At 71.8% G+C, this 56,999-nt stretch carries 47 protein-coding genes and 2 riboswitches (1 of these 49 running past the window's edge); of the genes, 15 read left to right on the top strand and 32 right to left on the bottom strand.

Features of this window, described 5'->3' with window-relative positions:
* The 5 genes from ABTY56_RS10680 to ABTY56_RS10660 all read right to left on the bottom strand — a co-directional run.
* Positions 1 to 582: the 5' portion of a ribonucleotide-diphosphate reductase subunit beta gene (locus ABTY56_RS10680; RefSeq protein WP_350628275.1), read on the bottom strand. The gene continues 414 nt to the left of window position 1, outside the view; only the first 582 of its 996 coding nucleotides appear in the window; its start codon is at positions 580 to 582; its stop codon lies beyond the left edge, outside the window.
* A gap of 20 nt (positions 583 to 602) precedes the next feature.
* Positions 603 to 3,002 (bottom strand): ribonucleoside-diphosphate reductase subunit alpha, encoded by a 2,400-nt coding sequence (locus tag ABTY56_RS10675; protein WP_350628274.1) that lies wholly within the window; start codon positions 3,000 to 3,002, stop codon positions 603 to 605.
* A 190-nt stretch (positions 3,003 to 3,192) separates the two neighbouring features.
* A riboswitch (cobalamin riboswitch) is annotated at positions 3,193 to 3,324 on the bottom strand.
* A gap of 73 nt (positions 3,325 to 3,397) precedes the next feature.
* A complete protein-coding gene (locus ABTY56_RS10670) occupies positions 3,398 to 5,314 on the bottom strand; it encodes a glycosyltransferase family 39 protein (protein ID WP_350628171.1) in 1,917 nt (638 codons plus the stop codon).
* Complete coding sequence (locus ABTY56_RS10665) at positions 5,311 to 6,438, bottom strand: glycoside hydrolase family 26 protein (protein ID WP_350628169.1); 1,128 nt, start codon at positions 6,436 to 6,438, stop codon at positions 5,311 to 5,313. The genes ABTY56_RS10670 and ABTY56_RS10665 overlap by 4 nt, the downstream gene beginning before the upstream one ends.
* Before the next feature lie 5 nt (positions 6,439 to 6,443).
* On the bottom strand, positions 6,444 to 7,862 hold the full coding sequence (locus ABTY56_RS10660; protein ID WP_350628273.1) for a glycosyltransferase family 2 protein: 1,419 nt from the start codon (positions 7,860 to 7,862) through the stop codon (positions 6,444 to 6,446).
* Between the two features lie 435 nt (positions 7,863 to 8,297).
* Between ABTY56_RS10660 and ABTY56_RS10655 the strand changes: the two genes are divergently transcribed.
* The 3 genes from ABTY56_RS10655 (at position 8,298) to ABTY56_RS10645 (ending at position 12,859) form a co-directional block, all read left to right on the top strand.
* Positions 8,298 to 9,527, top strand: coding sequence for a GH12 family glycosyl hydrolase domain-containing protein (locus ABTY56_RS10655; protein ID WP_350628168.1), 1,230 nt, complete (start codon positions 8,298 to 8,300; stop codon positions 9,525 to 9,527).
* Positions 9,528 to 9,621: 94 nt separating this feature from the next.
* A complete protein-coding gene (locus tag ABTY56_RS10650) occupies positions 9,622 to 11,034 on the top strand; it encodes a LamG domain-containing protein (RefSeq protein ID WP_350628166.1) in 1,413 nt (470 codons plus the stop codon).
* Positions 11,035 to 11,167: 133 nt separating this feature from the next.
* Positions 11,168 to 12,859 (top strand): ArnT family glycosyltransferase, encoded by a 1,692-nt coding sequence (locus tag ABTY56_RS10645; protein ID WP_350628165.1) that lies wholly within the window; start codon positions 11,168 to 11,170, stop codon positions 12,857 to 12,859.
* Between the two features lie 60 nt (positions 12,860 to 12,919).
* Here the strand turns inward: ABTY56_RS10645 and ABTY56_RS10640 are convergent, their stop codons facing one another.
* Positions 12,920 to 13,414 carry a GNAT family N-acetyltransferase gene (locus ABTY56_RS10640; protein ID WP_350628164.1) on the bottom strand — a complete coding sequence of 165 codons (495 nt, stop codon included), beginning with the start codon at positions 13,412 to 13,414 and terminating at the stop codon, positions 12,920 to 12,922.
* A gap of 387 nt (positions 13,415 to 13,801) precedes the next feature.
* Between ABTY56_RS10640 and ABTY56_RS10635 the strand changes: the two genes are divergently transcribed.
* Complete coding sequence (locus tag ABTY56_RS10635; protein ID WP_350628163.1) at positions 13,802 to 14,758, top strand: helix-turn-helix domain-containing protein; 957 nt, start codon at positions 13,802 to 13,804, stop codon at positions 14,756 to 14,758.
* Between the two features lie 80 nt (positions 14,759 to 14,838).
* Here ABTY56_RS10635 and ABTY56_RS10630 read toward each other — a convergent pair whose 3' ends face one another.
* The 4 genes from ABTY56_RS10630 to ABTY56_RS10615 all read right to left on the bottom strand — a co-directional run bounded on the left by ABTY56_RS10630 (position 14,839) and on the right by ABTY56_RS10615 (position 18,902).
* Positions 14,839 to 15,633 (bottom strand): histidine phosphatase family protein, encoded by a 795-nt coding sequence (locus ABTY56_RS10630; RefSeq protein ID WP_350628162.1) that lies wholly within the window; start codon positions 15,631 to 15,633, stop codon positions 14,839 to 14,841.
* Positions 15,634 to 15,787: 154 nt separating this feature from the next.
* Positions 15,788 to 17,401, bottom strand: coding sequence for a monocarboxylate uptake permease MctP (gene mctP / locus ABTY56_RS10625; RefSeq protein WP_350628160.1), 1,614 nt, complete (start codon positions 17,399 to 17,401; stop codon positions 15,788 to 15,790).
* Positions 17,398 to 17,661, bottom strand: a complete 264-nt coding sequence (locus ABTY56_RS10620) for a DUF3311 domain-containing protein (RefSeq protein ID WP_350628158.1) — start codon at positions 17,659 to 17,661, stop codon at positions 17,398 to 17,400. The genes mctP and ABTY56_RS10620 overlap by 4 nt, the downstream gene beginning before the upstream one ends.
* A 449-nt stretch (positions 17,662 to 18,110) precedes the next feature.
* Positions 18,111 to 18,902, bottom strand: a complete 792-nt coding sequence (locus tag ABTY56_RS10615) for a GntR family transcriptional regulator (RefSeq protein WP_350628156.1) — start codon at positions 18,900 to 18,902, stop codon at positions 18,111 to 18,113.
* A gap of 336 nt (positions 18,903 to 19,238) precedes the next feature.
* Between ABTY56_RS10615 and ABTY56_RS10610 the strand changes: the two genes are divergently transcribed.
* From ABTY56_RS10610 to ABTY56_RS10580, 7 genes are all read left to right on the top strand, one after another.
* Complete coding sequence (locus tag ABTY56_RS10610; RefSeq protein ID WP_350628154.1) at positions 19,239 to 20,528, top strand: extracellular solute-binding protein; 1,290 nt, start codon at positions 19,239 to 19,241, stop codon at positions 20,526 to 20,528.
* Positions 20,529 to 20,617: 89 nt separating this feature from the next.
* Positions 20,618 to 21,646, top strand: coding sequence for a carbohydrate ABC transporter permease (locus tag ABTY56_RS10605; RefSeq protein WP_350628153.1), 1,029 nt, complete (start codon positions 20,618 to 20,620; stop codon positions 21,644 to 21,646).
* The gene (locus ABTY56_RS10600) at positions 21,643 to 22,470 is read left to right on the top strand and encodes a carbohydrate ABC transporter permease (protein ID WP_350628151.1); all 828 of its coding nucleotides are present in this window, start codon (positions 21,643 to 21,645) and stop codon (positions 22,468 to 22,470) included. Before ABTY56_RS10605 ends, ABTY56_RS10600 begins: the two co-directional genes overlap by 4 nt.
* Positions 22,471 to 22,476: 6 nt before the next feature.
* Positions 22,477 to 24,030, top strand: a complete 1,554-nt coding sequence (locus tag ABTY56_RS10595) for a glycoside hydrolase family 3 protein (protein ID WP_350628149.1) — start codon at positions 22,477 to 22,479, stop codon at positions 24,028 to 24,030.
* 456 nt (positions 24,031 to 24,486) lie between these two features.
* Positions 24,487 to 25,761, top strand: a complete 1,275-nt coding sequence (locus tag ABTY56_RS10590; protein WP_502893078.1) for an extracellular solute-binding protein — start codon at positions 24,487 to 24,489, stop codon at positions 25,759 to 25,761.
* 282 nt (positions 25,762 to 26,043) lie between these two features.
* Positions 26,044 to 27,129 (top strand): SIS domain-containing protein, encoded by a 1,086-nt coding sequence (locus ABTY56_RS10585; RefSeq protein WP_350628146.1) that lies wholly within the window; start codon positions 26,044 to 26,046, stop codon positions 27,127 to 27,129.
* A 458-nt stretch (positions 27,130 to 27,587) separates the two neighbouring features.
* Positions 27,588 to 29,108: a sensor histidine kinase gene (locus ABTY56_RS10580; RefSeq protein WP_350628145.1), complete on the top strand. Its 1,521-nt coding sequence runs from the start codon at positions 27,588 to 27,590 to the stop codon at positions 29,106 to 29,108.
* 575 nt (positions 29,109 to 29,683) lie between these two features.
* On the opposite strand, the gene ABTY56_RS10575 is transcribed toward ABTY56_RS10580, so the two are convergent.
* Entirely contained in the window at positions 29,684 to 29,935 is a 252-nt protein-coding gene (locus ABTY56_RS10575; RefSeq protein ID WP_014138019.1) for a WhiB family transcriptional regulator, read from the bottom strand.
* 366 nt (positions 29,936 to 30,301) lie between these two features.
* Positions 30,302 to 31,273, bottom strand: a complete 972-nt coding sequence (locus tag ABTY56_RS10570; protein ID WP_350628144.1) for a diacylglycerol/lipid kinase family protein — start codon at positions 31,271 to 31,273, stop codon at positions 30,302 to 30,304.
* Between the two features lie 50 nt (positions 31,274 to 31,323).
* On the opposite strand from ABTY56_RS10570, the gene ABTY56_RS10565 reads away from it, so the two are divergent.
* Positions 31,324 to 31,752 (top strand): hypothetical protein, encoded by a 429-nt coding sequence (locus tag ABTY56_RS10565; protein ID WP_350628143.1) that lies wholly within the window; start codon positions 31,324 to 31,326, stop codon positions 31,750 to 31,752.
* Between the two features lie 60 nt (positions 31,753 to 31,812).
* On the opposite strand, the gene ABTY56_RS10560 is transcribed toward ABTY56_RS10565, so the two are convergent.
* The 8 genes from ABTY56_RS10560 to sodN form a co-directional block, all read right to left on the bottom strand.
* The gene (locus ABTY56_RS10560; RefSeq protein ID WP_502893070.1) at positions 31,813 to 32,826 is read right to left on the bottom strand and encodes an RNA polymerase sigma factor SigF; all 1,014 of its coding nucleotides are present in this window, start codon (positions 32,824 to 32,826) and stop codon (positions 31,813 to 31,815) included.
* Between the two features lie 196 nt (positions 32,827 to 33,022).
* A complete protein-coding gene (locus ABTY56_RS10555) occupies positions 33,023 to 33,433 on the bottom strand; it encodes an ATP-binding protein (protein WP_030057977.1) in 411 nt (136 codons plus the stop codon).
* A gap of 194 nt (positions 33,434 to 33,627) precedes the next feature.
* Positions 33,628 to 34,104 (bottom strand): GNAT family N-acetyltransferase, encoded by a 477-nt coding sequence (locus tag ABTY56_RS10550; protein ID WP_350628141.1) that lies wholly within the window; start codon positions 34,102 to 34,104, stop codon positions 33,628 to 33,630.
* 10 nt (positions 34,105 to 34,114) lie between these two features.
* Entirely contained in the window at positions 34,115 to 34,498 is a 384-nt protein-coding gene (locus tag ABTY56_RS10545; protein ID WP_350628140.1) for a nuclear transport factor 2 family protein, read from the bottom strand.
* A 143-nt stretch (positions 34,499 to 34,641) separates the two neighbouring features.
* Positions 34,642 to 35,634 carry an ABC transporter substrate-binding protein gene (locus ABTY56_RS10540; RefSeq protein WP_350628139.1) on the bottom strand — a complete coding sequence of 331 codons (993 nt, stop codon included), beginning with the start codon at positions 35,632 to 35,634 and terminating at the stop codon, positions 34,642 to 34,644.
* A gap of 52 nt (positions 35,635 to 35,686) precedes the next feature.
* Positions 35,687 to 36,457, bottom strand: a complete 771-nt coding sequence (locus tag ABTY56_RS10535) for an ABC transporter ATP-binding protein (protein WP_502893077.1) — start codon at positions 36,455 to 36,457, stop codon at positions 35,687 to 35,689.
* An 89-nt stretch (positions 36,458 to 36,546) separates the two neighbouring features.
* Positions 36,547 to 37,629, bottom strand: a complete 1,083-nt coding sequence (locus tag ABTY56_RS10530; protein WP_350628138.1) for a FecCD family ABC transporter permease — start codon at positions 37,627 to 37,629, stop codon at positions 36,547 to 36,549.
* A 94-nt stretch (positions 37,630 to 37,723) separates the two neighbouring features.
* Positions 37,724 to 37,875, bottom strand: a riboswitch (cobalamin riboswitch).
* Positions 37,876 to 37,957: 82 nt separating this feature from the next.
* Complete coding sequence (sodN, locus tag ABTY56_RS10525; protein WP_350628137.1) at positions 37,958 to 38,353, bottom strand: superoxide dismutase, Ni; 396 nt, start codon at positions 38,351 to 38,353, stop codon at positions 37,958 to 37,960.
* Positions 38,354 to 38,610: 257 nt separating this feature from the next.
* Here sodN and sodX point away from each other — a divergent pair, with 257 nt between their 5' ends.
* Entirely contained in the window at positions 38,611 to 38,973 is a 363-nt protein-coding gene (sodX, locus tag ABTY56_RS10520; protein ID WP_350628270.1) for a nickel-type superoxide dismutase maturation protease, read from the top strand.
* 39 nt (positions 38,974 to 39,012) lie between these two features.
* On the opposite strand, the gene ABTY56_RS10515 is transcribed toward sodX, so the two are convergent.
* From ABTY56_RS10515 to ABTY56_RS10495, 5 genes are all read right to left on the bottom strand, one after another.
* The gene (locus tag ABTY56_RS10515) at positions 39,013 to 39,600 is read right to left on the bottom strand and encodes a CGNR zinc finger domain-containing protein (RefSeq protein WP_350628136.1); all 588 of its coding nucleotides are present in this window, start codon (positions 39,598 to 39,600) and stop codon (positions 39,013 to 39,015) included.
* Between the two features lie 127 nt (positions 39,601 to 39,727).
* Positions 39,728 to 40,528, bottom strand: a complete 801-nt coding sequence (locus ABTY56_RS10510; RefSeq protein WP_502893069.1) for an amino acid ABC transporter ATP-binding protein — start codon at positions 40,526 to 40,528, stop codon at positions 39,728 to 39,730.
* Entirely contained in the window at positions 40,525 to 41,499 is a 975-nt protein-coding gene (locus ABTY56_RS10505; protein WP_350628135.1) for an amino acid ABC transporter permease, read from the bottom strand. Before ABTY56_RS10505 ends, ABTY56_RS10510 begins: the two co-directional genes overlap by 4 nt.
* A gap of 36 nt (positions 41,500 to 41,535) precedes the next feature.
* Positions 41,536 to 42,468: an ABC transporter substrate-binding protein gene (locus ABTY56_RS10500; protein WP_350628134.1), complete on the bottom strand. Its 933-nt coding sequence runs from the start codon at positions 42,466 to 42,468 to the stop codon at positions 41,536 to 41,538.
* A 412-nt stretch (positions 42,469 to 42,880) separates the two neighbouring features.
* Positions 42,881 to 43,810: an ABC transporter substrate-binding protein gene (locus ABTY56_RS10495; protein WP_350628133.1), complete on the bottom strand. Its 930-nt coding sequence runs from the start codon at positions 43,808 to 43,810 to the stop codon at positions 42,881 to 42,883.
* Positions 43,811 to 44,398: 588 nt separating this feature from the next.
* Here ABTY56_RS10495 and ABTY56_RS10490 point away from each other — a divergent pair.
* Together ABTY56_RS10490 and ABTY56_RS10485 are read left to right on the top strand one after the other, a co-directional pair.
* Positions 44,399 to 45,592 carry an NAD(P)-dependent malic enzyme gene (locus ABTY56_RS10490; protein WP_350628132.1) on the top strand — a complete coding sequence of 398 codons (1,194 nt, stop codon included), beginning with the start codon at positions 44,399 to 44,401 and terminating at the stop codon, positions 45,590 to 45,592.
* 126 nt (positions 45,593 to 45,718) lie between these two features.
* Positions 45,719 to 46,681 (top strand): zinc-binding dehydrogenase, encoded by a 963-nt coding sequence (locus tag ABTY56_RS10485; RefSeq protein ID WP_350628131.1) that lies wholly within the window; start codon positions 45,719 to 45,721, stop codon positions 46,679 to 46,681.
* A gap of 99 nt (positions 46,682 to 46,780) precedes the next feature.
* On the opposite strand, the gene ABTY56_RS10480 is transcribed toward ABTY56_RS10485, so the two are convergent.
* From ABTY56_RS10480 to ABTY56_RS10450, 7 genes are all read right to left on the bottom strand, one after another.
* A complete protein-coding gene (locus tag ABTY56_RS10480; protein WP_350628130.1) occupies positions 46,781 to 47,815 on the bottom strand; it encodes a PadR family transcriptional regulator in 1,035 nt (344 codons plus the stop codon).
* 1 nt (position 47,816) lies between these two features.
* Positions 47,817 to 48,719, bottom strand: a complete 903-nt coding sequence (locus tag ABTY56_RS10475) for a DUF4097 family beta strand repeat-containing protein (protein ID WP_350628129.1) — start codon at positions 48,717 to 48,719, stop codon at positions 47,817 to 47,819.
* A gap of 214 nt (positions 48,720 to 48,933) precedes the next feature.
* A complete protein-coding gene (locus tag ABTY56_RS10470) occupies positions 48,934 to 49,119 on the bottom strand; it encodes a DUF6104 family protein (protein WP_350628128.1) in 186 nt (61 codons plus the stop codon).
* Positions 49,120 to 49,165: 46 nt separating this feature from the next.
* On the bottom strand, positions 49,166 to 51,169 hold the full coding sequence (locus ABTY56_RS10465; RefSeq protein WP_350628127.1) for a protein kinase domain-containing protein: 2,004 nt from the start codon (positions 51,167 to 51,169) through the stop codon (positions 49,166 to 49,168).
* Between the two features lie 342 nt (positions 51,170 to 51,511).
* A complete protein-coding gene (locus ABTY56_RS10460; protein WP_350628126.1) occupies positions 51,512 to 55,258 on the bottom strand; it encodes a multifunctional oxoglutarate decarboxylase/oxoglutarate dehydrogenase thiamine pyrophosphate-binding subunit/dihydrolipoyllysine-residue succinyltransferase subunit in 3,747 nt (1,248 codons plus the stop codon).
* 233 nt (positions 55,259 to 55,491) lie between these two features.
* Positions 55,492 to 56,679 (bottom strand): sensor histidine kinase, encoded by a 1,188-nt coding sequence (locus ABTY56_RS10455; RefSeq protein ID WP_350628125.1) that lies wholly within the window; start codon positions 56,677 to 56,679, stop codon positions 55,492 to 55,494.
* A gap of 91 nt (positions 56,680 to 56,770) precedes the next feature.
* Positions 56,771 to 56,999, bottom strand: a 229-nt coding sequence (locus ABTY56_RS10450) for a winged helix-turn-helix domain-containing protein (protein WP_350628124.1), incomplete at its 5' end; no start/stop codon positions are given.

Here is a 56,999-nt window from a genome sequence, read left to right as displayed (position 1 = left end):
GTGCAGCAGACCGCGCGACCGGAACCAGTACACGTACGCGAACGCGCCGTAGAAGAACAGGCCCTCCACGCACGCCGCGAAGCAGATCAGGTTGAGCAGGAACGCCCGCCTGTCCTCCTTCGTCTGCAGCGAGTCGATGTGGTCGACCGCGTTCATGTACTTGAAGCAGAACTTGGCCTTCTGCGCGATGGAGGGGATGTTCTCCACGGCGTCGAACGCGGCCGCGCGGTCCTCCGGGTCGGGCAGGTAGGTGTCGAGCAGCGTCAGGTAGAACTGGACGTGCACGGCCTCTTCGAACAGCTGCCGGGAGAGGTACAGCCGCGCCTCGGGCGAGTTGATGTGCTTGTAGAGGCTCAGCACCACGTTGTTCGCGACGATCGAGTCACCGGTCGCGAAGAAGGCGACCAGCCGGCCGATCATGTGCCGCTCGCCCTCGCTCAGCTTGGCGAGGTCGGCGACGTCGGAGTGCAGGTCCACCTCCTCCACGGTCCAGGTGTTCTTGATCGCGTCCCGGTACCGGTCGTAGAACGACGGGTAGCGCATCGGGCGCAGGGTCAGCTCGAAGCCGGCGTCGAGCAGCATCTTGCGGTCGTCGGGGGTGCTCACTGGCAGGCCTCGCAGGACTCGGGGTTCTCCAGGGAGCAGGCGATGGCGTCCTGTTCGGCCTGGGTCATGGTGGGGGCGGGAACCGGCACGGCGGTGCGGGCCGCGCCGGAGGCGGCCTGGGCGATGCGGGTCGCCGGGCGCGAGCGCAGGTAGTAGGTGGTCTTCAGACCGACCTTCCACGCGTAGGCGTACATCGAGCTGAGCTTGCCGATGGTCGGCGCCGCCATGAACAGGTTCAGCGACTGGCTCTGGTCCAGGTACGGCATGCGGGCCGCAGCCAGGTCGATCAGCGCGCGCTGCGGCAGCTCCCAGGCCGTCCGGTACAGCGAGCGGACCTCGGCCGGCAGCCAGTTCAGCTCCTGCACGGAGCCGTTGGCGTCGCGCAGCGAGTCGCGGGTCTGCTGGTCCCACACGCCGAGGTCCTTGAGCTCGCGCACCAGGTACGGGTTGACCTGCAGGAACTCACCGCTGAGCGTCTCGCGCTTGAACAGGTTGGACACCTGCGGCTCGATGCACTCGTACACGCCGGCGATGGACGCGATGGTCGCGGTCGGCGCGATGGCCAGCAGCAGCGAGTTGCGCAGGCCGGTCTCGGCGATCCGGGCGCGCAGCGCCGTCCAGCGGTCGGCCCACTGCGGGGCGGCCGTCGGGAAGTGGTCGATGTGCAGCTCGCCGCGCGCGGCGCGGGTCTCGCCGTACGCCTCGTGGCGGCCCAGCTGCTCGGCCAGGTCGGCGGAGCGCTCGTACGCGGTGAGCATGATGCGCTCGGCGATGAGCGTGGACAGCCGCGCGGCCTCGGCGGAGTCGAAGTCGAGCCGCAGCTTGAAGAAGACGTCCTGCAGGCCCATCACGCCGAGGCCGACCGGGCGCCAGCGGGAGTTGGACGTCCCGGCCTCGGTGGTCGGGTAGAAGTTGATGTCCACCACGCGGTCGAGGAAGGTGACGGCGGTGCGGACGGTGGCGTCGAGGCGCTCCCAGTCCATCGCACCCAGCAGGTCGTCGGCCGAGGCGCCCGCGGCCACGTGCGCACCGAGGTTGACCGACCCCAGGTTGCAGACGGCGGTCTCGGAGTCGTCCGTGACCTCCAGGATCTCGGTGCACAGGTTGGAGGAGTGCACCGTGCGGCCCGGCAGCGCGGTCTGGTTGGCGGCGCGGTTGGAGGCGTCCTTGAAGGTCATCCAGCCGTTGCCGGTCTGCGCCAGGGTGCGCATCATGCGGGCGTAGAGGGTCTGCGCGGGGATGGTGCGGACGGCCTTGCCGGCCTGCTCGGCCTTGCGGTAGGCCTCGTCGAACTCCTCGCCCCACAGGTCGACCAGCTCGGGCACGTCGGCCGGGGAGAACAGCGACCAGTCCTGGTTGGCGTTGACCCGGCGCATGAACTCGTCCGGGATCCAGTGCGCCAGGTTGAGGTTGTGGGTGCGGCGGGCTTCCTCGCCGGTGTTGTCGCGGAGCTCCAGGAACTCCTCGATGTCGGCGTGCCAGGTCTCCAGGTAGACGCACGCGGCGCCCTTGCGGCGGCCGCCCTGGTTGACGGCGGCGACCGAGGAGTCGAGGGTGCGCAGGAACGGCACGATGCCGTTGGACTTGCCGTTGGTGCCGCGGATCAGGCTGCCGCGCGAGCGGATGCGCGAGTAGGACAGGCCGATGCCGCCGGCGTGCTTGGACAGGCGGGCGATCTGCGCGTAGCGGTTGTAGATCGAGTCCAGGTTGTCCAGCGGGGAGTCGAGCAGGTAGCAGCTCGACATCTGCGGGTGGCGGGTGCCGGAGTTGAAGAGCGTCGGCGAGGAGGTGAGGTACTCCAGGCGGCTCATCAGGCCGTACAGCTCGGCCACCTCGCGCACCGACTGCTCGTTGTCGCCGACCGCCAGGCCACAGGCGACGCGGAGCAGGAAGTGCTGCGGGGTCTCGACCACCTTGCGGGTGATCGGGTGGCGCAGCAGGTAGCGGGACTGCACGGTGCGCAGGCCGAAGTACTCGAAGCGGTCGTCGCCCGCGGCGTCGATCAGGGCGTCCAGCGCGGCGGCGTGCTTGGCGACGAAGTCCGCGGTGGTGTCGCCGATCAGGCCCTCGGCGTGGCCGACGGCGATCGAGGCGGAGAAGGACGTGGCGCCCTGGCTGTTCGCCTCGTCGACGATCTCCAGCGCCAGCAGGCGGGCGGCGAGCTTCGAGTACTGGGGGTCCTCGGCGATCATCGACGCGGCGGCGTCCACGGCCAGCCCGCGCAGCTCGGCGAAGTCCGAGCCGGCGTGGCGGCCGCGCAGCGCGGCGGCGGCGACATGGCCGGGGTCGACCTCGGGGAGGTCGACACTGCGGTCGGTGAGCAGCCGCAGCAGGGCGCCGCCGGGATCGGAGACCGTCCGGTCGGTGAAGGCGGTACCGGAGCCCTGGGCGGGCAGGGTGGCTGAGGCAGCGGTGGTCAAGGCGCTCTCTCCTGGCGGCGATCGGCGGCGGTGATCGGGGCCTCGGGCCGGTCGGGGCAGGGGAGCACGGCACGAACGCAAACGGCGTCGCGCGACGGTGTCTCCCCGGCCCGCCCGCGAGGCCCGGAGGTGTGGTTCTGGTGCTGGCGCGGCCTCTGCGGGAGGGCCGTGGCGCACGCCGCCGGCAGGTACTCGGACTCGCGGGGACAGCTGCTCCAGCCGCCCGCACACCGCTGCGGGGCAGTCCCGGATTCGCACCGGGTTCCCCTGCATCGACAGCAGGAGTGAGCATACATGTAGTGCCGCCGCCCTGCGGCGGCACCATATGTTGTGGCTGTCGTGTCGCGGGTGTGGGCGGGCCCTCCGGCCCGTCAGTGCTTGAGATAGACCTTGTACGTGCTCGAATCGCCGGTCGGCGAGGTGAATTGCGCCACCAGTCGGTACTGCCCGCCGGCTGCCAGCGCGGCGCTCAGGGCCCGGTCGGTGGCCCGTGGCGCGGTGCTGTCGAGGACGACCATGGTGAACCAGCCGTCGCGGATCGCGGCGACGCTCCCGTCGTCCCCGTGGTGCTGCACCCCGGCCGCGTCGCGGTACTCCGTGCCGGTGCGCGCGGAGACCCACTGCTCGGGCTCGCTGACCGCGCCGAGGTAGTACTCGGCCAGTCCGTCGACCTCGGTCAGGTAGCGCCCCTGGGGCACCGTGTGGACCCGCAGGACGGCCAGCAGGCGGCCGGAGTCGGGCCCGTTCTGGTAGCGCAGGGCGGACTGCTCCAGGCCGAGGGCGAGCACCGCGACCCAGACCAGGATGCCGAGCTGGGGGTGGCGGAAGTGGGCGCCGACCAGCCGGGTCAGGCCGACCCCGGCGAGCGGGGCGGCCAGCAGCATGCCGTAGCCGAGGTGGCGGAACAGCGCGCCGGAGGTGCCGGTCCACAGGTGGGCGGCCGGGACGAGCAGGGCGGTGGCGGTCAGCACGGTGCCGAGCAGGGCGCGGTGGCCGCGCGTGGTGGGAACGGTGTTCCGCTCGGGCGCGTCGTGCTCGTTCATCTGCTCGCGGCGGGCGTAGGCGATCGTGCCGGCCACCGCGAGGACGGTGAACAGGCCGCTCCACTGGACGGTGGAGAGCAGGATGGCGCGGGCCGAGCCGGGGGCGTTGCCGTGCGAGGGCGACCACCCGGCGACCTTGCCCAGCGTGCCGTACGGGAGCAGCAGGACGACGGTGCCGACGGCCGACAGCAGCGCGCGCAGGGCGGCCGGGCCCCACCGGCGGTGCGGACGGGCGGTGGCCAGCGCGAGGCCGACCAGGGCGGGCACGGCGAAGGCCGCGGAGTACGCGACGGCGCAGGCGAGCGCGGCGGCCGGGGCGGCGGTCAGGACCAGTGCCGGATGTCGCCGGGCGGTGAACACCGTGGCCCAGGCCGCGAGGGCGACCAGCAGCACGGCGAGGGACTCGGGGGCGGCGTAGAAGCCGACCACGACGGTGGACTGCAGGACGGCGTAGACGGCTATCGCGCAGATCGCGACCCGCTCGTTGAACAGCCGCCGGGTCAGCGAGTACAGCAGCACGGTGGTGAGCAGCGCGAAGCCGAGGCTGAGCAGTCGGGTGCCCCAGATGCCGTTGGCGTTCGCGGCCGCACCCGCCAGCGGCGGGTAGAGCCAGGGCGAGCCGTTGATCCGGTCGACCAGGTCGGTGGTGACCGGGGTGCCGTGCATCAGGTGGGCGAGCTGCCGGCGGCCGGCGACCATGGCGGCGGCCTCGTCGGGGTGCGCGGCGGCGAGCAGGCGCAGCGAGAGTGCGGCCTGGACGGCCAGGACGGCGCCGAGCAGGGCGCGGGCGATCCAGCGGCGGCGCGGGCTGGTGCCCGGGTCCCAGCCGATCGCCGGGACCTGCGGGATGGTGTACGGGGCCAGCTCGATGCCGTCGGGGTTGTCCACGGCCGCGGCGGGCGCGGTGTTCGCGGTCTTCGTGGCGGTCTCGGCGGTCGCGGCCGGTGCGGCGGTGTCCGTGCGGGGCCCGGGGACGCTCGGGTGCGACTGCGCGGCCCGGCGGCGGGAGGCGCGGCCGGGCGTGGTGCCGCCGGGCTGGGCGTCGCCGGGCGCGGTCCCGCCGGACGCGGTACCGCCGGGCTGGGCGTCGCCGGGCGCGGTCCCGCCGGGCTCGGCGCCGTCGGGCGCAGTACCGCCGGGCGCGGTCCCTCCGGGCCCGGCGCCGTCGGGCGGGGTGTCGCCCTGCGGCGTGCGGCGGCGGCGCGGGATGGGGGCGAACGGGTTGAAGTCGGAGTCAGTGCTCATCGGGGGTTCCGGATGTCGAAGCCGTAGCGGGGGTCGGACACGCGCTGCTTGAAGGCGGCGAGGGTGTCCGGGACGGCCTCGACCCGCCAGTCCGCCCGCTTGACGATGTTGAACCAGACGAAGCCGACGAGGTCGTCGTGCGCCTCCAGCCCGGAGAACAGCTGGTCGATGTCGGCGCGTTGGCGCTTGCCCTGCTCGGAGGCGGTCTCGCTGATGAAGAAGGGCTTCGTGGAGAAGGTGCGGATCTCGGCCATGGTCGGCCCGTACAGGGTGTCGAAGGTCTTCGGCCCGGTCTTGGTGAAGTAGCCGGTCATGCCGGCCCAGTCGACGTAGGTGTCGCCGGGGTAGTACGGCGCCAGGCGGGTGTTGGGCGCGGGGTCGGTGATGTTGGGGCTCCAGACCCAGATCACGTTGGTGGCGCCGGCCTGGTCGAAGATGTCGTGGACGTGGCGCCAGGCGGCGACGAAGTCCGCCGGGCTGGAGGCCTGGCGGCCCCACGGGTACCAGTCGCCGTTCATCTCGTGGGCGATGCTGACGGCGATCGGCAGGTTGAGCTTGGCGACGGCCTTGGCGACGCCGCGCACGTAGTCGTCGGTGTCGCCGGCCGCGATCGAGGCGAGCGAGTGGTCGTACGGTTCCCAGGCCATGTAGGGCAGCGCCCCCGCCTCGTAGATCCGCCGCACGCCGGCGGTGTCGAAGCCGCCCTTCCAGTGGGCGTAGTACTCCAGGACGTTGGGCTGCTTGCCGATCGTGGCGCTGTAGGGGCCCAGCGCGTCCATCGAGGCGGGGACATCGGGCAGGGCGGCGCCGAGGTACTTGTGGGGGGGCTTGAGCAGCGGTGTGACGTCGTACGGGACGCCGGCCGGCAGGGCCTTGGGCTTGGCGGCCGCGGAGGCGGCGGCGGCCCCGGAGGCGGCCGCGGTGCCGCCGGTCGCCGGGCCCGGAGCGGCGCCGGTGGCGCCGGTGGTGCCCGTGGTGGCCGGGGCGGGCTGGGCGAGGCCCTCCTGCATCGCGAAGCCCGGGTCCTCGGGGCCGCAGGCGGTGACGAGCAGCAGGCCGGCCGTCAGCAGCGGGAGCGCCAGCCGGCGGCGGAGCCTCCCGGTCCGCCGGGGGTGGGCGGTCATGGCGATCACACTGCTTCCGTGGGGCGCGGCTGGACGAGGACCCGGCCCACGATGGTGGCGTAGAACAGGCCGGAGGCGAGGACGAGGGCGAAGTTCAGCGGGCCCATGGTGAGCATCCGCCAGATGCTCAGGAGCACCCAGAGCAGGGCCGTCCCACCGCCCCAGGCGATGACGGCGATCCAGAACCGGCGGGTCTTGTTCTTCTTGGCGCCGCTGGAGCCGGTCGGCTGCCAGGCCATCCGGTTGCGGCGCACGATGTCCCAGATGGCGAAGACGTGCGCCCAGCCGTACATCATGCGGGCGGCCCAGGCCTCCAGCCGGTAGGGGTTGCGGTGCCAGAGCGGGAAGACGACCGTGGCGTAGAGCAGCCCGGGCAGTACCAGCGCGGTGTTCTGCCAGCGGATCAGGTCGGGCCGGGCGAGCAGCAGGACGATCGGGACGAGCGGCGAGACGACGGTGAACAGTGCGGTGTGGATGTAGTAGAAGAACCCGGACAGGTAGCAGGCGCGGGTGACCGGCCGGAGCTTGGTCTGCCAGAACTTCTTGCTGCCGAGCAGGCTCATGGAGCCCGTGCACCAGCGGTACTGCTGGTTGAAGAAGCCGCCGACGTTGTCCGGGCAGACGCCGGTGGCCAGCGCGACGGGTATGTACTGCAGGTCCCAGCCGAGGCGGCGCAGGTCGAAGCCGGTGTGCACGTCCTCGGAGTGGCCGATCAGCGTGGTTCCGCCGTTCTCCTCCAGCGCGGCGCGCCGGTAGACCGCGCAGCTGCCGACGCAGATGGCGCCGTCGTTGCGCTGCCGGGAGACCTGCACCGTCCGGTAGAACAGCTCCTGGACGGCGCCGGCGCCGCGCTCGATCCAGTTCTGCGAGTCCAGGATGCGGAAGAACTGCGGGGACTGGACGATGCCGAGGCGGGGGTCGGCCTCCAGGTAGGGGAGCATCTCGTTCAGCAGGTCCGGCCGGGGCGCGAAGTCGGCGTCCAGGATGAGGATGTAGTCGCTGTCGGAGTTGCGGAAGCCGAACTGCAGGTTGCCGGCCTTCTTGAACCAGCCGAGCTTGTTCCGGGTGCCGTAGACGAACCCGAAGTCGACCGCCATCTGCGCGAGTTGCGGGCTGTTGCTGTCGTCGAGGACGTACGGGGTGACCTCGCCCGGGTAGTGGTCGCGCAGCCGGGCGACGTGCGTCCAGGTGTTGTGCAGCACCTCGATCGGCTCGCCGGCGACGGGCAGGAAGACGTCGACGGTCGGATGGCGTTCCGGCTGCCAGGACTTGACCAGGGCGCGGTGCGCGGAGATGTCGAAGGTCTGGTTGAAGCCGTGCACCCATCGGGAGATCAGGTAGTACGCGATGGTGAAGGCGAGCGGCGGGACGAACACGAAGAACCACGGCGTCGCACTGAGCAGGCCGATCTCGCTGGCCACCATGCAGCCGAAGCTGATGACGGAGAAGCAGGTCAGCACCCAGAGGTTGGTGCGCGCGTACAGGTACTTCTCGGTGTTGTCCGGGGGTTGGGGGAGCAGGCCCCACTGGTTGCGGGCGGCCGGGTCCCGTCGGCTCCGGCGTCGTGAGACGGGCGCTTGACCGCTGCCCGCGAGTCGCGTGCCCTCGGTGACAGTCACGTGCTCTACTCCCCCGAAGCCGTATTGAGTCTGAGCCGCCCCCGGGTGGCGGCCGTTGTCGGTCGGGTCGCGGGGGGACGCCAGGATCGTACGGGACCGGTTGCTGTGAGTTCTCTCCCCCCTCTGCGGTCGGCGACCCGGAACCGATATCGAGTTCCGATCGTGATGTGAACGGAAGTGCGGGTGGAGCGCTTGTGTACGGTGTCCGCCCAGCGGTTGAGGACGGTTCGGGGAAGAGTGATGATCATCGAGGACGGCTCGGCCGGGCGCACGGCGCGGGGTCTGCGGGCGGCGGCCGCGTTCGGCGCGGTCGCGGCGCTGCTGGCCGGGTGCAGCGGCGAGGTCGGGGCGGTGGAGCAGCCGCCGGCCGTCACCGCGACGACGGCGGCGGCGGCCGGGTCCGGCCTCTGCTCGACCGTGCAGGAGCCCTTCCCCAAGCTGGCGATGGACGGCGGGTCGAAGATCCTCGAACCGAACCCGTGGAACACCGCGGGCACGGTCTGCGTGGACCCGGTCGGGGACAGCGGGTTCACGGTGGGCCAGATCCGCGACTTCGTGCCGAAGAACCCGCTCGCCCCGGGCGCCTACCCCAACGTCTCCACCGCCCCGGGCGCGAGCGGACTGCCCGTACCGGTCAGCGCGTTGGGCGACGCGACCGCCGACTGGGACGCCAACGGCCGGGTCAGCGGCTCCTTCAACCTCTCCTTCGACCTCTGGTACGGCTCCACCCCGGACAACTGCCTGCCGGGGGAGAGCGCCGAACTGATGGTCTGGCTGGACGCCACCGACAGCGTGCGCCCGGCCGGGGACAAGGTCGCGGACTCCCAGCAGTTCGGGGACGCGAGCTACCACGTCTACGAGGCGCCGATCACCGGCCCGCACAGCGTCATCAGCTACGTGCGCACGGCGCCGACCCACACCACCCGCGGCCTCGACCTGCGGCTGTTCACCGCCGACGCGATGGCCCGCGGGTACGTCCCCAAGGGCTCCTACCTGTGCCGGGTGCAGGCGGGCTTCGAGGTGTGGAGCGGCGGCACCGGCCTGCGCAGCGAGTCCTTCGCCTTCCACAACCGGGTCGGCCTGCCCGCCGGGGAGGTCCCGGCGGGGGCGCCCGGGATCTGCCTGCGGCACGGCGGCGGCGGGCTCGCGGGCACCCCGGTGACCGTCGGGGCCTGCGGCGATCCGGCCGTCTCGACCGGCTGGACGGTGGGCAACGACGGCTCGTTGCGCGGCGGAGCGGCCTGCCTGGTGCCGACCGCGGACCGTTCCTCGGTGACGCTGGCCGAGTGCACCGGCGGCTCCGCGCAGCGCTGGGTGCCCGCCTCCGGGCAGCGACTGCGGCACCCGGACTCGGGGCTGTGCCTGGGCACCGCCGGCGGCGCGCTCGCGGACGGCACGCCGGTGCTGCTGCGCTCGTGCGCGGACACGGTCTCGCAGCGCTGGAAGCTGCCGTACAACGGGGTTGCGTGACGGGGCGCCGCACCGCCGGGCACGGAACGGCATTGACGTTTCGTCCGCGCACCCCCCATGGGCGTGTCGGGGCGGATGCCCTAGCATTCCGGCCATGAGCGATCGACCGGTACCGAGTGGCGAGCCGGGCCAGCCGCCCACGCCACCGCAGCAGGCACCGGCCGGGGGGGCCGCTCCGGCCACCGGTGTGCCACCGCAGTCTCCGAGCGGTGCCTTCGGCCCCGCGTCCGGCTACGGGCCGCCGCCCGGTGCGCCTGCGCAGCAGCCCCAGCAGATGACGCCGCATCCGTTCCCGCAGCCGGTGCCGCCGGTGCCGCAGCCGGGCGGCGGGACCGCCCCGCTGCAGCCCGGTCCGGTGCAGCCCGGTCCGGTGGCGCCGCTGCAGGCCCAGCCGCCCGTCCAGCCGCAGCCGCCCGTCCAGCCGCAGCCCCTGCCGCCGCAGCCCGGCCCGCAGCCGCCCGCGCCGCAGCCCGGCCCGCAGCCGCCCGCGCCGCAGCCCGGCCCGCAGGCGTTCCCGCCGGCCGCGCAGCCGACGCAGCCCGCGGGGCAGTGGCAGCAGCAGGGCGGCTTCCCGCCGCCGGCCGGCACCTCCGGCACGCCGGACTGGGAGGCGCTGGCCGAGCGGAACGAGCAGGCCGCCAAGCGCGGCCGCCGGCTCAAGCTGGTCGGCGTGCTGACGGCCGTGGTCGTGGTGGCGGCGGCCGGTGGCGGCGGGTTCTGGTACTACCAGCACTCCAAGGACACCAAGAAGACCGCGCAGAACACCACCTCGGCGAGCCCGACGGCCCCGTCCCCGACCGGCCCGTCGACCCCGGCGAGCGCCCCGCCGGTCAAGGGCATCGACAGCCCGCCGACCGTCGGCAGCCTGCCCGCCAAGACGGGCCCGGCGCCGCTGAACCTGGGCGCCGACGCCAAGCAGGGGACGATGGCCGGGTTCTCCGGACAGGTCCTCAGGCTGCCCAGCGGCCCGGACTCCTTCGCCTCGACCGCCACCTCGGTCGTCGACGTGAACAAGAGCTTCACGGTCTCCGCCCGGGTGCTGGTCGACCTGCCCAACGGCAACCGCAGCGCGGTCAGCCAGGGCGACGGCCAGTACTACTCGTACTCGCTGGGCCGGGCCAACAACAACGGGCACGACCAGTGGTACTTCAAGGTCCAGGTGCCGGGCGGCGGTTCGGCGATCGCCTGGTCCAAGGGCGACGCGACGGTCAACCAGTGGGTGCTGCTCACCGGGGTGTACGACGACCCGACGGGCCAGCTCACCCTGTACGTCAACGGCGCTCCGCAGTCCTCGGCGAAGTCGGCCGGGGTGCAGCCGAGCGGCACCAACTCCATGCAGGTGGGCCGGCTGAGCTCCAACTCGCAGTGGGCCGACCCCTGGCACGGCGCGGTCGCCGACATCCAGGTCTGGAGCCAGGTGCTGCCCGAGGCCGACATCGTCAAGATCGTCGCCGGCCCGAGCTCGCCGCCGTCCGTCCCGCCGGTGGCGGCCTGGCTCAGCGGCTGAGCCCGCCCGGGGCCGCCCGGCCCCCCGATCGTCCGGCCGCCGCCCCCGGCAGTGGGGGCGGCGGCCGCAGTGCGCCCCGGGGCGTGCGCCCACCGGCGCCCGGATGCGAAGTCCCAGATGAGGAGCAGTACTGATGAGCGCGGACGGCCGCTGGATCCGGCCCGAGTCCACCCGCAAGCCCGTCCTGGGCGGGGCCAGGCAGGGCGGGGTGGGCCTCGGCGAGCGTGACCGCGCGGGTGGGGCGGCCGACCGCGGGGCCGCGGTGCCGGCCGACCGGCGGCGCCGCAGGCCCGGGCCGCCCCGGGTGCCGCACCCGGCCCGGCCGGCACTGCGGGCCGACTGGCTGCCGCTGCTGGCCGTGCTGCTGGTCCAGGGCGCGCTCTCGTACCACCTGATCCTCAGCAACACCGCCTTCATCGACGAGGGCACCTACATCTACGCCGGCTACCAGGAGATCGCGCACCTGCGGCACGGCACCCCGGTGTCGACGTACGAGACCTTCTTCTCCGGCTCCCCGCTGATCTACCCGGTCGTGGTGGCCGCCGCGGACTTCGTCGGCGGGCTGAACGGCGCCCGGCTGCTGAGCCTGGTGTTCATGCTCTCCGCCACCGTGGCCGTCCACCTGGCGACCCGGCGGCTGCACGGCTCGCTCCCGGCCTTCTGCGCGGCGGCGGCGTTCGTCGCGCTCGGCCCCACCCAGTTCCTGGGCGGCCTGGCCACCTACGACGCGATGGCACTGGCGATCCTCGCCTGGGCCGGGTACTTCGCGGTACGGCTGACCACCGGCGGCGGGTACCCGAGCCTGGTCGCCGCCGGTCTGCTGCTGGCGCTGGCCGGTGCCACCAAGTACGCAGCGCTGCTGTGGGTGCCCGTGGTGGCGGGCATCGCGGTGCTGGCCGGGCCGCGCGGGTCGCTGCGCTCCCGGGAGGCCTGGCGGCGCGGGCTGCTGGTCCTGCTCACCTTCGTGGTGGCGGTCGGCGCGGCGGCAATGGCGGCCGGCGAGCGCTACGTCAACGGCTTCAACCACACCACGCTCAAGCGCGCCCCGGGCCACGACTCGTACTCCTACGTGGCCTCGGAGGCCGCCCGCTGGGTCGGCCCGCTGCTGGCGGTCGCGCTGATCGGCGTGGTGGCGCAGCTGGTGCGGGCGCGCCGGCGCGGCGGCGCGGCCTGGCCCGAGTTCTGGCTGGCCGTCCTGCTGCTGCTGGCCGGGCTGATGGCGCCGGTGAACCAGGTCCGCATCCACACCTGGCTGTCGCTGCAGAAGCACGTCGACTTCGGCGCCTGGTTCTCCTGCGTCGTGGTGGGCCTGGTGCTGGCCCGTGCCGTGCTGTGGCTGAAGGGCCGCCTGCACCTGGTGGCCGGGGTGGCGGCCGCCGTGCTGGTGGTCGGCCCGCTGGCCTGGGTGGGTGCCGCCCAGGGCCGGGAGATGTACGGCGAGTGGTCGAACTCGAAGGGGTTCGTCGCGGCGCTGGAGCCGTACGTCGTCAAGGGCGAGGACAAGTACCTGGTCGAGAACTACAACGTCCCCGCGTACTACCTGCGCAAGCAGAGCAACTGGCAGCAGTGGCACGACCTGGTGGCGGTCTTCCGCCGCGACCCGGCCACCGGTCAGATGCAGAACGGCGTGCCCGCGATCCAGGCCGGCATCCAGGCGCACGAGTGGAAGGTCGTGGTCCTGGACTTCACCCAGACCGGGGCCACCGACAAGGCGATCCAGCCGACGCTGAAGGCCGCCGGGTACCGGGTGGTCACCGTCGTGAAGAGCGGCGAGCACGGTCAGTACACCGTCTACGTGGCGCCCGGCTACGACAGGAAGCCGTGACCGGCGGGAAGCAGTGACCGGCGGCGGCCGCGCCGGGCGCCGCGCGGCGGTGCCGGGCGCTCAGAACGCCAGGGCGTAGACCATCAGGTCCATCCCCGGGTACGGCGCCCAGTCGCGCTCGGGGGTGCGCCGGAAGCCGACCCGCTCGTAGACGCGGTGGGCGGCGGTCATCTCCGGGCGGGTGGAGAACGCCATGCCGGCCAGGCCGAGTTCGCGGGTGCGGGCGAGGGAGGCGCGCACCAGCGCCTCGCCGACGCCCCGGCCGCGGGCGGCGGTGTCGGTGGCGAGCATCCGGATCTCGCCCTCGCGCTCGGTGGCGATGTCCGCCCACTCGGTGCCGCCGACCGCGAAGGTCACGCAGCCGAGGACCCGCCCCGCGGCCGGGTCGACCGCGACCAGGAGCTCGGCCTCCCGGGCCCGGCGCTCGGCGTCGCGCAGGAGCTCGACGTAGCTGCTCCCGGGCGAGGTGAAGCCGCCGCCGACGAAGGCCTCGACGGTGATGCGGCCGGCGTCTTCGAGGTCCTCCGGAAGGGCCGGGCGGATGAGGTAGTCCATGCGGCCAGTGTGCCGGAGCGGCCCGGGGCGGGACGCTCCGGGGTCGAACGGGCGGGGAGTGCGCAGGAGTGCGGCGGGGCGGCGGGCGGGGCGCCGTACAGCCGGTCGGGTCGGGCGGGGTCGGCCGGGTAGCCGCCCGCGCGGTGGTGGTTGTCGCGCCCGGCCGCAGCGCCGCGGGAGACCTCGCGGCCGATCAGCGTGCCGAGCAGGCCGAAGCCGCCGACGGCTCCGGCCAGGGCGAGTGCGCCGGCGATGGTGTCGCTGTCCATGCGCTCCACTCTGGCCGGGCGGGACGGCGCCCACGAGTGGCAGGAATGACCGATCTCCTCGAAATCCTGCCAGCCCGGGGCTTACGCCGACGCGGATCCGTGCCCCATCCTGAACGGCATGCTGAAGAACGTGGTCGCGGTGGTGCTGGAGGAGATCCACCCCTTCGAACTGGGCGTCGCCTGCGAGGTCTTCGGCCTCGACCGCACCGCCGACGGACTGCCCGGCTACGACTTCGCGATCGCCGGCGCCCGTCGGGGGCCGCACGCCACCCACTCCGGCTTCGCGGTGGACGTCCCGTACGGCCCCGAGCGGCTGGCCGGCGCCGACCTCGCGGTGGTCACCGCGTCGGGCGTCCGCCCGCAGTACCCCGAGCCGCTGCTGGCGGCGCTGCGCGGGGTGGTGGCGGACGGCGGCCGGGTGCTCTCCATCTGCAGCGGCGCCTTCGTCCTGGGCGCGGCCGGGCTGCTGGACGGCCGCCGCTCCGCGACGCACTGGCGGTACGGCGAGGAACTGGCCGCGCGCTTCCCGCTGACCACCGTCGAGCCGGACGTGCTGTACGTGGACGACGACCCGGTGATCACCTCCGCGGGGACGGCGGCCGGCATCGACGCCTGCCTGCACCTGGTGCGCAAGGTGCAGGGTGCCGAGGTGGCCCGGGAGATCGCCCGCCGGATGGTGGTGGCGCCGCACCGGGAGGGCGGGCAGGCCCAGTTCGTCAACCGCCCGCTGCCCGAGGGCGGCGGCGACTCGCTGGCCCCGTTGCTCGACTGGATGCGTCACCACCTCGACGAGGAGGCCACCGTCGAGCAGCTGGCCGCCCGGGCGCACATGTCGCCGCGCACCTTCGCCCGCCGCTTCCGGCAGGAGACCGGCACCACCCCGCACCGCTGGCTGGTCGGGCAGCGGGTGCTGCTCGCCCAGCGGCTGCTGGAGTCCACCGCCGAGTCGGTGGACGCGATCGCCGCCCGCTGCGGCTTCGGCAACGCGGCCGCCCTGCGGCACCACTTCGGCCGCCGGCTGGGCACCACGCCGCTGTCCTACCGGCGCGGCTTCGCCGATCCGTCGCTGACATGACATGACGTGACGGTGGCGTGATGTGACGTGACGGCGCCGCCTGGACCGCGTCGGCGCGACCGCGCCGACCTGGCGGTGCGTCAGTCCTCCGCGGCCGCCAGGTGGTCGACGACGTTCCAGCGGTCCGGCCGCAGCCGCCCCTCCTGGGCCCGCCACATGCTGGTGGAGCAGTTGTGCACCGGCCCGAGCGCGAGGAGCTGCTCCTCGGTGAGCCGGTCCAGCGCGTAGCGGAGCATCAGCACCGTGCAGTCGTGCGCGACCAGCAGGACGGGCCGGCCGGCCTCCTCCTCGCAGACGTCCCGCAGCAGGCTGCGCACCCGCAGCGCGACGTCGGCCCAGGACTCGCCGCCGGGCGGGCGGTAGTAGAGCTCGCCCATCTTGCGGCGCCGGGCCGCCTCCTCCGGGTGCTTGGCCTCGATGGCGGCCTTCGGCAGCATCTCCAGGACGCCGAGCTCGCGGTCGCGCAGCCGCTCGTCGTAGCGGACGGCCGGCGTGACCGGGACGGCGCCGAGCCCGGCGGCCTGGGCGAGCGCGATTCTCGCGGTCTCCGCGGTGCGCACGTACGGTGAGCACCAGACGCTGCGCGGCCGGTCGGCGGCGGGCAGTGCGGCCCACCACTGCCCGAGGGCCTGGGCCTGGTGGCGGCCGTGCAGCGACAGCGGGATGTCGGCGTCGCGGCAGCTGATCGGGACGCTGAGCGCGCCGGTGGCCTCGGCCAGCCGGAACTCCACGTTGGCGGTGGACTCGCCGTGCCGGGTGGCGATCAGCACGGACGGCAGCCGGGTGGCCGCCGTCGGACGGTGGGCCGTGAGGTGGTGGTGCTGGCTCTGGGTGGACTGGTGCTGGCCGTTGAGGGTGGTACCGAGTTCTGCCATGGCCGCGAGCTCCCCGTGGTCGATCAGGTTCCGGCCGGTTGCCGGTCCGGTCTGGTGGTGCCCGGCGTGCACGCCTGTTCATACATATGATCGCGCCGCCTTCTCCAGTGTTCACGGAGAAGGCGGCGCGATCACAGGGCGCGTACGTCGCGAATCAGTGCGCCGCTACGGGCTCCGGCGCGTTCTTCAGCTCGTCGTCGCCGGCGTCGGCGCTGTAGTCGGACGGCCTGGTCTCGTCCGGGCCCTCGGGTGCCTTGACGGCCCGCAGCACCAGGGTGAGCGCCACCGCGACGACGAGGTTCAGCGCGAAGGCCGTCAGGCCGATGTAGCCGAACTCGCCGATGCCGGGGATCTCGGCGGCGTTGCCGCCGAAGTGCTTGGTGGCCGGGCTGGCGAGGCCGTACGCCTTCCAGGTGCCGTAGACCATGCCGGCCGCCCAGCCCGCGAACAGCGCCCAGTGGTGGAACCAGCGGGTGAACAGGCCGCCGACGATGGCGACGAAGGTCTGCAGGATCCACAGGCCGCCCAGCAGCTGGAGGTTGATCGCGGCCTGCTTGTCCATGCCGAGCACGAAGACCAGCGCGCCGACCTTCACCAGCAGTGAGACCGCCTTGGCGACCCGGGTCTCGTCGGCGGGGGTGGCGGCGGGCTTCAGCCAGTCCTTGTAGACGTTGCGGGTGAACAGGTTGGCCGCCGCGATCGACATGATGGCGGCCGGCACCAGCGCGCCGATCCCGATCGCGGCGAAGGCGACGCCGGTGAACCAGTCCGGGAACATGTTCGCGAACAGCTGCGGCACCGAGAGCTGGGCGTTGTAGCCCTTGTCGCCCTTGCCGACGCCCGCCGCGATCGCCATGAAGCCGAGCAGCGCCAGCAGGCCCAGCATCAGCGAGTACGCGGGCATGATCGCCATGTTGCGGCGCACGGTGTTGCGGGACTTGGAGGCCAGCACACCGGTCACCGAGTGCGGGTACATGAACAGCGCCATCGCCGAGCCGAGGGCCAGTGTCGCGTACGTCCACTGCTTGTCGTGCGGGACGGTCATCGAGCCCTTGGCGCCCGGCGCGCTGAACTTGTGCGCGGCCGCGTCGAAGATGTGCCCGTAGCCGCCGAGGCGGATCGGGATGTAGATCACCGCGACGATGATCACGATGTAGATCAGGGCGTCCTTGACGAAGGCGATCAGCGCCGGGGCGCGCAGGCCGGAGGAGTAGGTGTAGGCGGCCAGCACGCCGAAGGCGATGAACAGCGGCAGGTCCTTGACGAACCAGTTGGCGTTCTCCCCGCCGCCGACGCCCAGCACGTCCAGCACCGCCTGGATGCCGACGAGCTGCAGGGCGATGTACGGCATGGTGGCCAGGATCCCGGTCAGCGCGACCACCAGGGACAGCGGCCGCGAGCCGTACCGGCCGCGCACGAAGTCGGCCGGGGTCACGTAGCCGTGCACCCGGGAGACCGACCAGAGCCGGGGCAGGAAGAGGAAGACCAGCGGGTAGGCGACGATCGTGTACGGCACGGCGAAGAAGCCGGCCGCGCCGGTCGCGTACACGGCGGCCGGGACGGCGACGAAGGTGTACGCGGTGTAGAGGTCGCCGCCGAGCAGGAACCAGGTCACCCACGTCCCGAAGCTGCGACCGCCCAGGCCCCACTCGTCCAGGTGCGCGGCGTCGTCCGCACGGCGCCAGCGCGAGGCGAGGAAGCCCATCACGGTGACCAGGGCGAAGAACAGCACGAAGACCACGAGGGCCGGCATGTTGACGTCCTTCATCGGGCACCGCCCTTCCGGGCCGCCTTGCGGGCCTTCTCGTCCCGGTTGATCAGCAGGTAGGCGGCGACGGTGAAGACGGCCGACACCGGCACCCAGAGCAGCTGGTACCAGTAGAAGAACGGCACCCCGGCCACCGCCGGGTCCTGCTTGTCGTACGAGGACACCCAGAGCATCGCGACGATCGGCACGAGCAGGGCGAGACCGGCCAGCACCCGCTCGGGGGTCACCGCCGGGACGGGCGCCCCGACTGGCTCGGGCATGACATCTTCGAAGGTATCGGGATCAGACGGCATCTTCGGCTCCGCTCCGGAGGGTTCTCCCCGTCGGCGCCGCAGCCCCGGGAGCACCGCACGCCCCCGCGAGCCCGCCGGGCAGCACCATCGGTGATCGGCAGTCAGTACGGCTGCGCAATCTAGAGCATGGCGTGATCCATGTCACCGGGAACGGCGGAACTTCCCACCAGTCGGACGTGACCGACCGATCCCCGCCGTCGCGGGACGCAAAAAAGACCGTCACGGAAAGCGGAGGGCACCGGCGCGCAGGTCGCGCGCGCCGGTGCCCGTGGCGCGGTGGGGGAGTGCGTCCGCGCCGGACGCTTCATCCGAGGGTGGCACCCACTCCGGGCGTCTGCTCCGACTGCCCGCGCCGGGTGCCCACTCCGAGCGCCTGCTCCTCCGGCTGCCCGCGCCGGGAGCCTGCTCCCGAGCGCCTACTCGGGGCGCTTCAGACGGGTGATGAACTTGTAGCGGTCGCCCCGGTAGATGGAGCGGACCCACTCGACCGGGTTGCCCTCGGCGTCGAAGGAGTGCCGGGACAGCTGCAGCATCGGCAGGCCGAGGTCGGAGCCGAGCAGCCCGGCCTCGCGCGGGTTGGCCAGGGTGGTCTCGATGGTCTCCTCGGCCTCGGCCACGGTGACCCCGTACACCTCGCGCAGCGCCGCGTACAGCGAGTTGTGCTTGGCCAGGTTGCGCCGCAGGGCGGGGAAGCGCTTGGCGGACAGGTGCGCGACCTCGATGGCCATCGGGTCGCCGTTGGCCAGGCGCAGCCGCTCGATCCGCAGCACGCGCCCGCCGGGCTTGATGTCCAGCAGCGGGGCGAGGTGGTCGTCGGCGGTGATGTAGCCGATCTCGATCAGCCGGGAGGTGGGTTCCAGGCCCTGGGCCCGCATGTCCTCGGTGTAGGAGGTGAGCTGCAGCGCCTGGGCGACCTTGGGCTTGGCGACGAAGGTGCCCTTGCCCTGGATGCGCTCCAGCCGGCCCTCGACGACCAGTTCCTGGAGGGCCTGGCGGACGGTGGTGCGCGAGGTGTCGAACTGGGCGGCCAGGGCGCGCTCCGGCGGTACCGGGGTGCCGGCCGGCTGGGTCTCGGTGAGCTGCAGCAGGTGGCGCTTGAGGCCGTAGTACTTGGGGACGCGCGCGGTCGGGTCGGTGCCGGCCTGGGTCGGGAGGTTCTTCACCTCGGGGTCTTCGGCCTGGGCGGTGGTTCCCCCGTCGCTGCTCATCGGACCTGTTCTCCCGCTTCTCGCAGGGCCTTCACAGACCCCACCACATCGTTAACGGCTCACATCGTTGCATGTATGGCTACGGAACGAATACCTCATCACGCGATGAACGATGTGCGGTGTCGGCTTGATAACGGGTGGTCGAGTTCGGTCGAACAGCCGTTGACAGGCCCATTGGTCTAGGCCAAGCTCCAGGCATCTGGTCTACACCACTAGGCCGGTCACTACGAATCCCCCCACCCGTTCGAAGGGCCCGCGGCACTGATTCCCCCGCTTTGTGTGGGTCTGCCGCTGCCGCCCGACGGGGGTAACCCAGGCATCCCTCAGGAGGATGGCGTGAAGCGTCAGCTCATCGCGGCGGTCGGCGTCGCAGCAATGGTCGTCGGCCTGGCGGCTTGTGGCTCGGACGGCAAGAAGAGCGACGGTGACTCGAAGTCGTCGTCCTCCTCGGCGGCCGACAAGTACAAGGGCAAGACGCTGAAGGTGTGGCTGATGACCGGCTCGGCCCCGAAGGGCTGGACGGACGCGGTCAAGGCGGACTTCGAGACCACCTACCCGGGCTCCAAGGTCGACTTCCAGATCCAGGAGTGGGACGGCATCGGCCCGAAGGTCACCGCCGCGCTGTCCGAGGGCTCGGTCGACGTCCTGGAGATCGGCAACACCCAGACCGCCGGTTACGCGGCCTCGGGCGGCCTGCTGGACATCACCAAGGACAAGTCCGCCCTGGGGGGCGACGGTTGGGCCGCCAACCAGAACGAGGCCGCGGTCCTGGACGGCAAGCAGTACGCCGCCCCGTGGTGGGTCTCCAACCGCGTCGTCGCCTACAACAAGGACCTGTGGGCCAAGGCCGGCCTGACCGACACCCCGAAGACCCTGGACGAGTTCTACACCGACCTCGACAAGCTCAAGGGCACCGAGGGCGTCGCCGACCCGATCTACCTGCCGGGCCAGGAGTGGTACACCTACTTCGGCCTGCTGACCGGTGAGGGCGGCAAGATCGCCAAGAAGGACGGCGACAAGTGGGCCGGCGGCCTGTCCTCGCCCGAGGCGCAGAAGGCCTTCGAGACCTACAAGAAGCTGCAGAGCTACTCGGCCACCGGTCCGAAGGACAAGGACGAGGCCACCCCGCAGCAGAAGGACGTCTTCGCCAAGGGCAACGTCGGCGCCATGATCGCCCTCGGCTGGGAGCTGCCCAAGCCGGAGGAGATGGCCAAGGAGAAGATCGGCTTCTTCCCGCTCCCGGGCAAGACCGCCGACAAGCCCTCCGGTGTCTTCCTCGGCGGCTCGAACCTCGCGGTCGCCTCGCAGAGCAAGAACACCGACATGGCGAAGGACTTCCTGAAGGTCGCCCTCAACGACAAGAACGAGGGCCTGGTCGCCGCCGCGGGCAACATCCCGAACAAGGCCGCGCTGAACGGCCAGATCACCGGTGACTTCGCGAAGGCCGCCCAGACGGCCGCGGCGGTCGGCGGCATCACCCCGAACACCCCGAACTGGGCCGGCGTCGAGGACAAGCCGAACCCGATCAAGGACTTCCTGACCGCCGCCCTGCAGGGTGGCGACTACGCCGCCACGGCCAAGAAGTACGACGACGAGATCGCGAAGCGGCTCAACCAGAAGCAGTAGGCATCGAGCGGCGTCGCTCACCGGCTCCCGGCGGGGAGCCGGTGGGCGGCGCCCGTCCGTCGTGGTCGGGTTGTGAGGAAGTGAGAACGATGGCTGTGCATTCAGAGCGGGTGCAGGCACCGTCCCCGGACGCGGGGGAGGCCGTGCCGGCCGGAACCGGGACGAGTACGGCGGGCGGCGGTGCCGGGGGCGCCGAGCCGAAGCGCACCAGATCGGCGGGCGCCCCCGGACTGGGCTCCCGCTTCGCGCCGTACCTGCTGCTGCTGCCGGCCACCGTGGCGACCATCGCCCTGTTGGGCTGGCCGCTGGTCAAGACCGTCCTGCTGTCGTTCCAGAACCTCAACAGGCGCCAGCTGGTCATGCACCTCACGGAGTGGACCGGCTTCGACAACTACAAGGAGCAGCTGACCGACCCGGACTTCTGGTCGGTCACCGGGCGCACCGTCGTCTTCACCCTGGTCAACGTGGTGCTGATCATGGTCGGCGGCACGCTGGTCGGCCTGCTGCTCAACCACCTCGGCAAGCGGATGCGGCTGGCGCTGTCGATCTCGCTGCTGATGGCCTGGGCGATGCCGGTGGTCGCCGCGACCACCGTCTACACCTGGCTGTTCGATCAGCAGTGGGGCGTCGTCAACTGGTTCCTGGACCAGCTCGGTTGGCACTCCATGGCCGACTACAACTGGCTCAGCTCGCAGTACTCGACCTTCTTCGTGGTCATCCTGCTGATCGTCTGGCAGTCGATCCCCTTCGTGGCGTTCAACATGTACGCCGCTCTGACCACCATCCCCAAGGAGCTCTACGAGGCCGCACGGATGGACGGCGCCGGCTCCGGCAAGATCTTCAGCCTGGTGATCTTCCCCAACCTGAAGCCCTTCTTCCTCGCCACGACCTTCCTCGAAGTCATCTGGGTGTTCAAGTCCTTCACCCAGGTCTACGCGATCAACGGCGGCGGCCCCGAGAACCTGACCAGGACCCTGCCCGTGCACGCGTTCCTGGAGGGCTCGTCCGGCCAGCACTACGGCATCGGCTCCGCGATCGCGGTGCTCACCATCCTGATGCTGGGCGCGCTGATGGCGTACTACTTCCGCATCATGATCAAGCAGGAGGACGAGCTGTGAGGCGCTCTCTCTTCGGACGTACCTGGCCGAACGTGATCGCGGTCGTCCTCTTCGTCTTCTTCATCTTCCCCGTCTACTGGATGGTCGCGACCTCCTTCAAGCAGGACCGCGACATCATCAGCAAGACGCCGGTCTTCCTCCCGCTCGACGGCACGCTCGACCACTTCACCACCGCGGTCGACGCGCCCAACTTCTGGACGTACGTCGCCAACAGCGTCACCGCCACCGTCGGCGCGGTGCTGCTCTCGCTGGTGATCGCGACCCTGGCGTCCTTCGCCATCGCCCGGATGAAGTTCCGCGGCCGCAAGGCCTTCGTGCTGGTCGTCATGATCGCGCAGATGGCGCCCTGGGAGGTCATGACCATCGCGGTGTACATGATCTCCCGCGACAACGGCATGCTGAACAGCCTGGTGCCGCTGACGTTCTTCTACATGATGATGGTCCTGCCCTTCACCATCTGGACGCTGCGCGGCTTCATCGCCGCCGTGCCGAAGGAGCTGGAGGAGTCGGCCATGGTGGACGGCTGCACCCGCACCCAGGCCTTCGTGAAGGTGATCTTCCCGCTGCTGGCCCCCGGGCTGATGTCGACCTCGCTGTTCGGCTTCATCACGGCGTGGAACGAGTTCCCGCTCGTCCTGATCCTGAACAAGGAGGAGGGCAAGACCCTCCCGCTGTGGCTGTCCTCCTTCAAGACCGCCTTCGGCAACGACTGGGGCGCCACCATGGCGGCGTCCACGATGTTCGCCATCCCCGTGCTGATCCTGTTCATCTTCCTGCAGCGCAAGGCGGTCGGCGGTCTGACCGACGGCGCCGTGAAGGGCTGAGTCACCGTGAGCATCCTCGTCCCCACCGTGCCGGACAGCGACCAGCTGCACCGCGACGCCCTGACCGTCCTGCAGCCCGGCTTCGTCGGCACCGAGCCCCCGCAGTGGCTGCTGCGCCACCTCGCCGCCGGGCTCGGCTCGGTCGCGCTGTTCGACCGCAACGTGGCCGACCTCGACCAGCTGTCCGCGCTCACCCGGGCGCTGCGCGCCGAGAACCCCGACCTCCTGATCGCCATCGACGAGGAGAGCGGCGACGTCACCCGGCTGGAGGCGGGCTCCGGCTCGTCCTGGCCCGGGAATCTCGCGCTCGGCGCGATCGACGACCCGGCGCTGACCAGGGACGTCGCCCGCGAGCTCGGCCGGGCGCTGGCCGCGGCCGGCGTCAACTACAACTGGGCGCCCACCGCGGACGTCAACTCCAACCCGCGCAACCCGGTCATCGGGGTCCGCTCCTTCGGCGCCGACCCCGAGCTGTGCGCCCGGCACACCGCCGCCTGGGTCGAGGGACTGCAGTCGGCCGGCGTGGCCGCCTGCTCCAAGCACTTCCCCGGACACGGCGACACCGCGGTCGACTCGCACCACGGCCTGCCGGTCATCGACGTCGACCTGGACGTGCTCCGGGCCCGCGACCTGATCCCGTTCCAGGCAGCGATCGCGGCCGGCACCAAGGCCGTGATGACCGCCCACATCATGATCCCGGCGCTGGACCCGAAGCTGCCGGCCACCCTCAGCCCGACCGTGCTGCGCGACCTGCTGCGCGCCGCCCCGGCCGACGGCGGCCTCGGCTACCAGGGCCTGATCGTCAGCGACGCGATCGAGATGGGCGCCATCGCCGACACCTTCGGGATGGGCGCGGGCACCGTGCTGGCCCTGGCGGCCGGCGCGGACGCGATCTGCGTCGGCGGCGGGCTGGCCGACGAGGAGACCGTGCTGATGCTCCGCGACGCCATCGTGGCGGGCGTGCGGGCCGGCCGGCTCGGCGAGGAGCGGCTGGCGGACGCCGCCGCGCGGGTCCGGGCGCTGGGCAGCTGGGGCCGGATCTCGGCCCAGGGCGAGCGGCCGGAGCCGGACCTGGCGGTCGGTCTGCGGGCCGCGCGCCGGGCGCTGAAGGTGGTCCGGGCGCCGGGCCTGGTGGCGTCCCCGGTGAGCGAGCGCCCGTACGTGGCCTCGTTCTCGGACGAGCCGAACATCGCGGTCGGCGACGTCACCCCGTGGGGCGTGGCCGGCATGCTCGCCGACCGTTTTCCCGGTACCCGCACCCGCGCGGTCTCGGCCGTCGAGGCGACCCCGGAGCTGCTGGACGCCCTGGTCGACGAGCTGGTGGCCGACGCCGAGGGCCGCCGCCTGGTGCTGGTGGTCCGGGACGCGCACCGCTACCCGTGGATGTCCGCCGTGCTGGGCCGTCTGGTGGCGGCCCGCCCGGACGCTGCCGTGGTCGAGATGGGGCTGCCCCAGTCCGAGCCGGTCGGCGCGCTCTACATCGCCACCCACGGCGCCGCCCGGGTCTGCGGGCTGGCGGCCGTGGAGGTGCTCACCGGGCAGCCGGGAGCGGTCGGCTGAACCGACCGGGGGACGTCACCGGCCGGGTCCGGTGGACGTCGGCCCACGGGCCCGTCATGCGCATGTCGCATGGCGGGCCCGTTCCGTTTTCCCGGTGTCGACCTGCCCGTTCGCCGAGTGACCGTGCTCCCTCAAGCCAGCCTTAAATCCAGCTTAAGTCGCACTTACGGTGACGGGGCGGCGACTGATCGCCACGGGGTACAACGGCTCTGCAACGGCCGTGGCTACAAGGCCTGTTGGCCGTTGACACCGCCATTGGTCTAGGCCAGAGTCCAGTCATCCGGTTCGAATTTCAACCTCGCCGGATGTGGTATCGGCCCACCCCGAAGCACTTCGCCGCCCCCTGTCCGGACTCTCCGCTGCGGGCGCCAATCACGCTGCCGGCGGGCATCACGGCTCTCAATACCCTCGGAGGACGGCGTGAAGAAGCGTCAGCTCATTTCGGCGCTCGGGACCATGGCACTGGCGGCGGGCCTGACGGCCTGCTCCTCGTCGGGATCACCGTCCGGCGACGGCGAGGGCTCCGCCGACTCGAAGGCCGCCGCCGGCACCGTCACCGTCTGGCTGATGGACGACGCCCAGAAGAACTGGCCCGACCTGGTCCAGCGGGTCAACGACGAGTTCGCGGCGAAGCACCCGAACGTCACCCTCAAGCTCGCGTACCAGGGCTGGGCGGACAAGGTCGCCAAGCTGGACAAGGCGATCGCGGAGGGCTCCGCCCCCGACGTCGTCGAGCTGGGCAACACCGAGACCATGAAGTACGTGCTGTCCGGTGCGCTGGCTCCGGTGGACCGGACCACCTTCGACAACTCCGACAGCTGGATCAAGGCGCTCGCCAATACCTGCACCTACCAGGACAAGCTCTGGTGCGTGCCGTACTACGCCGGCTCGCGGGTCGCCATCTACAACTCCGCGGCCTTCCAACAGGCCACCGGCAGCGCCGAGTTCCCGAAGACCGAGCCCGAGCTGCTGGCCGCCCTCGACAAGATCGCGGACCGGAACAAGGCCGACCGGACCTTCTCCCCGCTCTACCTGCCCGGCCCGTACTGGTACGCGGCGATGAGCTACGTGGCCGCGTCCGGCGGCAGTATCGCCAAGTTCGACAGCGCCGGGAACTGGCACGGCACCCTGCACGACCCCAAGTCCCAGGAGGGCATCGGCCACTTCGTCGACCTGGTGCGCAAGTACAACAAGGGCGACCTGGCGGTGAACGAGCAGAACCAGTACGAGTCGATGGCCCGCGGGCACGCCGCTTCCTTCTACGGCAACGGCTACGAGGCGGCCAGTGTCACCACGCCGGTCACCGGCGACGCGAGCCTCAAGGACGCCGTCAAGGTCGCCACCATGCCCGGCCCGGGCGGCAAGCCGCTGCCGACCTTCATCGGCGGCTCCGACCTCGCCGTCACGGCCAAGTCCCCGTCGGTGGCGCTGGCGGCCGAGTGGATCCGGATGTTCACCAGCACCAGGTCCGAGCAGGCGCTGGCCGACAAGGACATCCTGCCGAACAACCTCACCCAGCTGAACCCGCTGAAGAACAAGCCGTCCACCGCCGCCGCGGCCAACGCCGTCCCGGACGCCTGGTTCACCCCGCTGGCACCCGGCTGGGGTGCGATCGAGAAGCAGAAGATCATCCCGGACATGCTGAGCGCGATCCTCAAGGGCAAGTCGGTGGACCAGGCCACCAAGGAGGCCGACGCCGCGATCGACCAGCTGATCAACAAGGCGTCCTGACCCGCGCCGCAGCCGTCCGCCCTCCCGCCCCCCGGGAGCGGCGGACGGCGGGTCAGGCGGGCGGCGGGTCAGGCGGACGGCAGGTCAGACGGACAGCGGGTCAGACGGAGGGGCGGACGACGGGCGCGCGACAGGGCAGTTCGAAGGTGCTCCGGGGCGGGCGCGCCCATAGGATTGCCGGGCACGAAGAACCGCAGCGAGTGTGCGGACTCGCCGCCGTAGAGGTCCCCGTCGGGCAGCCGCCCGGGCGGGGTCGAACCGTCTCATCGGAGGCAGACCCAGATGTCCGACCCGCACACCGCTTCCGTCCCCGGCCGGATCATGGCGGCGGAGATGGCCGAGCAGCCGGCCGTCCTCCAGCGCATCCTCGACGAGGGTGCCCCGAAGATCCGCGAGATCGCGGCCGAGATCGCCACCCGCAACCCGCGCTTCGTCCTGCTCACCGCGCGCGGCACGTCCGACAACGCCGCGCTGTACGCCAAGTACCTGGTCGAGATCCTGCTCGGCAAGCCGGCCGGCCTGACCTCGATGTCCACCACGACCGCGTACGGCGCCAAGCCGGACCTCACCGACGTCCTGGTGATCACCGTCAGCCAGTCCGGCGGCTCGCCGGACCTGGTGGCCTCCACCAAGGCCGCCCGCGAGGCCGGCGCGATCACCCTCGCGGTCACCAACAACGCCTCCTCGCCGCTGGCCGAGGTCTCCGAGTTCCACATCGACGTGCTGGCCGGTCCGGAGAAGGCGCTGCCCGCCACCAAGACCTACACCGCCGAGCTGCTGGCGCTCTACCTCCTGGTCGAGGGCCTCGCGGAGGCCTGGGGGTACTCCCGGCGGGAGCCCGGGGAGGGCTCGGCCGCCCAGGGGCTGCCGGCCCTGGCCGCAGGCGTGCTGGCCCGGCACGCCGAGGTGAGGGCGCTGGCCGAGCGCTACCGCTTCGCCCAGCGCCTGGTCATCACCTCGCGCGGCTACGGCTACCCGACCGCCCGCGAGGCGGCGCTGAAGCTGATGGAGACCACCTACATCCCGGCCAGCCCGTTCTCCGGCGCGGACCTGCTGCACGGCCCGCTGGCCATGGTGGACAACGTCTCGCCGGTCATCGCGATCGTCCCGGACGGCAAGGGCGGCGAAGCCCTGCAGCCCGTCCTGGACCGCCTGCGCGGCCGTGGCGCGGACCTGGTGGTGATCGGCCAGCAGGCCCAGGTGGACGCCGCCTCGGCGGGCTTCGCGCTGCCGGCCGGAGTGCCCGAGGAGGTGCAGCCGATCCTGGAGATCCTGCCGCTGCAGCAGCTGGCGTACGAGGTCACCATCGCCCGCGGCCAGGACCCGGACGCGCCGCGCGCCCTGGCCAAGGTCACCGAGACGCGGTAGCCGGCCCGCACGCGAACGCGGCCCGCACGCGAACCGGCCCCCGTCCACAGCCTGTGGACGGGGGCCGGTTCGCTGAGCGGCGGAAACGTGGTCCGGGGCCGCGCGGCGGCCGGAAAGCACTACGGGCCACGGCGCCGACACGGGACCCTCAACCCATGCGGCACCGCAGCCCGGAGCTGTCGTCGGGCGCGGGGACGATCGAGGACTGTGCGGGGTCCTCGGTCGACGGCGTCCGACCGAGGAGGGGCCGCGCGCGGTCAGGGCAGTTGCGCGGGGTCCGCTCCTTGGTGCGCTTCCATTGTGGACTAGACCAATCTGGGTTGTCCAGGCCTCTCGGCAAATTGGTCTAAACAACTCCCGGCCGTCGGGAGGCCGTCACGCGCCGTCCGCCCGCCGGTCCGCCGCGCCCCGTCCGGTCCGCCGCGCCCCGTCCGGACCGGCGGCGCTACCCTCGCCATGTGCCCTCGCTGAACGAACTCGTCCGCCGCCACACCACCCTCACCGGGGCCGACGTGGAATGGCTCCACATGCTGGTCTCGGAGTGGCAGCTGCTCTCCGACCTCTCCTTCGCCGACCTGGTGCTGTGGATCCCCACCTGGGACGGCATCCGCTACGTCTCGGTGGCGCAGATGCGGCCCAACACCGGACCGACCTCCTACCAGGACGACATGGTCGGCCACCTCGTCCCGCGCGGTCGGCGCCCGCTGCTGGACGCCGCCTTCGACGAGGGTCGGATCGTGCGCGAGGGCGACCCGGAGTGGCGCGAGGAGGTCCCCGTCCGGGTCGAGTCGATCCCGGTCCGGCGCGAGGGCAAGGTGCTCGGGGTGATCGCCCGCAACACCAACCTGCTGACCGTCCGCACCCCCAGCCGGCTGGAGCTCACCTACCTGCAGAGCGCCTCCGACCTGGCCCAGATGATCGCCGCCGGCAGCTTCCCCTTCCCCGGCGTCGAGCAGGTCGACATGGACGCCGCCCCCCGGGTCGGCGACGGCCTGATCCGCCTGGACGCGGACGGCATCGTCACCTACGCCAGCCCCAACGCGCTGTCCGCCTACCACCGGCTCGGCCTCACCACCGACCTGGTCGGCAGCCACCTCGGCCGCACCACCGCCGACCTCGCCCCGCCGTCCCGCGGCGCCGTCCACGAGGCACTGGTGAAGGTGGCCAGCGGCTGGGCGCCCCGGCAGACCGAGGTGGAGGCGCAAGGGGGAGTGGTGACCGTGCGGGCGATCCCGCTCAAGCCCAAGGGCACCCTGACCGGATCACTGGTGCTCTGCCGCGACGTCACCGAGCTGCGCCGCCGCGACCGCGAGCTGATGACCAAGGACGCCACCATCCGGGAGATCCACCACCGGGTGAAGAACAACCTGCAGACCGTCGCGGCCCTGCTGCGGCTGCAGTCCCGCCGGATGGACTCGGAGTCCGGGCGGGCCGCGCTGGACGAGGCGGTGCGCCGGGTCGGCTCGATCGCGATCGTGCACGAGACGCTCTCCCAGGCCCTGGACGAGCAGGTGGCCTTCGACGAGATCGCCGACCGGGTGCTGGCGATGGTGATGGAGCTGTCCCAGGACGGTCGGGTGGCGACCCGCCGCACCGGCAGCTTCGGCATCCTGTCCGCCGAGGTGGCCACCCCGCTGTCGATGGTGCTGACCGAGCTGCTGCAGAACGCCCTGGAGCACGCCTTCGGCCCGACGGCCTCCGGCAACCTGGAGGTCAGCGCGCTGCGCGGTCGGGCCCCGGCGACCGGGATGGGCTGGTCGGACAGCTGGAACGGCGGCGCCCGACCGGAGGAGTACCTGCTGATCACCGTGCAGGACGACGGCCGCGGCATGCCGGAGGGGTTCGACCCGAAGACGGCGGGGAACCTCGGCCTCCAGATCGTCCGGACGCTGGCCACCGGCGAACTGGGCGGCACCTTCGACATGGTGGCCGGCCCGAACGGCGGTACGAAGGTGATCCTGGAGATCCCGGTCCGCTGAGACTCGGGGCGGTCGGGACTCGGGGCGGTCGGGACTCCGGGCCGTCGGAACTCCGCTTCGCGGGGTCCCGGTTTCGCCGGGCCCGGCTTCGCTGAGATTCTGCTGAGAATCCGTTGCACGAGGGCGCGCGGCGGGGGCGCGTGTTCGGCGGAAGCGCCGGTTGCTCACTCCGGCCGCCCCACGCCGCTCCGGCCGGACGGGAAGGCGGGGCGCGGGCGCGCGAACGGCCGCGGAACCAGAAACGGGCGCGGAAACAGAAACGAGGCCCTGTCGACCGGGGGGGGTGGGTCGACAGGGCCTCTCAACCCGTTCCGGCCGTCGGGGGGAGTCGGCCGGAACGGGGGCTCTGGGTAGAGCGACACCTCGCCGGTGCGTTGCACACGGTGAGCGCCACAGCTCCACGATATTGCTCTAAGTGAACAGTATCAAGTGGCTGGACGGGTCCGGTGTCGCAGGACCAAGCCGGGCAAGGTCCTTTGTGCGGAAGGCTTCACCAGGAGGTGCAGGGAAGCCTTTGATCATGTGTTGATCGGTACTGCGGTCACTGCTGGTGCTACGCCGTGTGATCGGCGCGATCAGGCGGTGCGGGCGCGGTTGCGGGCGGCGCGGCGCTTCATCGCACGACGCTCGTCCTCGCTCATGCCGCCCCAGACGCCGGCGTCCTGGCCGGTTTCGAGGGCCCACTGGAGGCACTGCTCCATCACCGGACAGCGGCGGCACACGGCCTTGGCTTCCTCGATCTGCAGCAGAGCAGGACCGGTGTTCCCGATCGGGAAGAACAGCTCCGGGTCCTCTTCGCGGCAGACAGCGCGGTGGCGCCAGTCCATGGTCGTCCAACTCCTCCTGCCGACGGGGGTGGCCCGACGGCACAATCGATGGCTTGTGAATGTGAACGCTTTCACGAATCCCGCAACAGCAAAAGAGACCAAAGGCCTACCGGGCCCGGGTGGTCTGTGCTAGGGGGGATTCGGCGATTCGAGGGACACCCCGCGGTCGGTGCTCCGTGGTTCCGGAGTCGCCGTCGCTGCGATGTGTCCCGATCGCCATGTAGAGGTTCGCAAACCTCGGGCTCGGATACAACCCCCTTCGGGGAGGAATTTTTGATTCTTCGGTGTCGCCTAGCTCACAGCCAGTACTTCTATGGAGTGAAGGGGGCTTGTGCGTTCGAGAAGAAGGGCGAACCCCACTTCCGGTCACACAATCACACGCAGTGCCCGCCGAACGCCTGTGAAACTGACGCGACTCCTGTCTCCAAGATGGTCGCCGTCCACCTGGAACGGGGTCGGTTCCTCTGAAACCAAGGTGAAGTGCCTGACGTCGTGGTAGGAGACGACGTGCTTCCCGGACGGGCCCACCGGCGGTGCGCCGTCGCTCGAAGGCGTGTGTGACCGCAGGATCTGACGGATCGTTCGAGCCGTACCGAACGCCGTCATCCGGGTGATGCCGAAGACGTCGAGATCCGTGTCGAAGGAGGCGAGCGGTGAGGGGTAGACCGGACGGTTGCCGAGGAACGTCCACGGCGAGGTGTTGCTGACTATCGACAGCACCAGCCCCGGAACGGCCTCGCGGCCCGGCAGCACAAGGGAGACCGGGCCGGATCGGCGCTGCTCACGCTGGGTGAAGTAGTGCCGGACCGCCTGCTTGACGTAGAGGGCGTGGGTGGACTTGCGCCCGGCCCTGCGCTGCTCCTCGACCCGGCCGACCACGCCGGCGTCGAAGCCGAGGCCGGCCGTGAAGGTGAACCAGCGGTCCGGCAGTCCGTCGGTCATCGCCTTGCCCAGCCCGATCGGGCGCTCCTGCTTGTGCTCCAGCGCGTGCAGCAGGGCCCCGGTGGCCTCCACCGGGTCGTTGGGCAGGCCCAGTGCGCGGGCGAACACATTGGTCGAACCGCCCGGCACCACGGCCAGTCGCGGGACCTTCTCGCCCGGGCCGTGCGCCAGCAGCCCGTTCACCACCTCGTTGACGGTGCCGTCGCCGCCCAGTGCCACCACCAGGTCGACCGTGCCGTCCTCCGTCGCCTCGCGGGCCAGGTCGCGCGCGTGGCCCCGGTACTGCGTCTCGGCCACGTCCAGCTTGAGGTCGCTGCGCAGGGCGTGGATCAGGACGTCCCTGGTCCGGCCACTGGTGGTGGTGGCCTTGTGGTTCACGACCAGGAGAGCGCGCATGGGGAAAGCCTACGGGGCGGTACGGACCAACCGGCGGCTACCCTGCTGGAGTGACCGCAGAAACCTCCGCACCCGTACCGGCGGCCGACTCCGGCCGTCCGGCGTCCCTGACCCTGGGCGCCGCCATCACCGCCCTGGAGGGCGCCGCGCTGGCCGTCGTCGGCGTCTGGGACATGGTGGCCGCGCTGTCCGGCCAGTCCAAGCAGCTCGCCCTGAACGAGTTCGGCGGCGTGGTCATCGTGCTGCTCGGCGTGTTGCCGGTGCTGGCCGCCCGTGCGCTGCTGAAGGAGCGCCGCTGGGGCCGCAGCCCGGCGGTGCTGACCAACTCGATCTGCCTGCCGGTCGCCTACTACATGGTCCAGAGCGGCGGCGCGATGATCGCCGTCGGCGTGCTGGTCGGCCTGCTCGGGCTGGTGGGCATCGGCTCCCTGCTGAACCCGAAGTCGACGGCGGCCCTGTACGCCCCGTCCGAGGACTGAGCGCGCAGGGCCGCCGGAGGGCCGGACGGCCGCGCAGCCCGAGCTGAGCGGCCGTCAGTCCTACTCCTCCACCAGCAGCTTCTCCCGCAGCTGGGCCAACGTCCGGGCGAGCAGCCGGGACACGTGCATCTGGGAGATCCCCACCTCGGCGGCGATCTGCGACTGGGTCATGTTCCGGAAGAACCGCAGCACCAGGATCTTCTGCTCCCGGGGCGGCAGTTGGGCCAGCAGCGGCTTGAGCGACTCGCGGTACTCGACGCCCTCCAGCGCCTCGTCCGTGGCGCCCAGGGTGTCCGCGACGGCCGGCGACTCGTCGTCGCTGTCCGGCACGTCCAGGGACAGCGTGGAGTACGCGTTGGCGGACTCCAGGCCCTCCAGGACGTCCTCCTCGGAGATCCCCAGGTGCTCGGCCAGCTCGTGCACCGTGGGGGAGCGGCCGTGCCGCTGGGAGAGCTCGCTGGTCGCCGTGGTGAGCGACAGCCGCAGCTCCTGCAGGCGGCGCGGGACGCGCACCGCCCAGCCCTTGTCGCGGAAGTGCCGCTTGATCTCCCCGACGATGGTCGGCGTCGCGTAGGTGGAGAACTCGACCCCGCGCTCGTGGTCGAAGCGGTCCACCGACTTGATCAGACCGATGGTGGCGACCTGGGTGAGGTCGTCCAGCGGCTCGCCCCGGTTGCGGAAGCGCCGGGCCAGGTGCTCGACCAGCGGGATGTGCATCCGCACCAGCTGGTTGCGCAGCTCGACCCGCTCCGGCGAGCCCTCGGGCAGCGCCGACAGGCGGACGAACAGGGCGCGGGCGGCCTCCCGGTCCGGGGCGCCGCTGCGGTGCGCGCCCTGGGCGGGCACGGCGCCGTGCAGCTCCGCCTCGGCCGTCTCGTCCGCCCGGTCCGCCGGGTCCGGCGGGGGGACGGAGTCGGGCGTCGGCTCGGACGTCGGCTCGGTCGGGTGGCTCATCCGGTGGGCGTCCTTCGGGTGCGCTTCGTCGTTGGCGGCGAGGCCGGGAACGCTCGCCTGGGTCGGTACGGCAGGTCCCGCCGTCGCGAGGCCGGTACGGTCCAGATCACTCACGGCCATTCCCCCGTTCCGTTCCGGGAGCACCGGGGCCGGCGGCCCCGGAATCGTCTCGTTGGTCGTACCGCCCGGGGGCGGTACCGGGAGCCGTCCGCCCGGCCCCGGGAGGGGGTGCGGCGGACGGCCCTTGCGCGGGTGCTGCTCGGTGCTGCTCGGTGCTGCTCGGTGCTGCACATCCGTGACGTGCGTGGCTGCCCGGCTAGTGGGCTGCGGACCCGCCGCGCTTCTTGTGCAGGCTGATCGACACGGTCTTGTCCTCGCCGACCGAGGAGTCGACCTCGCCGGCCAGCGCGGAGAGCACCGTCCAGGCGAAGGTGTCCCGCTCGGGGGCCTTGCCGTCGGTGGTGGGGGCGGCGACGGTCACCTTCAGTGAGTCGCCGACCAGGCGGAACTCGCAGGACAGTACGGAGCCGGGCACCGCCTGCTGCAGCAGGATGGCGCAGGCCTCGTCGACCGCGATCCGCAGGTCCTCGATCTCGTCGAGGGTGAAGTCCAACCGGGCCGCCAACCCGGCCGTCGCTGTTCGCAGCACGGAGAGGTAGGCCCCCGCCGCGGGGAGCCGGACCTCCACGAAATCCTGAACACCGAGATCGCCGTCGATCTGGGACACCCTTGCCTCCTGGGTGACGCGCTGTGCTTGCTTGGTACCCCGCTTGTTACCCCGGCTTGCCGCCCCTCAAAGGAGGCACCGGGTTGCGGATCCGCCATCACTCTGCCTGACCGTCGCACCCCGGCTCGGGGTTACTCATGGTAAGGCATTGCGACGCAGGGTGGCAGACCCTTTCCCGGACTCTGTCGGTCCGCTCAGCGGCGGCCGGCGGCGGCGAGCGCCTCGTCGGTCAGCCGGTACACGGTCCACTCGTCCATCGGCACCGCGCCGATCGACTTGTAGAAGTCGATCGACGGCTGGTTCCAGTCCAGCACCGACCACTCCACCCGGGAGTAGCCGCGCTCCACGGCGATCCGGGCGAGCTCCAGCAGCAGCGCCTTGCCGTGGCCGCCGCCGCGCGCCTCCGGGCGGACGTACAGGTCCTCCAGGTAGATCCCGTGGGTGCCGCGCCAGGTCGAGAAGTTGCGGAACCAGAGCGCGAAGCCCACCGGCTCGCCGGTGGTCCCGTCCTCGGCGATCAGGCCGAACACGGCCGGGTCGGCGCCGAACAGGGCCTCGCTCAGCTGCTCCTCGGTGGCCACGGCCTCGTGCGCGGCCTTCTCGTACTCCGCGAGCTCGCGGATCATGGCGTGGATGACGGGAACGTCGGTGGCGACGGCGGTGCGGATCATGCCAGCGAGCCTACTGCGCGGGCCCCGTCTCGTCCCAGGCCTGGACGGAGGTCTGGTCGACGATCCGCCCGTCCCGCAGGTCGGCCATCGAGGCCATCAGCACCCGGACGCCGTCCGGGTAGCGGCAGGACTCCAGGAAGGCCACGTGGTCGCCCTGGACCACCACCTGCTCCAGCTTGTGGGTCATCTCGCGGCCGTAGATGTCGCTCAGCATGGCGCCGATCTCCTCCAGCCCGTGCATCACCAGGGGGTGGCTGGGCTGGGTCTTCCGGTCGACCACGCGCAGTTCGGCGTCCTCCGCGTAGAGCGCCAGGAGGGCGTCGGCGTCGCAGCGTTCGATGCCCTCGCGCAGTGCGCGGGTGTCGAAGGCGGCGGGGGCCGCCATGGTGGTCATGATTCGCTCCTCCGGTCGGGGTCCGTCGGCTCGTACCTAGAGCCTACGCCCGGCGTCACCGACCGGAGGGGCCCGGAACACCGACCGGAACGGCATGGAACACCGACCGGAGGGGCCGGGGTCACGGCCGGGGAACCCGGCGGTCAGCGGGCCGGCACGGTGCGCAGGTAGTCGGCCAGGGTGCTGATCGCGGCCGGGTTGCGCGGGCTCTCCACCAGGTCGACGTAGTCCAGTACGAAGATCCGGTCGTTCCTGATCGCGGAGACGCCGGCCAGCGGCGGGAAGGACCTGAGGAACCTCCGCTTCTCCTCGGCGCCCGGGGTCGCGTAGTCGTTGATCACGATCACCTCGGGGTCGCGCTGCACCACGCTCTCCCAGCCGGCGGTGACCCAGGTGTCGGCGAGGTCGCCCATGATGTTGGTCCCGCCGGCCTTGGCGATGATCTCGTTGGCGGCGGCGAACTTCCCGGCGGTGTACGGCTTGTCCTGTCCGCTGTCGTACAGGAAGACGGACGGGCGGCGCTCGGGCTGCGGGACGGCGGCGATCCGGGCCCTGGCGTCGGCGATCAACCGGTCGGCGCGGTCCCTGACGTCGAAGATCTCGCCGAGGTTGGCCAGGTCCGTGTAGAGCGCGTCCAGCGGGTCCATCACGCCGCGCTCGGTGCCCTTGCCGCTGCGGCAGGACTCGCTGAGCACGTACGAGTCGATGCCGAGGGCCTTGAACGCCTGCGGGGTGACTCCGCTGCCCTCGTCGAAGCCGTAGTGCCACCCGGCGAGTACCAGGTCGGCCTTGGCGTCCAGGGCGATCTCCTTGGTGAGCACCTTCTTGGAGAGCCAGGCGGTCTGCTGGTAGCCGTCCTTCCACGGCACCAGGTCGACCTTGCCCTTGTCGTCGGGCATGACGTAGCCGGCCATCCGGTCGGCGAGGCCGAGGGAGAGCATCAGCTCGGTGATGTTGACGTCGTTGGTGACCACCCGGGCGGGCTTCTGCGGGAAGGTCAGCTCCCCGCCGCAGTTCCGTACGGTCACCGGGTAGTGGGCGGAGCCGGTCGCGGCCTCCCGGGGGGCGATCTCCGCGCCGCAGGCAGTGAGTCCGAGGACGAGCAGGGCGGCGGTGGCAACGGCCTTGGTGCGCACGGTGGTTCCTTCGGTGGGTGGTCCGGGCGCCGGTGGTTCGGGCGCCGGTGGTTCAGGTGTCGGTGAGCCGGGTGTCGGGGGAGCGGTCGAGGCGGTCGAACAGCAGCTGGAGGGCGCCGGTCCCCGGGTGCCGGACCGGCGTGGCCCGGACGCCGAACACCTCGGCCAGCAGGGCGGGGCGGAGCACCTCGCCGGGCGGCCCGGAGGCGACGATCCGGCCGGCCCGCAGGACGTACAGCAGGTCGCAGTGGCTCGCCGCCAGGTTGAGGTCGTGCAGCGCGGTGAGCACCGTCGGGCCGGCCTCGCGGGCCAGTGCCAGGACCTCCAACTGGTGGGCGATGTCCAGGTGGTTGGTGGGTTCGTCGAGCACCAGCAGGCGTGGCTCCTGGACCAGCGCGCGGGCGAACAGAACCCGCTGCTTCTCGCCGCCGGACAGGCTCAGGAAGCCCCGTTCGGCGAGGTGCCCGGCCCGGACCTTGCGCAGAACCTCGGCGCAGCGCTCCCGGTCGCCGTCGGTCGGGCCGCCGAGGCCGCGCCGGTGCGGCAGCCGGCCCATGGCGACCACCTCGGCCACCGTGAAGTCGAACTCGGCGAAGTGCTCCTGGGTCAGGGCGGCGACCCGCCGGGCCGTCTCGCGCGCGGAGAGGGCGTGCAGGTCGTCGCCGTCGAGCCGGACGGCGCCGCCGGCCGGCCTGAGCACCCGGTAGACGCAGCGCAGCAGCGTCGACTTGCCGCTGCCGTTCGGCCCGACCAGGCCGACCACCTGCCCGGCGGCGGCCGCCAGGCTCACCTCGTGGACCAGCCTGGTGCCGGCCGGCTCCACCGAGACGGTGTCGACGTCGAGGTCCTGGGCCTTCGCCGGATCGGGCGGGGCGGTCGAGCCGGTCGAGCCGGGGGTGTGGATCGCGTCGGTCACCGTCGGCCTCCGAAGGCGTGGCCGCGCCGGCGCATCATCAGCAGGAAGGCGGGCACGCCGAGCACGGCGGTGAACACCCCGACGGGCAGTTCGGCGGGTGCCAGCAGGCTGCGGGAGGCGATGTCGACCCAGACCAGCAGCAGGGCCCCGGCGAGCGGGGCGACCAGCAGCACCCGGCGGTGCGCGGCGCCGACCAGCATCCGCGCCAGGTGCGGCACCAGCAGTCCGACGAAGCCGATCGCCCCGCTGACCGCGACCAGCGTGCCGGTGACGGCGGCGGTCACCACGAACAGTTCGCGGCGCATCCGGTCCGGGTCCACGCCGAGCGAGGCGGAGGTCTCGTCGCCCATGGCGAGCGCGTCCAGCCGTCCGGCGGCGCAGCCGAGGTGGGCGAGGCCGGCCAGGACGGTGCAGGCGGCGATCGGCACCGAGCCCCAGGTGGCGCCGCCGAGGCTGCCGAGCAGCCACATCATGGCGTCCCGGGCGGCTTCGCCGCGGTCGGCGGCGAAGACCATCAGGGTGGTGGCGGCGGAGAAACCGTAGGACAGGGCGGTGCCGGTGAGCACCAGCCGCAGTGGCGTGAGCCCGTACGCGGTGCGGGCGGCGAGGTAGACCAGCGTCATCGCGAGCAGTGCGGAGCCGAAGGCGGAGGCGGAGATCGCCCACACCCCGAGCGAGGCGAAGGCGCCGAACAGCAGGACGGCGTTGGCGCCGACGGCCGCGCCGGAGGAGATGCCGAGGACGAAGGGGTCGGCGAGGGCGTTGTGCACCAGCGCCTGGACGGCGACCCCGGTGGCGGCCAGACCGGCGCCGACCACGGCGGCCAGCACGGTGCGCGGCAGCCGGATCTCCCAGACGATGGCGTACGCGGCCGCCTCGTCGGCGTCCAGCCGACCACCCGTCAGTCCGGCGCCCAGCAGCCGCAGTACGTGCGGGAGCCCGATCCCGGAGGAGCCGAACGCGACCCCGCACACCAGCGAGACCAGCAGGGCGGCGCCGAGGCCGACGGCGAGCGGGAGCACGGGTATTCGGCGGACGGGCGGGCCGCCGGCCACGCGGTTCTCGGGTGCGCGGTTCACGGGTGCGCCTTGCCTCGGGCCGCGGGTGCGCCGGGGCGGGCGCCGGCCGGGGGCGTGCCCGGGCGCCGTCCCCCTCGCAGTCCGCGGCGAGTCGTCGGGAGTCAGCGGCCGAGGGTGATCGGGCTGGCGCGGCCGCACCGCTGGTACGGGCCGTGCTCACCGTTGCGGGTCAGCGCCGGATTCACACCGGACTTCCCCCTCGGACGCCCTGGCAGCATAACAGGCACTCAGCACCTGCACCCCTTACCGGGGTCGGGTCGGACGTGAACGCACGACCGCCCCCGTCCGGCGGTGCGGACGGGGGCGGTCGGGTGGCGACGCGTCAGGCTCAGGCCTGCTTGGTCTCCCAGAAGATCTTGTCGACCTCGGCGATCAGGTCCAGCAGGGCCTGGCCGGTGGCCGGGTCGGTGGACGCCTTGGCGGCCGAGGCGGCCTTCAGGGTGTCGTTGATCAGCTGGTGCAGCTGCGGGTACTTCTCGAAGTGCGGCGCCTTGAAGTAGTCGCTCCACAGCACCGAGATGTGGTGCTTGACGGCCTCGGCGCGCTGCTCCTTGATGATGACGGCGCGGGCGCGGAAGTGCGGGTCCTCGTTGGCCTGGTACTTCTCCTGGGTGGCCTTGACCGACTCGGCCTCGATCCGGGCCTGCGCCGGGTCGTACACGCCACAGGGCAGGTCACAGTGGGCGTGAGCGGTGGCACGCGGTGCAAACAGACGAGAGAACATGGGAGTCCTTCCTTAGATCGTCTTCCCGCGCCCGAGATTACCCTTCCGTCCTCGTGGTTTCGCGATCGGGCGGTGGGCCTAGGGCAAAAGGCGGACCCGGAACCGGGGTAATCCGGACATCGAAGAGGTGACGGTCCGTACGGCAGACTGGGGGCGGGCGTGCGGGAGGAGGAGTCGTGGCACGGAGCACGGAAGCGGAGGGCCCGGCCCGGGGCGGCGTGTTGCCGTTCGGGGTCGTCGACGTGGCGGGCCCGTCGATGGTCCCGACCCTGCGCGAGGGCGACCGGCTGCTGGTCCGCTACGGCGCGCCGATCCGGCCGGGGGCGGTGGTGCTCTTCCGCCACCCCTTCCAGCAGGACCTGCTGGTGGTGAAGCGGGCCGCCGGGCGTCGGACCGGGGGCTGGTGGCTGCTCTCCGACAACCACCCAGTGGACAGCGACAGCCGCAGCTACGGCGTGGTCCCGGACGAGCTGGTGCTCGGCCGGGTGCTGCTGCGGCTGAGCCCGCGCCCGGCCTGGCTGGCGCCGGGCCGCCGGCTGCAGCGGCTGCTGCTCGCCCCGCGGCTGGCGCGGGTGCCGGGCCTGGCCCGCCGCCTCGGTGCCTGGGTGGAGGACGTCTAGCCCTCCGGAACGGCCCGCGGGCCGTTCCCCTGGCTGCGGCTACGCCCCCGAGCCCAGTGCGGCCTCCGCCTCCTGGCGCTTGCGGGCCCGGTAGGCGGCGACGTTGGCCCGGGTCGCGCAGCGGTCCGAGCAGTAGCGGCGGGAGCGGTTGGTCGAGGTGTCCAGGTAGGCGTTGTGGCAGGGCGCGGCCTGGCAGATGCCCAGCCGGTCGGCGCCCAGCTCGGTCAGGTGGACGGCCAGGCCCATGCAGGCGACCGCGCTGAAGTGCGCGGTGGCGGTCGGCGAGTTGTCGGCCAGGTGCAGGTGCCAGCGGGGCCGTCCGGCGTCGTCCAGGTAGTCGTGCCCGGAGATCAACGGGCTGACGGGGTACTCCATCAGCAGGCTGTTCAGCAGGTCGACGCCGCGGGTCTCGTCCCCTTCGGCGGCGGCCTCGAAGACCCCGCGCAGCCGGGTCCGCACCGCCCGCAGCCGGGGCAGGTCGGACTCGTCGGCGAGCGCGGCGGCCCGTGAGGAGTCGGAGAACAGGGCACGCACCGCGTCCACGGAGGTCAGCGTGTCGGTGCCGCGCTCGGGCTCCTCGGTGTTCACCAGCCGAACGGCGAGATCGGCGTACGAGGCGAGCTCCACGGCGGTCCTTCCAGAGAATCGGTAACGGGCTGACTGCTTCCAGCCTATTACCCGAGTGGGGCTCCAGCGACCCACACGGGCGTCGGCGCCCGGCAGGAGCTGCCTGCCGGGCGCCGACGGAAGGTGCTCAGAGCACCTTGGAGAGGAACGCCCTGGTGCGTTCGTGCTGCGGGTTCGTGAGGACGTCGCGCGGGTTGCCGGACTCGACCACCACACCGCCGTCCATGAACACCAGCGCGTCACCGACCTCGCGGGCGAAGCCCATCTCGTGGGTGACGACCACCATGGTCATGCCCTCCTCGGCGAGGCCGCGCATGACGTCGAGCACGTCGCCGACCAGCTCCGGGTCGAGCGCCGAGGTGGGCTCGTCGAAGAGCATCAGCTTGGGCTTCATGGCCAGCGCGCGGGCGATCGCGACGCGCTGCTGCTGGCCGCCGGAGAGCTGCGAGGGGTAGTTCTTCGCCTTGTCGGAGAGCCCGACCCGCTCCAGCAGGGCCATCCCGCGCTCGCGGGCGTCGGCCTTGCTCTCCTTGCGGACCTGCACCGGCGCCTCGATGACGTTCTCCAGCGCGGTCATGTGCGGGAAGAGGTTGAAGTGCTGGAACACCATGCCGATGTCCCGGCGCTTCTCGGCGACCTCGCGGTCCCGGAGCTCGTGCAGCCGGTCGCCCTTCATCCGGTAGCCGACCAGCTCGCCGTCCACCGAGAGGAGACCGCCGTTGATCTTCTCCAGGTGGTTGATGCACCGCAGGAAGGTCGACTTGCCGGAGCCGGAGGGGCCGACCAGGACGAACACCTCGCCCTTGCGGACTTCGAGGTCGATGCCCTTGAGCACCTCCACCAGGCCGTAGGACTTGCGCACGCCCTGGGCCTCGACCATGAGGTGGGTCGCGGCGTCCCCGGTTTGCGGCTTCGTCAGATCGGTCATACGTGGCCACCTCCTTCGAGGCCCGTGACCACGTCGTCCTTGGCCTTCGGCACGGGCTTGCCGGCGAAGAGCCGGCGCAGTCGCTGCAGCGGCGTGGGCGGGAGCACCCGGTTGGCGCCGCGCGCGTAGTGGCGCTCGATGTAGTACTGGACCACGGTGAGGATCGAGGTCATCAGCAGGTACCAGATGCTGACGACGAGCAGCAGCGGGATGGTCTGGAACGTGCGCGAGTAGATGTTCTGGCCCGCCCGGAGCAGCTCCTCCAGCGAGATCGCCGAGACCAGCGAGGTGGTCTTCAGCATCGAGATGGTCTCGTTGCCGGTCGGCGGGATGATCACGCGCATGGCCTGCGGCAGGATGATCCGCCGCATGGTGTTGAACTGGCTCATGCCGAGCGCGTGCGCGGCCTCGGTCTGGCCGAGCGGCACGGACTGGATGCCGCCGCGGACGATCTCCGCCATGTAGGCGGCCTCGTTGAGGCCGAGGCCCAGCAGGGCGGCGACGAACAGCGGGATCGCCTCGTTGGTCGGCTCGGACCAGAAGGCCGGGCCGAACGGGATGCCGATCGAGATCTCGGCCCAGAGCGAGCCGAGGAAGTTCCAGAACAGCAGCTGCACCAGGACGGGGGTGCCGCGGAAGACCCAGATGTAGAACCAGGCGGTGCTGGAGAGCACCGGGTTCGGCGACAGGCGCATGATCGCGAGCGTGATGCCGCCCGCGACGCCGATCAGCATGGAGAGGAACGTCAGTTCGAGGGTGACGCCGAGGCCGTGCAGGATCGAGGGATCGAAGAGGTACTGGCCGACGACGTCCCACTGGAACTGGGGATTCGTGGTGAGGGCGTGGATCAGCATCGCCGCGAGGAGCGCGACGAATGCTGCTCCGACCCAGCGTCCGGGGTGGCGGACCGGGACGGCCTTGAGGGTTTCGGGCCGTCCCGGGTGCGCCGACCCCTGGTCGGAAGAGTTCACTGTGTGGCCTCAGGGGTTGGATTCAGGACCGCGGATTCAGCTGGTGGCGCCGTTGACGACGGACGTGTCGATCGCGCCCGCCTGAACGCCCCACTTCTCCAGGATGGCCTTGTACGTGCCGTCCGCCATCAGGGACTGGACGGCGCCCTGGACGGCCTTGGACAGCGGCGAGTCCTTCTGCAGCACGACGCCGTAGGGAGCGGTGTCGGACACGGCGCCGACCTTCTCCAGCTGGCCGTTGGTCTGCTTGATGGCGTAGTCGACGACCGGGGAGTCGGCCAGCATGACCTGGTCGCGGCCGGAGACCAGCGCCTGGGTGACGTCCGTCTGCAGGTCGAACTTGTCGCCGTCGTTCGGCACCGGCGGCTTGCCGGCCTTCACGCAGGCGGGGTTGATGGTGTCGGTGATCTCCTTGGCCTGCGTGGTGCCGGTCTGCACGGCGACCTTCTTGCCGCAGAGGTCGTTCGGGTCGATCTTGTCGGGGTTGCCCTTCTTGACCGCCGCGCCGGTGCCCGCGCTGAAGTACGTCACCATGTCGACCGACGCCTCGCGCTCCTTCGTGTCGGTGAAGGAGCTCAGGCTCATCGTGTACTTGTTCCCGGTGATGCCGGGGATGATCGCGTCGAAGGTGGCGTTCTGCACGTCGGCGGTCAGGCCGAGCTTCTTGGCGATGGCGTTGGCCATGTCGACGTCCATGCCCACGATGGCGCCCTTGTCGTCCTTGAACTCGTTGGGCGCGTAGGAGGCGTCGGTGGCGACGACGACCTTGCCGGCGGACTTCACGTCGGCGGGGACCAGAGCGGCCAGTGCCGGGTCGGCGGTCACGGCGGGGATCGACGCACTCGGGTTGGCACCGGTGGACGAGCCGGACGACGACTTGCTGCTGCTGCAACCGGTCAGCACGAGGGAGACCGAGGCGGCGACCACGCCGGCCGCGAAGAGCCGGTTGCGCTTGGTACGGGCGGTCATGAGGGGGATCTCCTCCTGGGAGAGAAGGTCGGGCGGAGCGCGCCGCGGGAGCGGCGCACCGGGAGTGCGAGCCGTACGGCGCCGTACGGGTGTGCGTCGTACGTCGTCGTACGTGCAGGCCGGGTTTTGCAGTGCCTGGACGCTGGGATCGCCCAGGGTTGTACGAGGTACTGCATCCGCCACCCTCCGCCGAGGTGGACGTTGGCCGAACCGCCTCGACCAGTGGCCGGCTCGATCCGAGATGGGGGGAATCCTGCCATCTGATGACGGTCAGGTGGCCCTCATCCAGATCAAAATCGGATAACGAGGGGTCACACCGTCCGCTATTCGGACCTATCCCGGGCCCCTGTCACCCTCCGCATAAGTATGCAGATCCCTCTGTGCTCTGCCCGGAGGCCCGCCGCCCGCCCGGTCAGATGCCCCCGTTGACCACGGCGTTCTGCGCCGCGCCCGCGCTGACGCTCCACTTCGCGAGGATCTTGTCGTACTCGCCGCTGCGGATCAGCTGGTCGACCGCCTTGGCCATCGCGTCGCGCAGCTGGGTGTCGGTCTTGCGCACCGCGATCCCGTACGGGTTGGAGGTGGACTGCCCGCCGGTCACCTCGAAGCGGTTGCCGCCGTCGGTGGTCTTCGCCGCGTAGGCGGCCACCGGGAAGTCGTTCAGCCCGGCCGCGGCGGCGCCGGAGGCGACCTCGGCCAGCGCCTTGGCGTCGCTGTCCAGCTTGTGCGTGGTCAGCTGGCGGCCGGTGCGGGCGCAGACCGCCACCTGCCGGGTGGCGATCTCGTCCTGGGTGGTGCCCTGCTGGAGCGCGATGGTCTTGCCGCACAGGTCGTCCAGGGACTTGATCCCCTTGGGGTTGCCCTTCGGGACGACGATCGAGGTGCCGGCGATGAAGTAGTCCACGAAGTCCACGCCGGGGTTGACCTGCTTGCCGCTGTCGTCCAGGCCGTCGCGGCGCTGGCGGACGTCGCTGAGCGCGGACATCGCCACGTCGTACTGCTTGGCCTGCAGGTTCGGCATCAGCTTGTCGAACGTGGTGTCCACGAACTCGATCCGCACGTCGAGGATCTTGCCCAGCGCGGTGGCGATCTCCGGGTCGAGACCGGCCGGCTTGCCGTCCGCGCCGCGGAACTCCACCGGGGCGTAGTTGACGTCCATGCCGATGCGCAGCACCCCGGCGGAGCGCTGGGCGGCCGGCAGCTTGCCCCGGACGTCCTTGACCGGGTCGTCCGAGGCGGTGGCCTGCTCGCCGCCGCCGCAACCGGTCAGCAGCAGGGCACCGGCGGTGGCCAGGACGGCGCCGGCCAGGACCGGACGGCGGAGGGGGAGGGGGTGAGGCATGAGGGCTGCTCCTGTGGGAGGGACGTGCGGCCGCCACGGTGTCGCGGTGGTGTACGCGAAATGGCGGACAAGCGATCCTGCCATCCCGCCCTGCCGGGCCCGGCGGCGGGTGTGTCAGAATTCGGTACCGGGTGACCCCCGAACGCTCGAACCAGACCGCCGGGCCCCGACAGGCTCGGGGTGCTCGGGAACGGAAGTCCTCACGCGGCTCCGTATCCGGAGTGCCGACTCCCCCTTGCGTCTGCGTTCACTCCTGTGGGTGTGCGTGCGCTCATGCCGTTGCCGCCGCCGGAGCCCGGCGCTTCCGACGCCGGGCCCCAGTGACGCGACAGCGCGGCGATGAACCGCGCGTGACGAGGACGAAAAGGCACAGGTGCGGTGCCTTTGTCCGACCTAGGCTCGGCCCGTTAGCACTAACGCGGACAACAACAAGACCCCATAAAAACCCTCATCCGAGGGCGCCGCCCGACGGCAGCGCCCCGACCCCGTCCCCGGGTCCGCTTCGGCGTACCCGGTTTCCGGTTTCCGGACGGGTCGCCCTGCCCGTCGGTCGCGCGTCCTCGCCAGATCAATGACGAAGAGGTCATCGTGGCAGCGGAGATCATCAGCAGCACCCAGGACACCGACGATCCGGTCGACGCGGTTTTCGCGCTCCACCGCGGCGGCAAGATGGAGATCCGGGCGACCGTCCCGGTGCGCGACGCGGACGACCTGTCCCTCGCCTACACCCCCGGGGTCGCCCGCGTCTGCACGGCCATCGCCGAGCAGCCGGAGCTCGTCAACGACTACACCTGGAAGTCCAACACCGTCGCGGTGGTCACCGACGGCACCGCGGTGCTGGGCCTCGGTGACATCGGCCCGCAGGCCTCGCTGCCCGTGATGGAGGGCAAGGCCATCCTGTTCAAGCAGTTCGGCGGCGTGGACGCGGTGCCGATCGCGCTCGACTGCACCGGGGTCGACGAGATCGTCGAGACCGTGGTCCGGCTGGCGCCCTCCTTCGGCGGCGTCAACCTGGAGGACATCTCCGCCCCCCGCTGCTTCGAGATCGAGCGCCGGCTCCAGGAGGCCCTGGACATCCCGATCTTCCACGACGACCAGCACGGCACCGCGATCGTCACCACCGCCGCCCTGTGGAACGCGGCCAAGGTGACCGGCCGTGAGATCGGCTCGCTGCGGGCCGTCATCTCCGGCGCGGGCGCTGCCGGCATCGCCATCGCCAAGATGCTGGTGGCGGCCGGCATCGGCGACGTGGCGGTCTGCGACCGCAAGGGCGTGGTGTACGAGGGCCGCGGCGACCTCACCGACGTCAAGGCCGAGATCGCCGCCGGGACCAACCGTTCCGGCGTCAAGGGCTCGCTGGCCGACGCGCTGGCCGGCGCCGACGTGTTCATCGGCGTGTCCGGCGGCACCGTGCCGGAGGAGGTCGTCGCCACCATGGCCGAGGGCGCGTTCGTCTTCGCGATGGCCAACCCGAACCCGGAGATCCACCCCGAGGTCGCGCACAAGTACGCGGCCGTCGTGGCCACCGGCCGCAGCGACTTTCCGAACCAGATCAACAACGTGCTGGCCTTCCCGGGCATCTTCGCCGGTGCCCTGCAGGTCCGGGCCAGCCGGATCACCGAGGGCATGAAGCTGGCCGCCGCCAAGGCGCTGGCCGGCGTGGTCGCCGACGAGCTGACCCCGCAGAAGGTCATCCCCTCGCCGTTCGACGAGCGGGTCGCCCCGGCGGTCACCAAGGCCGTCGCCGAGGCCGCCCGGGCGGAGGGCGTGGCCCGGATCTGACGACCCGGATCCGACAGCCGGGTCCGACGATCCGACCGGACATCCGATGAACGGCCCGAGGCCGGGACGCGCGTCACACTCACGCGTGGTTCCCGGCCTCGGTCGTCCGCCGCTATCGTCCGGACCATGTTTGCTGCCTACGCCGCACGTATCGATGCCGACGACCCGCTCAGCGGACTGGAGTTGGGCGAGCTCCCCGAGCCGCAGGCCCGCCCCGGGTGGAGCGTGGTCACGGTCAAGGCCGCCAGCCTCAACCACCACGACCTGTGGTCGCTGCGCGGGGTCGGACTCCCGGCCGAGAAGCTGCCGATGATCCTCGGGTGCGACGCGGCGGGCGTCGACGAGAACGGCAACGAGGTGGTCATCCACTCGGTGATCGGCCAGACCGGCCACGGGGTGGGCCCGAACGAGCCGCGCTCCATCCTGACCGAGCGCTACCAGGGCACCTTCGCCCAGCAGGTGGCGGTGCCCACCTGGAACCTGCTGCCCAAGCCCGCCGAGCTGAGCTTCGAGGAGGCCGCCTGCCTGCCCACCGCCTGGCTGACGGCCTACCGGATGCTGTTCACCAACGGCGGGGTCAAGCCCGGTGACACCGTCCTGGTGCAGGGGGCGGGCGGCGGCGTGGCGACCGCGCTGGTCGTCCTCGGCAAGGCGGCCGGCCTGCGGGTCTGGGTCACCGGCCGGGACGAGGCCAAGCGCCGCCGGGCCGTGGAGCTCGGCGCGGACGCGGCCTTCGAGAGCGGCGCCCGGTTGCCCGCGCGGGTCGACGCGGTGATGGAGACCGTCGGCGCCGCGACCTGGTCGCACTCGGTGAAGTCGCTGCGCCCGGGCGGCACCATCGTCATCTCGGGTGCCACCTCCGGCCCCAACCCGAGCGCCGCCGAGCTGAACCGGATCTTCTTCCTGGAGCTCAAGGTGGTCGGCTCGACCATGGGCACCAAGGAGGAGCTGGCCGGGCTGCTCGCGCTCTGCGCCAACACCGGGGTCCGCCCGGTGATCGACTCGGTGCTGCCGCTGAGCGAGGCCCGGGACGGCTTCGCCCGGCTCGCCAAGGGCGAGGTCTTCGGCAAGATCGTCCTCAACCCCTGACGTGAGGGGCCCGGTGCTCCTCGCGGAGCACCGGGCCCGGGTCCTTCGTCACGCCGCCCTCCGTCGACGGCCGACCCCCGTCCGGCCGTCCTGCGGTCGTCAGCCGAGCAGCCGCTTCAGCCGCTCGCCCGCGGTGCCCAGCACCCGGCGGGCCTCGGCCAGCTTGTCCCCGCTCACCCCGCCGTCCCGGGCCGCGTCGCGGACCTGGTCGCGGAAGCGGTCGAGCAGCCGTTCCAGCTCCCGGGCCGGGTCCTCGGCCGGGTCGGTGCGTGCCCACGCGGGCAGGTCGGCCGGCGCGGCCGGCTCGTCCTCGTCGAGGTCGATCCGGGTCACGGTGATCCGCTCGTCCGACGGGGCTGGCTCGTCCGACGGGTGGCCCCAGCGGGCCGCGTCGGCCAGCCCGGACAGGCCCTTGGTCAGCTCGGCCAGGCCTTCGGCCAGCCCGGTCGGCCAGTCGCCCTTCGCGGCGTGCTCGCGCACCTGCTGCTCGACCCGGCGCTTGATCCGCAGCGCCTCCTGCTGCGCGGCGGTGCGCGAGGCCTTGGCCTGCTCGCGCAGCCGGCGGGCCTCCTCCTCGGCCGCCTTCGCCTTGGCCTTGGCCGCCTTCTCCTGCTCCCGGGCGCGCTTGGCCTGGTCCTTGGCCTGTCGCTTGAACTGGGCGAACTCCTCCTTGGCACGCTGCCAGGAGTCGTTGTCGCCCCAGGGGCCGGCCCACGGGTCGCCCGCGCGTTCGGCGTGGTCCGGCCGCGGGGTCTGCTTGGCGGCCTTCCACAGCTCCTCGCGCAGGTCCTTGGCGCTGTCCCGGACGTCCTCGCGGATCGCCCCGGCGAGCTGCGCCACGGAGTCCCGGATCTCCAGCTCCAGCTCGTCCAACTCGCCCTGACGGGCTTCGAGTTCGGCGCGCCCGGCGTCGGTCAGCCGGTAGACCTTGCGGCCCCCCTCGGTGGTGTGGGTGACCAGGCCCTCCTGCTCCAGCTTGGCCAGCCGCGGGTAGACCGTCCCGGCCGACGGCGCGTACAGGCCCTGGAAGCGCTCCTCCAGCAGGCGGATCACCTCGTAGCCGTGCCGCGGGGCTTCGTCCAGGAGCTTCAGCAGGTAGAGCCGGAGCCGACCGTGGCCGAACACGGGGGTCATCTCAGGCCTCCTTGGTGAAGTCGGGCTTGCCGGGGCCGGCCGGGAGCTCCTTCGCCGGGCCGTCCTCCTCCGGCTCCGGGCGGCTCAGCACGGTGACCGAGCCGGAGACCGTGGTGACGTGGAGCTTGCCGCGGCCCTCGCCGAGCTGGCCGGACAGCTTCTTGGCGCCCCAGGTGCTGCTCAGCTTGAGCTGCTCGAAGCTGCTGGAGATGTCGCCGCTGGTGGAGCCCGCCTCGACCTTGGCGTCGGCGCGGGAGGGGATCCGGACCACGACCGGGCCACTGACGGTGGTGACCTTGACGTCGGCCTCGCCGTCGACGACGAGGTCCAGGGTGACCGCGCCGGTGACGGCGTTGGCCTGGACCCGGTCGGCGGTGCCGGCGACCACGGTGAGCTGCCCGGAGACGGTGTTCACCCGGAGCCGGCCGCCGACCGACTGGGCGTCCACGTCGCCGGTGACGGTGTTGGCGTCGGTGCGCCCGGTCAGCCCGACCAGGGTGGTGTCGCCGTTGGCGCTCTGCACCGAGACGTGCCCGGCGAGGCCGGAGACGGTGGTTTCGGCGGAGACGGTGCCGAGCTTGACCTCGGTGTCGGCCGGGACGGTCAGCGTGATGCCGGCGACCCGCTTGCGCTTGAGCGAGCCGAAGAAGCTCTTGACCGAGCCGACCGACTTGAGCCAGTCGCCGAACTCGCCCCAGCTGTTGATGTCCTTGTAGGTGACCGTCAGGACGCCGTCCACCACGGTCACGTGCAGGGGGTCGCCCTGGAGCTCGGTGACCTCCAGGCGGGCGGGACCCTCGGCCGCCACCACGTTCACCGTGCCCTCGATGGTCCGCACGTGCAGCGCGCGGACCGCCTCGTCGATGGTGATCCTCTCGGGGCCCTCGACCGTCCACTGGCTCATCTCTGCCGCCTCCCGTCGTCGATCGCGATGTATCGCGTTCACTTCTAAAGACGATATATCGCGTGCCGGGAGAGTCAAGCGTGCCGGACCCCTATCCCGACCCCGATCCGGCCCCGAGGCTTCCCCTACGGGGCGTCGGCGGTGGGCCGTCCGCGGACGCGCGAGAGGCCCGGGAGGCGGTTGCCTCCCGGGCCTCTCGCGGGCCGTCACCGGGTCACTCGTCGTCCTCGTCCTCGTCGTCGAGCCGCGCCAGCCAGGTGGCCAGCCGCTCGACCGGGATCTCGAAGTCCGGGTTGAGGTCGACGAACTCGCGCAGGCGCTCGGCCAGCCACTCGAAGGTGACCTCCTCGTCGCCGCGCCGGTTCGCCAGCTCCTCGATTCCTCGGTCGGTGAAGTACACGGTTCGCTCCGGTCCGATGGGGATTGACCTGGTCAGGATAGACCGGTCAGCTGGCGCGCCAGGTGCTGACGGTGACCCTGGCGGCGCCGGTGGTCGGGTCGGCCTGTTCGATCACCGCGACGGCGACGTTGTGGGTGAGCCGGTCGCGGACGCAGAGCAGCCGGCCGGGGGCCACCCGGTTGTACGAGAGGTCGGTGTCCGGCCGGGAGTCGATGGCGGCCGCGCACTGCTCGGCGGTGACCGACGCCTCGGTGATCACCGCGAAGTCCGACTTGTTGTCGCCGTAGCTGGTGAAGGAGTTGGCCTTGGTGCCGGCGCCGCCGGCGTTGACCACCCCCAGGCCCCACTTGATGTCGTTGGACTTCGGCACCACCGTGCCCGCGTCCAGGTCGATCCGGTAGGAGTCGGAGGAGTAGTCGGCCCCGGGGATCGCCAGCGACTTCTTGTCCAGCATCAGGGAGTAGCCGGTCGGCCGGGCGGGCGCCGAGACGGTGCCCTGGCCGGACTTCGAGGGCGCGGCCGTCACCGCCGAACCGGTGGACGCGGTGGTCGGGGCGGGGGAGGGGACGGTGGCGGTCGGGCTGGGCGCCTGGTTCGGGGCGGCCTGCGCGCTGCTGCCGGAGTCCTTCTTCTTGCCGTCGTCCAGCTTCTTCATCAGCACGACACCGCCCGCGGTGCCGCCGACCGCCATCACCAGGGCGACGCTGAGCAGCACCTTCCACGACACCCCGCCCTTGCGCTTGGGCTCGGGCTCCTTCTCCGGCTGCGGGGTGGAGGTCACCACCGGACCGGGCGGCGGGGTGTCGAACGACGGCGGCTCGGGCTGCAGCCGGGCGGTCGGCGGGGTGGTCAGCACCGGGGCGGTCGGCGACTCGGTGGGCGGCTGCGGTGCGCCGTACGAGCCGAGCGGCGGCGGCGCGAAGCCCGGCGGGGGCGTCACGGGCGGCTGCTGCGGGTGCACCGCGGTGGCCGGGTGGGTCGGGGCGGCGACGGGGTGGGCCGGCGTGACGGGCGGCTGCGGGGGAGCGGTCGGGGCGGTGGCCGGCATCGCGGGCATCGCGGGCACCGGGGTCGGCGGGGTGGCGGGAGCGGCCGGCAGCGGCGTCGGCGGGGTCTTGGGGAGGTCGGAGCGACGGGTGATCTCGGTGTTGACCTCGCGCGGCAGCCAGTCGTCGCCGAACCGCAGCTGGCCGCCGACCTCCGGGTGGTTGCGGGCGACCTGGATGATCTCGGCGGGGGTCGGGCGGTCCTCGGGGCTCTTCGCCAGGCAGCGCTGGACCAGCTCGCGCAGGTCGGCGGGGACGGCCGACAGGTCCGCCTCCTCGTGCACCACCCGGTAGAGCACCGCGGTGTCCGGGCCGTCGCCGAACGGCGCGGTGCCGCCGGCCACGTACGCGGCCAGGGCGCCGAGCGCGAAGACGTCGGTGGCCGGGGTGACCGGGCGCCCCTGGGCCTGCTCGGGGGACATGAAGGCGGGCGAGCCGATCCGGTAGCCGGTGCCGGTCAGCGCGGTGGCGTCGGCGGCCCGGGCGATGCCGAAGTCGATCACCCGCGGGCCGTCCCCGGCGACCAGCACGTTGGCGGGCTTGAGGTCGCGGTGGACCACCTCGACGCTGTGGATCGCCTGCAGGGCCTCGGCGATGCCGCCCATCAGCAGCAGGACGGTGCGCACCGGCAGCGCGCCGTTCTCGCGCACCACCTGCTGCAGGGACGGGCCCGGGACGTACGCGGTGACCAGCCAGGGGGAGTCCGTGTCGAGGCCGCCGGAGTCGATCACCTGCGCGGTGTAGAGCCCGTGGATCCGCTGGGCGTTGCTGACCTCCTGGGCGAAGCGGCGGCGGAACTCGCCGTCCTCGGCGAACTCCGGACGGACCACCTTGAGCGCGACCGGGCGCCCGCCCGGGGTGTACGACAGGTAGACCCGGCCCATGCCGCCGGCGCCGAGCCGGGCGAACAGCCGGTAGCCGCCGACCTCCTTGGGATCGTCCGGGAGGAGTGGCTGGAAGACCGGAGGCAGCTTTCCGGCGTTCCGAGGCGTGTCGGCGGTCATGTGGTGATCCCCCTGGGAGAGCGGTGAGGTCGTACGGCCGAGGCGGCGGGCGCGATGACGGGCGCCCGGTGTCCGCCTGGCGAGGCATAACCTATCGATCCGTCAGGAGTCCGTGCACGGGGGTTCCGGTTTGGTTGCAGAGCTGGGACCTTGACATGGCTCGACGGTGAAACGGTTCTCCCGGGGAACGAGCGGCAGGCAGCGACGCGGTGGCGGACGAAACGGCGGCGGACCGCGTGGCGGAGAACGGCGCGGCGGAGAACGGCGCGGCCCCCGCCCTCCCGGGTGGGAGGACGGGGGCCGGTGAGCCGTCGGCGCCTCAGGGCGCCGCAGCGTCGGGCGTCAGAGCGAGAAGACCTCTTCGATCAGCGCCTGCTGCTCGGCGGCGTGCCGCTTGGCCGAGCCGACCGCCGGGGACGAGGCCGTCGTGCGGGCGACGCGGCGCAGGCGGGAGCCGCCGGCGCTGCGGCCGATGACGACCTGCAGGTGGTCGACCAGGTTCATCGCGATGAACGGCCAGGCGCCCTGGTTGTCCGGCTCCTCCTGCGCCCAGACGAACTGGACGTTGTCGCCGTAGCGGGCCAGCTCCTCCTGGAGCTCGGCCACCGGCAGCGGGTAGAGCCGCTCGACCCGGACGATCGCCGTGTCGGTGACGCCGCGCTCGGCGCGCGCCCCCTCCAGGTCGTAGTAGAACTTGCCGGCGGTGATGACCACCTTGCGGACCTGCGCCGGGTCGACGGTGGAGTCGCCGATGACCGGGCGGAACGAGCCGGACAGGAACTCCTCGGTCGCACTCGCCGCGGCCTTCAGACGCAGCATCGACTTCGGGGTGAAGACGACCAGCGGCTTGTGGTGCGGGTTGTGCGCCTGCCAGCGCAGCAGGTGGAAGTAGTTCGACGGCAGGGTCGGCATCGCGACCGTCATGTTGTTCTGCGCGCACAGCTGGAGGAAGCGCTCCGGGCGGGCGGACGAGTGGTCCGGGCCCTGGCCCTCGTAGCCGTGCGGCAGCAGCAGGGTGACGCCGGAGTGCTGGCCCCACTTCTGCTCGGCGGAGGCGATGTACTCATCCACCATGGTCTGCGCGCCGTTGACGAAGTCGCCGAACTGCGCCTCCCACATGACCAGCGAGTTCGGGCGGGTCAGCGAGTAGCCGTACTCGAAGCCCATGGCCGCGTACTCCGACAGCAGGCTGTCGTAGACGGTGTAGCGGGCCTGGTCCTCGGTGAGGTACTGCAGCGGGGTGTAGTCCTCGCCGGTCTTGCGGTCGATCAGGACGGCGTGCCGCTGGCCGAAGGTGCCGCGGCGACTGTCCTGGCCGGCCAGGCGGACCGGGTGGCCCTCCATCAGCAGCGAGCCGATGGCGAGGGTCTCGCCCATCGCCCAGTCGATGGTGTTGTCCTCGACCGAGGAGGCGCGGCGCTGCAGCTGCGGCAGCAGGCGCGGGTGGACGGTCAGCCAGTCCGGGTGGTTGACCTGGGAGGCGGCGATCCGCTTGACCATCTCCTGGGAGATGCCGGTCCGGATGGAGACCGGGAAGTCGGCGACCGGCTTGCCGGCGGTGGCGTCGGCCGGCGCCTGGGCCGCGTCGCGGACCTCGGCGAAGACCTTCTCCAGCTGGCCCTGGAAGTCCTGGAGCGCCTGCTCCGCCTCTTCCATGGTGATGTCGCCGCGACCGATCAGGCCCTCGGTGTACAGCTTGCGCACCGAGCGCTTCTTGTCGATCAGGTCGTACATCAGCGGCTGGGTGAACGACGGGTTGTCGGCCTCGTTGTGACCGCGGCGGCGGTAGCAGATGAGGTCGATCACCACGTCCTTGTGGAACTCCTGGCGGAACGCGAAGGCGAGCCGCGCGACGCGGACCACGGCCTCCGGGTCGTCGCCGTTCACGTGGAAGATCGGGGCCTCGATCATGCGGGCCACGTCGGTGCAGTACATCGAGGAACGCGAGGACGCCGGGGCGGCGGTGAAGCCGACCTGGTTGTTCACCACGACGTGCACGGTGCCGCCGGTGCGGTAGCCGCGCAGCTGCGACATGTTCAGGGTCTCCGCGACGACGCCCTGGCCGGCGAAGGCCGCGTCGCCGTGGATCTGGATCGGCAGCACCGGGAAGGTGGTGCCGCCCTGGTCCAGGATGTCCTGCTTGGCGCGGGCGATGCCCTCGACGACCGGGTCCACGGCCTCCAGGTGGGAGGGGTTCGCGGCGAGCGAGACCTTGATGGTCTCGCCGTCCAGGCCGGTGAAGGTGCCCTCGGCGCCCAGGTGGTACTTGACGTCGCCGGAGCCGTGCATCGACTTCGGGTCGAGGTTGCCCTCGAACTCGCCGAAGATCTTGCCGTACGGCTTGCCGACGATGTTGGCCAGCACGTTCAGGCGGCCGCGGTGGGCCATGCCGATGACGGCCTCGTCCAGGCGGTGCTCGGCGGCGGAGTCGATGGTCGCGTCCAGCAGGGCGATCAGCGACTCACCGCCCTCCAGCGAGAAGCGCTTCTGGCCGACGTACTTGGTCTGCAGGAAGGTCTCGAAGGCCTCGGCCGAGTTCAGACGGCGGAGGATCCGCAGCTGCTCCTCGCGCTCGGGCTTCGAGTACGGCTTCTCCAGGCGGTCCTGCAGCCACTTGCGCTGCTTCGGGTCCTGGATGTGCATGTACTCGATGCCGACGGTGCGGCAGTAGGTGTTGCGCAGCAGGCCGAGGATGTCGCGGAGCTTCATCATCTTCTGGCCGCCGAAGCCGCCGACCGCGAACTCGCGCTCCAGGTCCCACAGGGTGAGGCCGTGCGTGGTGACGTCCAGGTCGGGGTGCTTGCGCTGCTTGTACTCCAGCGGGTCGGTGTCGGCCATCAGGTGACCGCGGACCCGGTAGGAGTGGATCAGCTCCATGACGCGCGCGGTCTTGTTGACCTCGTCGTCGTGGGTGGTGGCGACGTCGGTGGCCCAGCGGACCGGCTCGTACGGGATCCGCAGCGACTCGAAGATCTCGTCGTAGAAGCCGTTCTCGCCGAGCAGCAGGCGGTGGATCTCGCGCAGGAACTCGCCGGACGCCGCGCCCTGGATGACGCGGTGGTCGTAGGTCGAGGTCAGCGTCATGATCTTGGAGACGCCCAGGCGGGACAGGGTCTCCGGGGCGGAGCCCTGGAACTCGGCCGGGTACTCCATGGCGCCGACGCCGACGATGGTGCCCTGGTTCTGCATCAGGCGCGGCACGGAGTGCACGGTGCCGATGCCGCCGGGGTTGGTCAGCGAGACCGTGACGCCGGTGAAGTCGTCCATGGTCAGCTTGTTGGCGCGGGCCCGGCGGACGATGTCCTCGTAGGCCTGCCAGAAGCCGAAGAAGTCGAGGGTCTCGGCCTTCTTGATGGCCGCGACGACCAGCTGGCGGTCGCCGTTCGGCTTCACCAGGTCGATGGCCAGGCCGAGGTTGACGTGCTCCGGCTTGACCAGGAAGGCCTTGCCGTCCTCCACCTTGTAGCTGTGGTTCATGCCCGGGGCGGCCTTGATGGCCTGGACCAGGGCGTAGCCGATCAGGTGGGTGAAGGAGACCTTGCCGCCGCGGGCGCGCTGCAGGTGGTTGTTGATGACGATGCGGTTGTCGATCAACAGCTTCGCCGGCACGGCGCGGACCGAGGTCGCGGTCGGCACCTCCAGCGAGGCGTCCATGTTGGTGGCGACGGCCTTCGCCGGGCCGCGCAGCTGGACCAGCTCGGGACCGGCGGTGGCGGCGGGCGCGGCCGAAGCGGCGACGGCGGCCTTCGGGGCCGGGGGCGCGGCGGGCGCGGCGGCGAGCGGGGCGGCAGCCGGGGCCGGAGCGGCCGGGGCGGCCGGTGCGGCGGGGGCGGGCGCGGCCGGAGCAGCAGCGGCGGGCGCGGGGGCAGCGGCAGGGGTCGGCGTGGGGCCGGCCTGGGTCGCGGCCTGGGTCACTGGGGTCACCTCGGTACCGGGCTTGTAGTCGGCGAAAAAGTCCCACCAGGCTCGGTCGACCGAGTTCGGGTCCTGGAGGTACTGCTGGTAGATCTCGTCGACGAGCCACTCATTGGGGCCGAAGCCAGTGGAGCTTGCCGAGCTGTTGGGGGTTTCAGGGGACTGTGGCGACACGGCGGCAACCGCCCTCTTCCGCTTCCTTTTGGGATGTTTGGACAGCGGGGATTAAGGCTACGCCCCTGACCAGTGATCGCGCAGTCCCCGGGGGCCAGGCGTCGCCCAGATCACAGTCCTGACCTGCAGTTTGGCTGAAAAAGTGCGTTAGAAAGCCGTATCTGAGGGGAACCGATCGGCGCCGAAGAGGCTCTATATGCGGATGAAATCGGACAAACCCCTACGATGATCCGCTAACGATCTTCGTATGCGTCTGTGTCGGATCTGTGACAAATGTCCCGGCCGTCGCCCTGGCGCTGCCCGGGCAGACGGACCTCGATCCGGCAGCCGCGGGGCGACTCGGCGACCGCGATCCGTCCGCCGTGCAGGTCCACCGCCCAGCGGGCGATGGCCAGGCCCAGGCCGGTGCCGCCGTCCGCGCCCGGTCCGGCGGCGGTCGCGGTGCCGCTGCGGCTGAACCGCTCGAAGACCCGGGTGCGGTCGGCCAGGGGGATGCCCGGGCCCTCGTCCTGGACCTCCAGCAGCAGGGCGCCGCCCTCGCCGTCGGGCCGCGCGCGCACCGTCACGGTGCCGCCGGGCGGGGAGTGCTTGCAGGCGTTGTCGACCAGGTTGGCGACCACCTGGTGGAGTCGCTCCGGGTCCGCCACGCCGGTCAGGCCTGCCGGGCTGACCTCCAGGGCGAGCCGGACGTCCCCGCGCCGGGAGAAGGCGCCGCCGGCCGTCGCGCCGTCCACGGTGACCCCGCGCAGCACGCCGTCCAGGAACTCGCGCACCTCGAAGGGCCGCGCGTCCAGGTCGACCACGCCGTCGTCGATCTTGGAGAGGTCGAGCAGGTGGGTGACCAGGCGGCCGAGCCGCTCGGTCTGCTCCAGCGCGGCCCCCAGGGTCGCCGGATTGGGCTGGACGACGCCGTCGACGACGTTCTCCAGGACGGCGCGCAGCGCGGCGATCGGCGTGCGCAGCTCGTGCGAGACGTTGGCGACCAGCTCGCGCCGGTGCTGGTCGGCGGCCTCCAGATCGGCGGCCATCCCGTTGAAGGCGGCCGCCAGTTCGCCGATCTCGTCGCGCGAGTTCACCTCGACCCGGCGGCTGTAGTCGCCGGAGGCCATCGCGCGGGCGGCGTCCGTCATCTCGCGCAGGGGGGCGGTCAGCCCGTGCGCGAGGAACTGCATGAAGAGCAGCGAGGCGATCATGGAGAAGACCATGATGATCCGGATCTGGGTCTCGGACCGGATCGCCACGACCACCATCCCGGTGGCCAGGAACACGGAGACGATCACGAGCAGGGCGAGCTTGCCCTTGATCGAGCGGACCGGGTCGAGCGGCCGGACGTCGGCCCAGACCCGGCGGGCGGCACGGACGGCCAGTGGCTGCGGCCGCGCGCCGTCGGATTCCCCGTTGCGTTGCTGTGGAAAGGTCATTGGTCCCCTGTGGTCCCCGCGTCTGTCCCCCGCGTGGTGGCAGGCGTCGTCCGGACACGGGCCCCCCGGTGGCCCGTCGCCCCGGACTCGCCTAGGAGAGCGGGGCCTCCAGTGCGTACCCGACGCCGTGCACGGTGCGGATCCAGCTGGCGCCGATCTTCCGGCGCAGCGCCTTGACGTGGCTGTCCACCGTGCGGGTGCCGGACGCGTCGGTCCAGTCCCACACCTCGGCCAGCAGCTGCTCGCGGGTGAGCACCGCGCGCGGCTGGGCGGCCAGGCAGGCGAGCAGGTCGAACTCGGTCGGCGTCAGGTGGACGTCG

It is taken from the genome of Kitasatospora sp. NPDC097691 (assembly GCF_040302665.1).
Classification (GTDB): Bacteria; Actinomycetota; Actinomycetes; order Streptomycetales; family Streptomycetaceae; genus Kitasatospora.
The sequence above is the reverse complement of the archived record's forward strand: the minus strand, read 5'-3'. Positions and strand labels throughout refer to the sequence as shown.

What these genes read in the sequence shown, in the direction of transcription:
- ABTY56_RS10495 (WP_350628133.1), bottom strand. Translation starts at nt 43,810, where the DNA reads ATGCCTCACCCCCTCCCCCTCCGCCGTCCGGTCCTGGCCGGCGCCGTC.
- ABTY56_RS10645 (WP_350628165.1), top strand. Translation starts at nt 11,168, where the DNA reads ATGAGCGCGGACGGCCGCTGGATCCGGCCCGAGTCCACCCGCAAGCCC.
- ABTY56_RS10510 (WP_502893069.1), bottom strand. Translation starts at nt 40,528, where the DNA reads ATGACCGATCTGACGAAGCCGCAAACCGGGGACGCCGCGACCCACCTC.
- ABTY56_RS10465 (WP_350628127.1), bottom strand. Translation starts at nt 51,169, where the DNA reads ATGACCGCCGACACGCCTCGGAACGCCGGAAAGCTGCCTCCGGTCTTC.
- ABTY56_RS10605 (WP_350628153.1), top strand. Translation starts at nt 20,618, where the DNA reads ATGGCTGTGCATTCAGAGCGGGTGCAGGCACCGTCCCCGGACGCGGGG.
- ABTY56_RS10585 (WP_350628146.1), top strand. Translation starts at nt 26,044, where the DNA reads ATGTCCGACCCGCACACCGCTTCCGTCCCCGGCCGGATCATGGCGGCG.
- ABTY56_RS10655 (WP_350628168.1), top strand. Translation starts at nt 8,298, where the DNA reads ATGATCATCGAGGACGGCTCGGCCGGGCGCACGGCGCGGGGTCTGCGG.
- ABTY56_RS10570 (WP_350628144.1), bottom strand. Translation starts at nt 31,273, where the DNA reads ATGCGCGCTCTCCTGGTCGTGAACCACAAGGCCACCACCACCAGTGGC.
- ABTY56_RS10640 (WP_350628164.1), bottom strand. Translation starts at nt 13,414, where the DNA reads ATGGACTACCTCATCCGCCCGGCCCTTCCGGAGGACCTCGAAGACGCC.
- ABTY56_RS10500 (WP_350628134.1), bottom strand. Translation starts at nt 42,468, where the DNA reads ATGACCGCCCGTACCAAGCGCAACCGGCTCTTCGCGGCCGGCGTGGTC.
- ABTY56_RS10650 (WP_350628166.1), top strand. Translation starts at nt 9,622, where the DNA reads ATGAGCGATCGACCGGTACCGAGTGGCGAGCCGGGCCAGCCGCCCACG.
- ABTY56_RS10485 (WP_350628131.1), top strand. Translation starts at nt 45,719, where the DNA reads ATGTTTGCTGCCTACGCCGCACGTATCGATGCCGACGACCCGCTCAGC.
- ABTY56_RS10635 (WP_350628163.1), top strand. Translation starts at nt 13,802, where the DNA reads ATGCTGAAGAACGTGGTCGCGGTGGTGCTGGAGGAGATCCACCCCTTC.
- ABTY56_RS10545 (WP_350628140.1), bottom strand. Translation starts at nt 34,498, where the DNA reads ATGACCACCATGGCGGCCCCCGCCGCCTTCGACACCCGCGCACTGCGC.
- ABTY56_RS10615 (WP_350628156.1), bottom strand. Translation starts at nt 18,902, where the DNA reads ATGAGCAGCGACGGGGGAACCACCGCCCAGGCCGAAGACCCCGAGGTG.
- sodX (WP_350628270.1), top strand. Translation starts at nt 38,611, where the DNA reads ATGGTCCCGACCCTGCGCGAGGGCGACCGGCTGCTGGTCCGCTACGGC.
- ABTY56_RS10590 (WP_502893078.1), top strand. Translation starts at nt 24,487, where the DNA reads ATGGCACTGGCGGCGGGCCTGACGGCCTGCTCCTCGTCGGGATCACCG.
- sodN (WP_350628137.1), bottom strand. Translation starts at nt 38,353, where the DNA reads ATGTTCTCTCGTCTGTTTGCACCGCGTGCCACCGCTCACGCCCACTGT.
- ABTY56_RS10480 (WP_350628130.1), bottom strand. Translation starts at nt 47,815, where the DNA reads ATGACCCCCGTGTTCGGCCACGGTCGGCTCCGGCTCTACCTGCTGAAG.
- ABTY56_RS10550 (WP_350628141.1), bottom strand. Translation starts at nt 34,104, where the DNA reads ATGATCCGCACCGCCGTCGCCACCGACGTTCCCGTCATCCACGCCATG.
- mctP (WP_350628160.1), bottom strand. Translation starts at nt 17,401, where the DNA reads ATGAAGGACGTCAACATGCCGGCCCTCGTGGTCTTCGTGCTGTTCTTC.
- ABTY56_RS10455 (WP_350628125.1), bottom strand. Translation starts at nt 56,679, where the DNA reads ATGACCTTTCCACAGCAACGCAACGGGGAATCCGACGGCGCGCGGCCG.
- ABTY56_RS10620 (WP_350628158.1), bottom strand. Translation starts at nt 17,661, where the DNA reads ATGCCCGAGCCAGTCGGGGCGCCCGTCCCGGCGGTGACCCCCGAGCGG.
- ABTY56_RS10575 (WP_014138019.1), bottom strand. Translation starts at nt 29,935, where the DNA reads ATGGACTGGCGCCACCGCGCTGTCTGCCGCGAAGAGGACCCGGAGCTG.
- ABTY56_RS10665 (WP_350628169.1), bottom strand. Translation starts at nt 6,438, where the DNA reads ATGACCGCCCACCCCCGGCGGACCGGGAGGCTCCGCCGCCGGCTGGCG.
- ABTY56_RS10630 (WP_350628162.1), bottom strand. Translation starts at nt 15,633, where the DNA reads ATGGCAGAACTCGGTACCACCCTCAACGGCCAGCACCAGTCCACCCAG.
- ABTY56_RS10560 (WP_502893070.1), bottom strand. Translation starts at nt 32,826, where the DNA reads ATGGCCGTGAGTGATCTGGACCGTACCGGCCTCGCGACGGCGGGACCT.
- ABTY56_RS10660 (WP_350628273.1), bottom strand. Translation starts at nt 7,862, where the DNA reads ATGGTGGCCAGCGAGATCGGCCTGCTCAGTGCGACGCCGTGGTTCTTC.
- ABTY56_RS10670 (WP_350628171.1), bottom strand. Translation starts at nt 5,314, where the DNA reads ATGAGCACTGACTCCGACTTCAACCCGTTCGCCCCCATCCCGCGCCGC.
- ABTY56_RS10475 (WP_350628129.1), bottom strand. Translation starts at nt 48,719, where the DNA reads ATGAGCCAGTGGACGGTCGAGGGCCCCGAGAGGATCACCATCGACGAG.